Origin of the sequence: Pseudonocardia aurantiaca (assembly GCF_039526725.1) — a bacterium.
Taxonomy (GTDB): domain Bacteria; phylum Actinomycetota; class Actinomycetes; order Mycobacteriales; family Pseudonocardiaceae; genus Pseudonocardia; species Pseudonocardia aurantiaca.
On sequence record NZ_BAAAJG010000009.1, the window covers coordinates 57,534 to 113,770 of the forward strand.

The following is a 56,237-nucleotide window of genomic DNA, read 5'->3' on the forward strand; positions in this document are numbered from 1 at the left end:
TCGCCGGCCTGCTCGGCTCCGCGGCGGCGAGGCGGCTGTCCGGGGGGCAGCGGGCCGGGGTCGAGGAGCAGTTGGCTGGCAAGGCCGCGGAGTACACGCCCACCCAGTTGCGTACCTGGGGGGCGGCGCTGATCGAGCGGCTGGACCAGGACGGCCCGGAACCCGACGACGACGCCGAGGTAGTCAACGAGCTGATCCTGCGCCGCAACCACGACGACGCCGGCGGCAGCCTGACCGGGCGGTTCGACGACGCGGCGATGTTCGACGCGATCGCCACGGTGATCGACGCGCTGTCCAAGCCGCGCGACAAGGACGACCTGCGTGGGGCGGGGCGGCGCCAAGCCGAGGCCCTGGCCGAGGTGTGCGGGTTCGTGCTCGACCACGGCGACGTCCCCGACGGCGGTGGCCGGCGTCCACACCTGAATGTGCTCATCCGGTTGGAAGACCTGGAGGAGCGGGCCCGCTCAGCGATGCTGGATTTCGGTGGCCGGTTATCGCCAGAAGCGCTGCGGATGCTGGCCTGCGATGCGGCGGTGATCCCCATTGTGCTGGGCGGGGCCGGGCAACCCCTGGATGTCGGCCGCGCCACCCGCACCATTCCCGACGGACTCCGCCGGGCAGTGGCCGCCCGCGACCGCGGTTGTGCACACCCGGGCTGCGATCGCCCGCCATCGTGGACGGAAATACACCACATAATTCACTGGGAGAACGGCGGACCCACCAGCCTGAACAACCTGGTAATGTTATGCAAAACCCACCACCGGCTGGTCCATTATTCCGAGTGGGTGGTGCGGATCCGCGATGGACTCCCCGAGTTTATTCCACCGAAATGGGTAGATCCGGATCAAATACCCCGCCGCAATCCGCAACATTATCCCACTCTCACGCGGGCGGGCTGAACCCATGGCTTCCAGCTACGCTCCGGTAATGCACCCAGGCGCGCGAGTTGCTGAGGTGATCGTGCATGTGCGCGATCCGAAGCATCATGCGCCGTGTCCCACCGCTCGCAGTCGCGCCGTTGACCCGGGGCGCGAAGGTCGATCGGCTCAGAAGGCGTGTACCTCGCTCGCCGGCTCGGGGAGATCGTGCACGCCCCCCGGGAGCAGCGCGGACGCCATCGCGACGGTGTTCAGGCTCTCCCGAAGCAGCCTGATCTGTCCGTTCTCGGCAACCAGACGACCCATGAACAGATGGTGGGCCAGTCGACCCGTCGCTGCGGCCGTCGTGTGAGCGACGTATTCCGCGAACACCTGGTCCGGGGTGTCGATGTGGACGGTGATGTCCTCGTCCTTGAACTCGAAGTCAGGGTAGTACTCGAGGACGGTCCTGATGAGGCCCTTGACGCCCTCGCGGCCTTCGAAGCGGGTGGGCAGGCCCAGCGACACGAAGAAGGGCATTTCGAACGCCCCGTCCTCGACGAAAAGGGCTGACGCCTTCTCAGGATCACGGAAGTTGCGTAGGAATTCCTCGAGCAGAGTCTTTGCGTCGGACATCTGTAGCGGTGTGCGTGTCATGGGTCGAGCGTGCGAGCCGGCGAGGTCGGCTCGCATCAGCCAGTCGCTGGCCGTGTTCGCCGGTCGGTGCGCGTGTAGCGTCGCTGCCGGTGCAGCATGGCCACACAGTCCCGCAGCCGAGGACGCGCGGCCGAGTTCAAGGGCCGGCGCGGCGAGCGCGGCGTGCTCGACCAGCTCATCGAGGCTGTTCGCGCGGGTGAGAGCCGGGCGCTGGTGCTGCGTGGTGATCCGGGCATGGGCAAGACGGCGCTGTTGGATTACGTGGTAGAGCAAGCGGCGGGCTGCCGCGTGGTGCGCGCCGCAGGTGTCCAAGCGGAGATGGAGCTGGCCTTCGCGGGGCTGCATCAGCTCTGCGCACCGATGCTGGATCGCCTCGAGCGTCTCCCGGTTTCGCAGCGCGACGCGCTGCGGACGGTGTTCGGCGTCAGCCCCGGCCCGGCGCCGGATCGCTTCTTCGTCGGGCTGGCCGTGCTGGGCCTGGTCTCGGACGTGGCCGACGAGCAGCCGTTGATCTGTCTGGTGGATGACGAGCAGTGGCTCGACGCCGCCTCGGCCCAGGTCCTCGCCTTCGTGGCGCGCCGGCTGGGGGCGGAGTCCGTCGGCTTGCTCTTCGCGGCGCGCGTGCCGAGCGACGAGCTGGCGGGATTGCCGGAGCTGGTGGTCGATGGTTTGCCGGAGAGCGAGGCGCGGGAGCTACTGGACGCGGCGCTCACCGGGCCCTTGGATCCTCGGGTCCGGGACCAGATCGTCGCCGAGACGCGGGGCAATCCGTTGGCGCTGCTGGAGCTGCCGCGGGGGTTGACGCCTGCGGAGTTGGCGGGCGGGTTCGCCCTCCCCAGCGCGGCGCCCCTGTCCGGGCGGATCGAGGAGAGCTTCCGGCGGCGGCTCGACGCTCTTCCGGCCCAGACCCGGCGCCTGCTGCGGCTCGCGGCAGCCGATCCCGTCGGCGAACCGCTGCTGGTGTGGCGGGCGGCCGAGCGGCTCGGAATCCGGGCTCAGGCTGCGACGCCGGCGGCCGAGGCCGACCTGCTCGAGTTCGGCGCCCGGGTGCGGTTCCGGCATCCGCTGGTTCGCTCGGCGGCCTACCGCTCGGCGTCGCTCCAGGAGAGACAGGACGTGCACCGCGCTCTGGCGGAGGCCACCGATCCCGAGCGCGATCCCGACCGTCGGGCCTGGCATCGGGCCCACGCCGCGCCCGGGCCCGACGAGGACGTCGCCGGGGAGTTGGAGCGCTCGGCCGACCGCGCGCAGGCACGCGGGGGCTTGGCCGCGGCGGCCGCGTTCCTCGAACGCGCGGCCATGCTGACCCCCGAACCCGCTTGCCGTGCCCGGCGCCTGCTCGCGGCGGCCAGAGCGAAGCTCGACGCCGGCGCGCTCGACGCGGCACTCGGGCTGCTGGTCGCGGTCGAGGCCGGGCCGCTCGACGCCCTGCAGACTGCCGAGGCGGAGCACCTGCGCGGGCAGATCGCGCTGGTGCAGCAACGCAGCAGCGACGCCGTTCGGCTGCTGCTCAGCGCGGCCAGACGCCTCGAACCGCTCCATGCCGGCCGAGCGCGCGAGGCGCACCTGGAGGCGCTCGGCGCCGCGATGTGGGTCGACGACCTGAACAGCCCAGGCGGCCTGCGGGAGGCCGCCGAGGCCGCACGCGCGGCCCCCGCCGGCCCCGACCCACCCCGGCCCGTGGACGTCCTGCTCGACGGGTTCGCGCTGCGGTTGACCGAGGGTTACACCGCGGCCGTGCCGACGCTGACCCGGGCACTCGAGCTGGTTCTCGCGGTGAACGTCGCCGACGCGGAGGTCGGCCGCTGGCTCTGGCTCGCCGGCGCAAGCTCCAGCGCCATCGTGGCTCTCGAGCTGTGGGACGCCGAGGCCTCGCATGCCCTGGCCGCTCACCTGGTGCAGTTGGCCCGCGACACGGGTGCGCTGGTGCACCTGCAGTACGCGCTCGACTTCCTCGCCCGGACCCACCTGCGCGCCGGCGAGCTGACCGCGGCGGCGCTGCTGATCGAAGAAGATCGCCTGATCGCCGACATGACCGGGAACCCGCCGGTTGCGTATACCGAGATGATGCTCGCGGCGTGGCGCGGCCAGGAGGCACGGGCATCCGAGCTGATCGAGGCGGGCTTGCGGGGGGCGACCGCCGGCGGCGTGGGCCGGATGGTCACCTTCGCCGACTACACGAACTCTGTGCTCTACAACGGCCACGGTCGCCACGACGCCGCCCGTGATGTCGCCTGGCGCGCGTTCGAGCGCGACCACCCGGGGCACGGGACCTATGTCCTACCCGAGTTGGCCGAGGCAGCGTCCAGGACCGGCGACACGGTGCTGGTCAAGGCCGCACTCGAGTGGCTGTCCGAACGCACGCGCGCCACCCGCAGCGACTGGGTCATGGGCATCGAGGCGCGCGCCCGCGCCCTGATCAGCCACGGTGATGTAGCCGAGAGCCTGTACCGCGAATCGATCGCGCGGCTTGGCCGCACGCGCGTGCGCGCGCAGCTGGCCCGCGGCCACCTGCTCTACGGCGAGTGGCTACGTCGCGAGCGCCGTCGCGTGGACGCGCGCGTGCATCTGCGCACCGCCCACGACATGCTGACGACGATGGGGATCGAGGCGTTCGCCGAGCGCGCCCGCCGCGAACTGCTGGCCACCGGCGAGACCGCCCGCAAACGCACCACCGAGACCGGCGACGAGCTCACCGCCCAGGAGACCCAGATCGCCCAGCTCGCCCGCAACGGCCTCTCGAACCCGGAGATCGGCACCCGGCTGTTCATCAGCCCCCGCACCGTCCAGTATCACCTGCGCAAGATCTTCACCAAGCTCCAGATCAGCTCCCGGCTCGAACTCGACCGAGTCCTGCCCAGCGCCCCGCTGGTCGGGCCCCGGTAGCCGCGCAATCGCATCAGCCACCATGCACGGAGGGCTCCTTCTCGGGTGCGTTGCGGCGGGTGGTGGCCGTCGGCTGCGCGGGGGCCACCTGGTCGAACTCGATCGGAAGGTGGCGGGGACCGCGCAGGACGGGGTTGGGCCGGTATGGCGGCGGGTCGACGAGAAGTCGTGGGTGCTCCAGCCGGCGGGCCAGCTCGCTGAGCGCGATCTGGGCCTCCAGCCGGGCGAGGGGCGCCCCGAAGCAGTAGTGGATGCCGCCGCCGAAGCCGAGGTGCTGGTCGTCGTCGCGGGCCAGGCCGAAGCGGTCGGGGTCGAACCGGTCCGGGTTGAAACGGTCCGGATCGCGTACGTGCTCGGGGTCGCGGCTTCCGGAGGCGAGCACCAGGATGATCGGGGAGCCCGCCGGAATGGTGGTGCCGGCGATCTCGACGTCGTCGAGGGCGAACCGGTTCGGCAGGAACTGCACAGGTGGCTCGTAGCGCAGCAGTTCCTCGACCAGGCGGATGGCCAACTCGGGTTCGCGGCGCAGGCGCCCGAGCACGTCGGGATGGCGCAGCAGGGTGAGCATGCCGTTCGCGATGAGGTTGACGGTGGTCTCATGGCCGGCGAACAGCAGCAGCGCGCCGGTGGCCATCAGCTCCTCGCGCGACATCCGGCCCTCCGGGCCGTCGTCGGTGACCAGCCCCGACAACAGGTCGTCGCCTGGTTCGTGGCGCCGGGCGTCGGCGAGCCCGGCGAGGTACTCGCCCAGTTGGGCGAAGGCCTGGTTGCTCTGGCGACGCAGCTCCGCAGCGTTCTCGCCCCTCGCGCCGATGGCCTCGACGATCGCGTCAGCCCATACGTGGAAGCGGGGTTCATCCTCGCGGGGCACCCCGAGCAGCCGGCAGATGACGGTGACCGGGTAGGGGTAGGTGAAGTCGTCGACCAGATCCACCTGGGTCTTGCCGGCGAACCCGTCGATCAGGTCTGTGACGATCTCGACCAGCTCGGGTTGCATGGCGTCGATCCGGTTGGGGGTGTGGGGCGGCCCGAACTGTCGCATCGCCAGGCGCCGGAGCCGGTCGTGCTCGGGTGGGTCGACCGCGATGAAGCCGCCCAGCACTTCCTCCGCTTCCTCAGCGGCGGCATCGGCCTCCTGGGGGCCGTTGCGGCGATCCGAGCTGATCCGCGGATCGTGTAGCAGTTCTTCGATCTCCCGGTACGTGCTGACCACGTAGGAGCCGTCGGCCTGCCGAGCTACCGGGGTCTTGCGCAGCTCGGCGTAGAGCGGATAGGGGTTGGGACGGTTGGTGTAGTCGAGGATCTGCGCGAAGACGTCGGGCGCTGCCACGGCGTCGCCTCCTTGGCTCGCGGACGGGTGTGGAGTGTTCGAGTCGATGTCAGTGGGGCAGCAACCTCGCGCGCCGCTCGCTCGGGTCGTGGCCGGTGACCACCACAGTGGCGTCCTGGGTGGGGATGGGCCGGTCAGGGAACCCGGCCTTGACCGGCACCATCTCGGCCGGCTGGTCGATGGTGCGGAAGGGCGGCGGGAACGGCCCGGCCCGTTCGATCTGCCTTTCGTAGAACTCCAGCCACTTCGACTGGTTGAAGGTCACCGCACCGACGATTCGTCCGTTGTGGCCGTAGGCGGCGACGAAGCGGCGGTCAGAAACCGAGCCCTGTGTGACGACGACCTCGTCGGCGACGCTCGGGACCCCGACCGACTTGATCTCGTTGCCGAACTGGGTGGACCAGAAGGCAGGCACGGACAGGTGCGGCCAGCGGTCGGCCTGCGTGCTGATCATGTTGTGCGCGGCGACCTCGGCCTGCGCCATCGCGTTGCCCCAGTGCTCGAGGGCGAGGAACTGATAGCCGAACATCGGCTGCGGGGCGCGGGCGACGTCCCCGGCGACGAACACGTCGTCGGTGACCAGGCCGTTGACGTCGAAGGCGCGGCAGCCTGCGTCGCAGGCCACCCCCCACTTACCGGCCGCCAGCCCCGAGCCGGCCAGCCACTCGATGTTGCGGACCCCGCCGAGGGCGGCCACCGCCACGTCGACGTCGATCGTGCTGCCGTCGGAAAGATGGGCGCGGCGTAGCCGCCCGTCCGCGTCACCTTCCAATGCGGTGACCATGACCCCGCAGCGCAGGTCGACGCCGTTCTCACGATGCATGTCCTTCGCGACCGCGCCGATCACGCCGCCGAGAGCCGCCACGAGCGGAGCGGGCCCGGCCTCGGCCACGGTCACCTCCAACCCGAGCTCGCGGCACACGGACGCCACCTCGGATCCGGTGAACCCGGCTCCGATGACCAGCACCCGGCCGGGCCGGGCGGCCAGCAGCCGCTGCAGGCGATCCGCGTCGTCGCGCGTGCGCAGCACCAGCACCCCGTCCAGCGCCGCCTCGGCCGGGTTCGGCCACGGCCGGGCGCGCACCCCGGTCGCGATCAGCAGCCGGTCGAACCCGACCGTCTCGCCGTCGGCCAGGCGTACCTGCTTCCCCGCGAGGTCCAGGTCCGTGGCCGGCACGCCGAGCCGCCACTGTGCCTCGACGTCATCGCGGCGCGGAAGGCCGGTGTGAGCCGCCGGCACCCATCCGCTGAGCACCTGCTTGGAGAGCGGCGGCCGGTCGTAGGGCTCGTGGGGTTCGTCCCCGATCACCGTCAGCGAGCCGGCGAATCCCTCGTAGCGCAAGGCCGCGGCGGCCCGAAGGCCCGCGAGGGAGGCCCCGACGATCACGATCCGCCCGGTGCGCAGGAAGCCGTCGCCGGAACCGCTTCCGCGGGCTTCGTCCCGCCGGGTCGTGGCGGCTTCGCGGAACCCGTTCGAACCGCCCACCCGGTCGAGGACGAGGGCCTGCACCGGACAGGCCGCCACCGCCCGCAGCACTCGCTCCCGCTGCTCGGCGCTGGGATCGGGGTCATAGAGCAAGGCCTCGTCGCCGTGCATCGTGAAGGCGTCGGGGGCGAGGAAGGCGCACTGTGCGTATCCCTGGCACCGGGTGAGGTCGACGACGAGTTTCATGTAGGGCCTCTCCTCTCAGGCGCTCCTCGCAGGCGCTCGGCGAAGGGGCACGACAGGCGCGGTACCTGGCCCACGCCGGCGCGGGAGCCGCCTATGTCGCCAAGCGTCCGACCCGCGACAGCCGCGCGGCATCACCCGGAAGGAATGAGCCCGAAGCGGGTGGCCCGCCGTCCTCACACAGCCATCGGGGTCCGGTCGCGTTCGCCGGCCACGGCGCTGTCGCGGCTGAAGGTCCGCCGCCCGGCCCGCCACAGTGCAGTGCCGATGAACGTCGTACCCGAGACGGTGCCGAGCGCCGCGGTCAACGGCTTGCCGACCTCGATGGTGGGGTTCGGCAGGCCGAGGGCGGCAGCGGGGGCTGTGGAGACGAGGTCGACGGCGGCGCCGAGGCCGACGACTCCGGCCTGCGCGAGGGCATGCGGGGCCGCCTGCAGCGCGAAGGGCAGGTAGTCGCTGCACAGGATGTCGCAGGCGGCAGCCGCGACCGCATCCGCGACCAGCACGTTTCCGGGCGAGGTGGAGCGGCCGCGGATCGCGTTGGGCGCCCCCAGCACGGTCGCCATCCCCTGCCGGCGCGCGTGCAAGGCCGCGTCCATCGTCAGCGGGAACTCCGCGACCGTCGCACCGAGCGCGACCGCGGCGTCGATGTCGCCAGCCGAGCGGTCGTCGTGGCTGGCCAGCACGATGCCGGCCTCCCGGCTGATCCGCGCCGCCTCCGCTCGGCGCGACTCGCGGTCCGCGCCGCCGGCGGCCTTGGCCGCCATCATCTGGTCGACCTCGTCGAGCGACACGCCCCAGTCGGCCGCGTAGAACGCCCGGTGCTCCTCACGCGACGCGAACCGGCTCCGCTCGGCGGAGTGTTCCATGACGGAGACGATTGCGACGCGGCTCGAGATGCCGACGATCTCCCGGAGCGCGTCGATTGCGCTGTCGTCGGTGACCTCGACCCGCGCGTGGATGCGCCAGTCGCAGGCCAGGCGCGGGGCCAGGCCCTCGAGGATGCGCGCGAGTTCGACGGCGTCCTCCACGAGCACGCCCTTGCCGGGCGCGTCCTCGCACCGGGCGGCGATGCAGACGGTGCCGGTGCCGGCCGCCGCGCACTCGGCGTCCAGCACGGAGAGCACCGCGGCCTGGTCGAGCCGGACGGTGGCACGGGGTTGCCGGCGTTCGGTCAGGTTGTCCAGGTGCAGGTCCACCGCCGCTGGCACCAGAAACCGCCCGTCGGGGTGTGCGCCGCCGGTGTCCCGGATCGACCGGACCGTGCCGTCGGGGTCCAGCTCGACGGTGGCACCGGCAACCGGTGCGCGGCCCCCGCCGGGCACGACGGTGACGTTCTCGATGGTCTGCGCGGTCATGGTCTGCGCGGTCATGTCTGTCGCCCCTCGTCGAGGTGGATCGCGTCCAGGTGGATCACGGTGGTTGCGTGCTCGCAGAAGGCGCTGCCTGCCCGGGCCGCGACGACGATCGACGTCCCGTCCGCGCGCCGCGCCTCGAACCAGCCGGCGAGCAGGCCGGGATCGGCGACCGACTCCGGCTCGTCGAGAAGGAGCAGCCGAGCCGGTGCGGCGAGGGCGGCGGCGAGCGCGACCGAGCGACGTTGCGCGGGCCGCAACCGGCCGAGTGCCTCGTCGGCGAGCTGCCCGGCGCCGAGCCGCTCCATCGCACGAAGCCCGTCCTCACGGGAGACCTGCGCCGCCCGGGCGACCGCCGTCGCGACCGACTGGCTGGGCGGCGCGACCAGCGGCCCGTCGAAGATGGCCATGTGTTGGCGCCGGATCCAGGCGAGCGTGCGCGGTAGCGCGGTGGCCAGGTCCGCGTGGTGGCCGTCGACGGCGAGGACGACGGTGCCCGCGGAGGGCAGGTAGGTGCCGCCGAGGCAGCGGAGGACGGAGGTCTTGCCGCTCTCCCGGCGTCCCGTCACGACGACCAGGTCGCCTGCCCCGACCGTGATGTCGAGATCGCGGAACGCCGGGCCGCTTCCCTCGAAGGACTTGGCCAGTCCCGAGACGGCAAGTACCGCGCTGATTCCTGCTGGTCTCATCGGAGCATGCTCGAGACGAGGAGCTGCGTGTAGGGGTGCTGCGGGTCGTTCAGGACCTGCTCCGTGACGCCCTCCTCGACGATGCGCCCGTACCTCAGCACGATCGTGCGCGAGGCCAGGACGCGCACCGCGTCGAGGTCGTGCGAGACCACCACCGTTGCCGAGCCGATCCGGTCGGTCACCCGCTGGATCGTCTCGAGCAGCTCCGCCTGCACCGAGGGATCCAGCCCGGTGGTCGGTTCGTCGAGGAGGAGCACCGGTGGCGGGTCGACCAGCGCACGCGCGAGCTGGACGCGCTGCTGCATGCCCCCGGAGAAGGTCCGCAGCTGGTCGCTGTGCCGGGAGCGCTCCAGGCCGAGCTCCGAGAGCAGCCGGGTGGCCCGCTCACGCGTGTCGGCGAAGCTCCGGTTGCCGGTGCTGATCAGCCGTTCTGCGACGTTCGACTCTGCGGCAAGCCGCACCGAGAGACCGGCGGCAAGTGCGTTCTGGTGCACCATGACGACGGCCGAACGCTGCAGGACGCTCCTCGATACCTGCGTGCGGAACAGGTCCCCGAGCCCCTGCACCTGCATCGTTCCCTTGTCGGCCGGGACGTCGAGGTGCAGTGCGCGCAGGATCGTCGTCTTTCCGGAGCCGGACTCGCCGACGATGCCGAGCACCTCGCCCGCGCCGACGTCGAACGACACGTCCCGCACCGCGACCACGGACCCGCACACCGGGCATCTGCTCGTGTCCGTGGCGTCGCCGGTCGAGGCCGGGCATTCGGGGCACCCCGGGCCGTAGGTGCGCGAGAGTCCCCGCACCGAGAGGAGCGGCTGGGGCGGCAGCAGCGGCCGGGTCGTGCCGGCGCGGTCCGTCATCCCGTCCCCCGGACTCGGCAGGCGTCGGTGTCGGTGCAGCGCCAGGTCGGTTCGGCTGCGGTATCGCGCGTCGACGCGACGCGGTAGGAGGTCTGCGAGCCGCACAGGTCGCACGGGCCCCCGGCCGGCTCGGGTTCCAGCGGGCGGTCGTCGAAGACGAGGGGCCGGACCGACGTGTAGGGCGGGAGCGCCATCACCCGGCACTTGCGACCGGCGCCGAGCAGGATGGGATGCGACCGCCGATCCAGCCGGAGCACGTCGTAGCGCGGGATCGGGCTGGGACTCATCAGCGTCCGGCCCTCCACGAGCACGGGGTGGTCGGCTCCCGTGCGGGGTCCCCCGTTGCGGGCCTCGTCGTCGTAGAGCTCGAGCCAGGCCGGCGTGTAGTCGCCGTCGCCGTGCCGGCGCCGGGCCTCGACCTCGCTCGGCACGACCCGTCGCAGCGGTTCGGGATGCGGAACCTGCAGCACGAGGACCTGATCGGGGCCCAGCTCGACCTCCGGGACGCGGTGGCGGCTCTGCACGATCGTGGCCTCGGCGGTCACCGTCGTCGGACGGGCGCCGGTCGTGCGGCAGATCAACGAGCGCATGCCGCTCGCGTTGGCGGAGTGGTCGTCGCCCTGGTCGATGACCTTGACGCAGTCGTCGGGCCCGACGAGCGAGAGGGTGAGCTGCAGGCCTCCGCTCCCCCACCCGCGCGCGACCGGCATCTCACGCGAGGTGAACGGGACCTGCCAGCCCGGCACGGCCAGCGCCTTGAGCAGGGCGCGGCGGACGCTGCGCTTGGTGCCCTCGTCGAGGTAGCCGTAGGACTCGCTGCGGCCGTGCTCCGCGGCCAGCCGCGCCACGTTGGTCGTCGTCACGTGTCCTCCCCTCGTGTACCCGCTCGCGCCTGCGCGACGTACGAGGCGAAGCTCGCGTAGTGCGGCAGCCGGAGGTGCTCGACGAAGCCGTTGTTGGCCGAGCCGTCGGTCGCGCCGACCACGGTCTGCTCATCGAGGGGTATCGACTCCTCCAGCTCCCCATCGGCCTGGACGGCCCCGTCGATCAGAGCGAGGGAGATGGCACGGCGCTCGATGGACCCCATCGAGGCTCCCCATCCGACGGCGAACCCTGCGGCCCCGTCGACGTCGGCGTCGATGACGGCCTCGGCCTCGACGACCGGGAGCTCGGCGACGACACACGGTGTCCCGGTGCGCGGGTGCGGCACCCGCAGGGACACCGCGTTGACGGTCAGCTCGGCGAGCACCGCCTCACGACGGCGCCCGAGGATGAGCGACGCGAGCGTCACCAGGCCGGCGGTCTCGCCGCCGGCGAGGACGCCGCCTCGGGTCGCCCTGCCGAGTGGCGGGACGGGCGTACCGGCGGCGGGGTCGAGGCCGTCGCCGTCGCTCGGCTCGACGCGAACGGGGAGGCCCTCCAGGAGGTCGCGCACCCGCGGCACCGCGGCCCGCGAGGGAGCGTCGGCATCGATGTCCTCGAGATCGACGGCCTCGTCGTCACCGGCGGTGCTGCCGGGCTCGGGCTCGTCGTCCCAGCTGAGGATCCGCGGAGCGAGATCGGGGGCGAAGCCGAGCCACTGCCCGCCGGGGATCTCCGGGTAGGCCGAGGAGATCCGGCGCTCGATACGGATGTCGGACTCGGCGACGGGACAGGAGTGCAGGTGCGGGAGGGTGGCGGCCCAGACCCGGAGCAGCGCCACGGCCCGCGGGACGTCCCCGCCCACCTGTGCGATCGCCCGCCGGGCCGCGTCCGGCGCCCACACCCCGGCCTCGACGCAGACCTGGTCCTCCAGGACGGCAAGGCCGTGCCCCATCTCGGCGACTCGCTGCCGCTCCGCGATCTCCCGGGCCGCGGCCAGGCCGGGCCCGTCCTGCAACGTGGCGTACAACTACGCCGCTCCTTCCACGATCGTGACCGACCGGGGCAGGGCCAGCACGCCGTCGTCGCCGACCAGCAGCAGGTCCACCCCGCACGGCAGCGCGCGGTTCGCCCGCTCCCGCTCGCGGCGCGCGTCGCCGCCCAGCGCGACCGCCGACGACCGTCGGCCAGGTATGCCCGGCCCGGCGAGCGTCAGGGTCTCCCGGACGTCGGCGGCCACGACCACGACCGTCGCCCCCCTCTCCGGCCGGTCGCGGTCGCCGCGCGGCGCCCGGCGGATCGCCTCCGCCGGGTCGCCGGTGACCAGGACGAACTCCGCCTCCGGGAGGCCGGTCAGCGGCGAACCGGTCAGCGCGCGGACGGCGGCGACCGCTTCCCCGGCCGCGGTCCCGCAGGACGCGACCGGCGTCGTGGCGTCGAGCAGGGTGAGCAGCACGGCGGCGGCGGCGTCGATCCGCGGATCCGCGACCAGGCCGGGCAGTGGCACGGGACCGACGGCGGTGCCCGGTGCGCACTGCGCGCGCATGCAGCACAGGAACGCGCGGCGGCTGTCGTGGACCGGGTCCCAGCTCATCGCGCCCGATGGTGAGCTCGCAAGCAAACTCACGACCCACCGCCGATCCTGGTCGCCCGCACCAGCGTGGCCCGCGCGCGGCCCGCCCGGGCGACCGCGGCCCGGGCCGCCTCGCAGAGAGCGACGACCTCCAACGCGAGCGGCCCGCCGCGCTCGGCCTCGGCGTCACAGACCGCGGCGGCGACGGCGCCGGCGAGATCGCGGCCCCGGCGCACACCGTCGCCTCGCGTGCCGTCGAGCGCCACGGCGCAGGTGGTGAGGGCGACGTGGCCCAGCACGCTGGTCGACCGGCCCGGACCCGCGACCGGATACCGGACGGGTGCCGTGAGGACCTGGGGTCCGGCGATCATCCGGATCGACGGGCCGTCGGCGAGGATGCGGTCGGCGAGCAGCTCGACGTCCCCCGACTCGGCCGCCGAGAGCGCCGCGTAGCGGCCTTCGGCGTTCATCCGAGCTCCACCGAGAACTGGATCCGGTCACCGCGGAATCGGTGTTCGACCGCCGCCACGGGTCGCCCCTGCTCGTCGACGTTGAGGCCACGCGCCTGGAGGATCGGCGACGCCACCGGCACCCGAAGAATCTGCCCTTCGGTCGCATCGGCGGCGAGGGCGGCGAACGTGCGGGTCGAGCGCCTCATCCGCACGCCGTACTCCTGCTTGAGCACCAGGTGCAGGGACGACCGGTCGACCCACAGCTCGTCCAGGCGCGGGAACCGGTCCGGGTCGAACCACGTCGACGTCATCGACCACGGCTCGTCGTCGACGTACCTGACGCTCTCGAACCGGAGCAGCGCGCGGGTGGCCCCCAGCTGTTCGCGCAGCTCGGGATCGTCGTCCTCGACGACCCCGAGCACACGGTTCTCCACGGCGTGGCCACGCTCGCCCATCGCCTGGGTGAGGCTCGCGTCCTGGCCGGCGCGGACGTCCCAGCGGATGATCGGCAGCGCGACGAACGAACCCTTGCCCTTGACGGTCGTGACGAGGCCGCGGCGGACCAGGACTCCGAGGGCCTCGTGCACCGTGAGCCGGTTGACCTCGTAGCGCTCGGCCAGCTCCGCCACCGACGGCAGGCGGTCGCCCGGCTCGTAGTCATCGCCCAGCCGGCCCTCCAGGTCCTGCGCGATCTGGCCGTAGAGCGGCACGCCCGAGTGGCGGTTGATGACGGGATCGCCCTTCATCGGGAGGCTCCTTCCATGATGCGACGGCGCAGAGCGGCCGAGAACCGTTCGACGCCGAGTACGACGACGAAGATCGCGAGGATGATCGTCAGCGCCTCGTCGTAGCGCAGCAACGACATCGACACCGACAGCTCGATGCCGATGCCGCCCGCGCCGACCAGGCCGATGGTGACCGACGACCGGACCGCCGACTCCAGCGCGAACATCGAGGTCCCCGCGAAGGACGGCAGGCACGTGGGTAGCACCGCTCCAGCGACGACCGCGCGCTCCGGGGCGCCGCCCGAACGCAGGCCTTCGAGCACGCCGTCGTCGATCTCCTCGATGGCCTCGGCGAAGAACCGCCCGCACAACCCGAGCACGTCGACGGCGACGGCCAGCACGCCGGCCTGCGGACCGAGGCCCACGGCCACGACGAAGATCAGCGCCCAGACCAGGTCGGGGATCGTGCGGCAGACCGAGACGAACCCGCGCGTGACCAGATAGACCAGCCGGTTCGGGGTGGTGTTGCGGGCTGCCGCGACCGCGAGGGGCACGCTCAGCAGGACGCCGATCAACGTCCCGAGCAGGGCGATCTCGAAGGTCACGAGCAGGGCGGAGGCGATCGCGCCGACCCGGTCGAGATCCGGGGGGAAGGCCTCGGCCAGGAACTCGCCCAGGCGCCCGACACCCTCGACCAGGTCCGCGGGCTGCAGTGCCACCCCGCCGACCCAGCCGTGGACGACGAATGCCGCCACGACCACGAACGACAGGAACGCCGCTGCGCTCGGGCGGGTGAAACGCGCGGGCGGGCCCGCCGGGGGCGCGGCCGGTCGGCGCAGGCGGAAGGGCATCAGTTCACCTTTTCCAGCTGCTGCTGGTCGCCGCCGTACACCGCGGAGAGCTGCGCCGCCGTGCAGCCGGCGGTGGGCCGATCGAGGGTCACGCGTCCGTCCTGCAGCCCGACGATCCGCTGTGTGTAGGTGAGCGCGAAGTCGACCTGGTGCAGGGCCGCCACGACCGTGAGATCCCGCTCGACGGCGATGGATCGCAGGAGCTCCATCACGTCCTGCCCGGCCGCGGGGTCGAGGCTCGCGACCGGCTCGTCCGCCAGGACCAGCCGGGGCTTCTGCATCAGCGTCCTGGCGATCGCGACGCGCTGGCGCTGCCCGCCGCTCAGCGTGTCCACCCGCCGCCCGGCGAGGTGGGCCAGCCCGACGCGGTCGAGGCACTCCATCGCCTCGGTGCGCACCGCCGCCGTGCAGAACGCCGGAACGACGCACCGCGTGCCCTCGCGCCCGATCGCGCCGTGGACGACGTTCTGGAACACGCTGATCCGGTCCACCAGGTTGAAGCGCTGGAACACGAAGCCGACGTCCTGGCGGAGCCTGCGCAGCTGCCTTTTCCCGGCCCGCCGGACGTCCACGCCGTTCGTCACGGCCCGGCCGCCGGTCGGTTCCTGCAGCCGGACCAGGCACCGCAGCAGGGAGGACTTGCCGGCGCCGTTCGATCCGACGAGCGCCACGAGCTCGCCGGAACGCACGACCAGGTCCACCCCGCGCAGCGCCTCGTGTCCGTTGGGATAGCGCAGCGAGAGGCCCTCGGCAACGATCTTCGCGGTCATCGGCGGCTAGTTCCCGACGAACTCGGTGAAGTCGTTCGCGCCGATCGCGCGGTACATGGAGCGCACGACGTCGTAGTCGGCGTCGGTGACCTCCACCAGCGCGGCGCCCTCGTACTTCGCGTTGTCCTTGCCGTCGAGGAGCGCGGCGAGGAGATCGGGAAAGTTCTGCTGGAAGGTGGTCCGGACGGTCTGGACCGTTGCCTCCGGCAGGCCGCTGCGGGAAACCAGCAGGTCGGGCGGGAGCAGAGGTCCCTCCGCCAGCACCGGGTACTCGGCTCGGACCTCGTCGGCCATGTACTCCTCGTAGTCGTGGCATCCCACACCCACGGCGTCGACGTCGCCGCGCTTGAGCGCCTGATGCACCGTGTCCCCGACGGTGAGGACCTCGACCTCCTCGAGCGGGTCGATCCCCGCGTCGACCAGCATCTGCGAGGGACCGAGGTGGCCGCTGGTCGATCCGATGTCGCTCATCGCGATCTTCTTCCCGCGGAGGTCGTTCAGCGAGGTGACGCCACTGGCGGCGGAGGTGTAGATGCACGAGCGGTAGCCGTCGCGCCGGATCGCGATGACCGGCTGCGCATCCGTGCGCTCGTGGATCACGACGTATTCCGCCGGACCGGTGAGAACGACGTCGATGTCGCCGGACTCCAGGGCAGCGGCCGCCGCCGTGCGGTTGTTCACGGCGAAGAACTCCAGGTCGAGACCGGACTTCTCCTCGAAGGTCCGCTCGAAGGCACCGAACTCCCGTTGCAGCTCCTCCAGACCTTGCAGATCCGTCACCGCGAAGCGCAGCGTCGAGTCGCCGTTCCCGTCGGCCTGGCCACCGCACGCGGCCAGCGCGCCCGCCAGCGTCACGCCCAGCACGGCTGCGCCCAACCGGCGCCACCGAGTGTGTCGATCCATGGTGAGTCCCGTTCGTCGAAGCGGAAGACCGGCGGGACATGTCTAGATATCTAGCATGGACTGGGTGTGGCGACAATCTGTCCGTGCGGAGTCCATCGGGCGAGGAATCGTGATGGCGCACCCGGCGGATCCGAGCAGGCAAGGCGAGGATCAGGACGGGAGGGCGTTGCCGCGGCCAGGGCAGAGGAGGTGCGGTGTTCGGGGTTGGTCGTGCCCCACCCGGCGCCGGTGGCGCGGATCGGGGCGATCGATCCCACGCCAGGGCACTACGGGAGGTCCTCCCAGGCCTGACTCGGCTCGGTCGGCGGTGATCGTCCGCTCAATCCGAGTGAGAGCACATACCTCGCCATAGCAGGTCGATGAGACTCGCGGTCTGACTCTTCCAGTCGCCGCTTCTATCGAGGTACAGGAGGCCGCTCAGCCCACGAAGGACGGTTTCCGGATCGAGGTCGGCACGGACGGTTCCGGCCTCGACATTGGACTTCAACAGTGTGGCGATCGCACCGGTCAGGGCCTCGTAGGCGCTCGCGGGCAGTTCCCCGTGGGACCGCGTCGCAGCGCGAAGCGCGTTGGCCAGGCCTCGCTTGGTCATCATGTAGTGCGCGAGATGTTCGGTCACCCATGTCCGGAAAGCCTGTTCCGGGGTGTGCGTCTCGAGCAGGCTCGGCACGACGTCGACCAGATGCTGCACCTCGCGCTCGTAGACCGCCAGGATGAGCGATTCTCGCGTGGGGAAGTGCCGGTACACCGTGCCGACTCCCACTTCGGCCTTCTTCGCGATGGCATTGAACGAAACCTCGTCCGACTCGGCCAGCGACTCGGCCGCGGCGGCGAGGATGCGTTCGTGGTTGCGCCGGGTGTCCGCACGCCGGGCACTGACTGATCCCGTCGTCACCGTCGTCATCGTCCCTCCCGGGTCGCTCGTCTCGTTCGTGCTGAATCTAATGCAGCACCCCCGGGGCCTGGACAAGCTCGCGCGTTGCGAAGCGGATGATAATCCGCTAGCGTCGCCGGTGGAAGCGGATGAATATCCGGTTCAGCGTCGCGGCGGCTCGACGTAGCCGCCACCGCGACCCATGCCGTCAGGCTTCCTACATGGACGATCTGGGGAACAAGATCCATTGGACATCTCACTCGAAGTCAACGGCAGGACGGAACAACTGAGTGTCGATCCCGGTGTGACGCTGCTGGACACGTTGCGGGAACGCCTCGGTGTCACGGGCCCGAAGAAGGGTTGCGACCGAGGTCAGTGCGGTGCCTGCACCGTGCACGTCGGCGGCAGGCCCGTGCTTTCGTGCCTGACCCTGGCCGCAACCGTGAAGCAGCAGGTCACGACGGTGGAAGGATTGTCCACCGGAGATCAGCTGCACCCGGTCCAGCAGGCGTTCGTCGACCAGGACGCCCTGCAGTGCGGGTTCTGCACGCCGGGGCAGGTCATGTCGGCGGTCGCCGCGGTCCGGCAGGACGTCGAGGACGTGCGGGAGTTCATGTCCGGCAACATCTGCCGCTGCGCCGCCTACCCGAACATCATCGCGGCGATCGAACAAGCGAGGCGTGCCGATGCGTCCCTTTGAGCTCACGGCACCCGAGACCGTCGAAGCCGCTCTCGCCTCGCCCGGCACGTTCCTGGCCGGTGGCACCACCGTTGTGGACCTGATGAAGCTCAACGTCTCGACGCCGCAGCGTGTTCTGGACATCAACGAGCTGCCATTGCGAGGCATCGACACCAGCGACGGGCTGCGGATCGGCGCGCTGGAGCGGATGAGCGAGATCGCCGGGCACCCCGGCGTGTACCCCGTGATCTCCCGCGCCTTGCTCCTGAGTGCTTCCCAGCAGCTCCGGAACATGGCCAGCATCGGCGGAAACCTGATGCAGCGCACCCGCTGCACGTACTTCCGCGACGTCGCCATGCCGTGCAACAAGCGGCAGCCCGGCAGCGGCTGCCCCGCGATCGCGGGCGCCAACCGGATGCACGCCGTGCTGGGCACGAGCGACTCGTGCGTGGCCACCCATGCCAGCGACGTGGCCGTCGCCCTCGTCGCGCTGGGAGCGGAGATCCGGTTGGTCAGCAAGACGGGAAGCCGCACCATCGAACTGGGCGACTTCTATCGCCTGCCGGGTGACTCGCCCGAGGTGGAGAACGACCTGCGCCCCGGAGAACTGATCGCCGAGGTCCTGGTCCCGCGGTTGGACTGGGCGTCGCATTCGACGTACGTCAAGGTGCGGGATCGGCAGTCCTACGAGTTCGCGCTGTGCTCCGCCGCGGTCGCGCTGGACATCCAGGGCTCGCGCATCGTCGACGCTCGGGTCGCGGTCGGCGGTGTGGCGACCGTGCCGTGGCGCCTCACCGCGGTCGAAGAGGCCTTGCGTGGCGCGCCCACGACCCCGACGGGGTTCGAGGCCGCCGCGTCAGTGGCAGCCGACGGTGCCAGGCCGTTGACCGATAACGAGTTCAAGGTGACCTTGCTGAAGCGAACCGTTGTCCGCGCACTGCTCGAACTGACCGAGGGGAGCAACTGATGGTCAGCCGGTTGGACGGGCCGCTGAAAGTCACCGGCCGGGCCGAGTACGGGGCGGACCACAACTTCCCCGGCATGGCATACGGATACATCGTGCTCAGCACGATCGCCCACGGCGAGATCGAGGCCATGGACGTCATGGCCGCGAAGAGCGCGGCGGGCGTGATCGGCGTGTACTCGCCGTTCGACCCGCTGGAGCTGCGCACGCCGATCTCCCCGCTCTTCGGCGAGACCTGGGTTCCGCTGCAGGACAGGGAAGTCACGTACTACGGCCAGCCGATCGGGTTCGTGGTGGCGGAGACCTTCGAGCAGGCCCGGGACGCCGCGATGCTCATCGAGGTGACCTACCAGCCGCGGCCGGCCCTGACCTCGCTGGAGGACGGTCTCGCCTCGGCCGAGGACGCGCCGCCGGCCTTCGACGGTTCACCTCAGTCCCACACAGTTCTCGCCTCCGGTGTCGAGTCCATCGAGGACGCGCTGGCGGGGAGCCCGGTGGTCGTCGAGGCGACGTACTCCACCGCGACCCAGAACCACGCCGCGATGGAGCCGCACTCCGCGGTCGCGGTGTGGGACTCCGGCGGACTGACCGTCTACAGCGGAAACCAGGGGGCGAACCTCCAGGCGGCGGAGCTGGCCGGTGCGCTGGACATCGATCCGTCGTCGGTCCACGCGGTGAACCCGTTCGTGGGTGGGGCGTTCGGCGGCAAGGGCCGCACGTCCGCGCCTGCGTTCCTGGCGGCGGCAGCAGCCAGGGCTCTCGGGCGGCCGATCAAAGCCGCGCTCAGCCGGGAGCAGGTCTTCACTGCGACCGCGGGCCGCGCCGCGACGGTACAGACGATCGCCCTCGGCGCGGACACCGACGGCACACTGATCGCGGTGCGTCACGACTCGTGGTGCAGCACGTCGGCGGACCGGTCGTTCGTCGAGCCGACGTCGCACGGCACCTCGCGGGAGTGGTACGCCACCCCGAACCTGGCCATCAGCCAGAAGATGGTGCCGCTGAACATCCCGCCAACCACCTTCATGCGGGCTCCGGGTGAAGCGCCCGGGTCCTTCGCGCTGGAGAGCGCGATCGATGAGCTGGCGGTCGCGCTGAACATGGACCCGATCGAGTTGCGCCTGCGGAACAACTCGACCGCGCCGCCCGGCAAAGACCTGCAGTGGTCGAGCAAGCATCTCGACGAGTGCTTCCGCGTCGGTGCGGCCCGGTTCGGCTGGGCGAACCGCTCGCCGCACGGCCACACCGACGGCGACTGGCTCGTGGGTCTCGGCACGGCCACCGCGATGTTCCCCGCCTTGCGGTTTCCGGCCACGGTCGAGGTCACGCTGCAGGCGGACGACACGGCCGTGGTCGCGACCAGCGGCGCCGACCCGGGAACCGGCCTGCTGACCGTGCTCTCCCTGGTGGGAGCGGAATCGCTGGACATCTCACCGGACCGGATCACGCCGCGGCTGGGCGACTCGGCATTGCCACCCGGTGGCATGTCCGGCGGCTCGACCGCTACGGCGAGCGCGGGTTCGGCCATCATGATCGCCGCCGCCAAGGTGATCGACGACCTGCTGGTCGTGGCGTCGTCCTCCGGCTCACCGTTCGAGGGTATGGAGGTCTCGTACGCGGACGGTCGCGTGCTGGCCGCCGGCCGCACGATGACGTTCGGTGAACTGCTGCGGGCCGTGAGCCGCCCGTCGATCTCCGCGACCGGTTCGTCGGCACCCGGCGAGGAGATGACCAAGCACTCGTTCAGTTCGTTCGGTGCCCAGTTCTGCGAGGTCCGCGTGCACAAGTGGACGCGCGAGGCCCGCGTGTCCCGCATGCTCGGCGTGTTCGACGCCGGCCGGATCATCAACGGGACGGCGGCGCGCAGCCAGATCATCGGCGGCATGATCTGGGGCGTCTCCGCCGCGCTGCACGAGGGCCTGGAGATCGAGGCGAACGGCCGGCTGGCCAACGGTGACTTCGCGGGCTACCTCCTCCCGGTGAACGCGGACATCCCCGAGGTCGACGTCCACTTCGTCCAGTACCCGGACACACTGCACAACGCCGTCGGCGCGCGGGGAGTGGGCGAGATCGGCACAGTCGGCATGGCCGCAGCCGTTGCCAACGCCATCTACAACGCCACCGGCGCCCGTGTCCGTCACATCCCCATCGTGATCGAGGACCTCTTGGACCAGTGACGCCTGGGCGCCGGCCCCTCCGCGGCGGTCCGCCCCCATCGGTTCACGCCGTCCTTCCGGTTTCCCGCTCTCAGCGGGGCAGCGCGTCGCGGATCGCCGCCGCGGTCGGCATCCCAGCTCTGGCGCCGACGCGCGCCACGGACAGCCCCGCGGCCACGTTCGCGACGCGCACGGCGGGAGCGAGGTCGTCGCCTTCCGCCAGCCGCGCGGCGAGCACGCCGTTGAAGGTGTCGCCCGCGCCCGTGGTGTCGCGGACCGTGGTGGGCCACGGTGGCACGTGTTCCGCGCGGCCGTCCGGTGCGACGACGAGGGCGCCGTCCCCGCCGAGCGTGACGACGACGGGCGCGCCCGTCTTCCCGATGATCGCGCGCACGCGGCCGAGCTCCCGCTCTCCGACCTCGTGCGACGCGGCCGTCGCCGAGCCGGCCGGCTCCGGCACCGATACGCCTGCCGCGGCCGCGAGGTCGGTGAGCTCGCCCATGTTCGGGGTGAGCAGCGGCCCGTGTGTCAGCAGCTCCGCGACGACCGGGATCACCGGCGCCGGGTTGAGCACGCAGCGCACGCCCGCCGCGCGGGCCACCTCAACGGCCGCAGCGACGGCCGGGCCGGGGATCTCAGTGCTGACGAGTACACAGCCGGCGCCGGGCAGGGCGCGGGCCAGCGCGGCCCGCACCGCGTCGGCGTGCACGTGGGCGTTCGCACCGGCGCCGACCGCGATCTGGTTCTCCCCCGCGCTGTCGACGACGATCAGCGCGACGCCGGTGGGGGCGCCGTCGAGCACGGCGACCTCGCCGACCTCCACCCCCTCCGCCCGCAGCTCGGCCAGTGCGGCCCGGCCGGTGTCGTCCGCGCCCACCGCCCCGACCAGCCGCACCGCCGCACCGGCCCGGGCTGCGGCCACCGCGGCGTTCGCGCCCTTGCCGCCGCCGTGCCGCTCGAGGCCGGGGCCGACGACGGTCTCGCCCGGTCCGGGCAGCCGGTCGGCCGCCACCACCAGGTCGACGTTGATCGCACCGACCACCACGACCGCGGTGCCCGGCCCGCCGGTCACCGCGAGCTCCCGGGCGGGGGCGCCACCGACTCCCGCAGCCGGACGGTGGCTGGCAACATCCCGAGCGACGCGGGCGAGACCTCCCCGCCGTCTGCTTCGACCAGCTCGAACAGGGCCGTCGCGGCGCGGTAACCCATGTCGTGCGCGGCACGCACGGTGGTCGGCCGCGGGGTGAGCAGCCCGGGGACCGGGAGGTCGTCGAAACCCACGATGGAGAGCTCCTCGGGCACCGCCCAGTGCGGTGCAAGATCGAAGGTGAACGCTACCGCACGTCCGGCCTCGACCTCGTTCCCGACCAGCAGCGGGTCGGCGCCCGAGCACCGCGTGGTCCGGCGCGTCGAACTGGGGCCGGGACGTCGGCCGGACGGTCAGTCGACCCACCCGCGCGGGACCTGTGGACAACTCGCCGCCCCAGGCTCTGCACACAGATACGCGCCGCGAGGCCGCGAGGTGGACGTGAGGGCTCTTTGATCTTGGATCGAGGGATCTGGTGTTCATCTCGCGGCCGGTCGAGGGCCCGGCGGATCGTTGCCGTGACCACGGCGCGCGGTTGACCGGTCATCGAACGGACTGCTACGACAAGCAACGACATTCGATCCGTATCACCGCACCGGGGTGGTGGCGGACACTGAACTCCCTCGGGACACGTCCCGGCCGGGTCAGGTCCCCAGGAGAAGGCTCATGGCGCATGATCTCGTGCTCGCCGGCGGCACGGTCGTCGACGGCACCGGGTCGCCGGCCCGGACCGCGGACGTCGGCGTCCGCGGCGGGCGGATCGCCGAGGTCGGCCAGATCGCCCGCGGCGCAGCCCGCCGCTACGTCGACGTGGCGGGGGCGGTGGTGTGCCCCGGCTTCATCGATCTGCACTCCCACGCCGACTACACCGTGTTCGCCGCGCCTGGGGCAGTCACCCAGGCGGCGCAGGGGGTCACCACCCTCGTCACCGGCAACTGCGGGTTCTCCCCGTTCCCGGTCGTCCCTGAGCACGCCGACGAGCTGCGGACCCACGGCGGCTTCCTGGACGACGGGCTGCCATGGGAGTGGTCGACGGCAGGCGAGTACGCCGCCGCCGTCGACCGGCTGCCGCTCGGGGTCAACATCGCGCCACAGGTAGGACACAGCGCGCTGCGGATCGCCGTGCTCGGCCTGCAGGACAGGGCCCCGGACGACGGGGAGCTTGCGACGATGCGGGAGCTGGCGGCGGCTGCCATGGCAGACGGCGTCGCCGGGTTGTCGAGCGGGCTGATTTACGCGCCGGCCTCGTACGCACAGCCGGGAGAGCTGGCCGCCGTCGCCGCCGAGGCCGCACGGTTCGGGCGCCTGTACTCGACGCATGTGCGCGACGAGGGCGACCACCTCGACGGCGCGCTGGACGAGGCCATCGAGGTCGGGAGGCTCACGGGTGTGCGCGTCGAGATCTCCCACCTCAAGGCGGTGGGCCCGGCCAACTGGGGACGGGTCGGGGCCGCGGTCGAGCAGATCGCCGCGGCCCGCTGCGCCGGGGTCGACGTGAGCGCCGACCAATACCCCTACGCCGCGGGCAGCACCACGCTCACTACCCGCCTGCCGGACTGGACGATGGAGGGTGGCGTCCCCGCGCTGCTGCGCAGGCTCGCCGATCCCGCCGCCTGCGACCGGATCGTCGCCGAGCTGGAGGCGGACCCGCTCTGGTCGTCGTTCCTGCCCCCTCGGATCGTGGTCTCCGACACCCCGGACGGGCCGTTCCGCCGGTTCGTGGGTCAGCCCGTGTCCGCGATCGCCGCCGCGATCGGGGAGAGCCCCGCCCGGACCGTGCTGGACGTGCTGCGTGCGCAGCACGGCGTCGTGTCGATCGTCATGCATGGGATGGCCGAGACCGACGTGGTACTCGGGCTCGCCGAGCCGTCGGTGGCGGTCGCGAGCGACGGGTGGGTCCTGCACTGCCCGGGCGAGGGGATGCCGCACCCCCGCAGCTTCGGCACCTTCGCCAGGGTCCTCGGGCACTACACCCGTGACGAGCGGGTGCTGGACCTGCCCACCGCCGTCGCGAAGATGACCTCGCTCCCGGCGTCGCGGCTCGGCTGGGCCGACCGCGGTGTGCTGCGGCCCGGCGCCGTCGCCGACCTCGCCTGCTTCGATCCCGAACGGGTCCACGACCGGTCGACGTTCGCGCAGCCGTGGCAGTTGGCCACCGGCGTGGTGCACACGCTTCTGAGCGGGCGGTTCGTGTGGGAGGACGGGGCCACCACCGGCGTCGCCGCGGGAAAGGTCGTGCGCACCGGCGCCTAGTGCGATGGCCACGAACGTTGCCGGGGTGATCGCGGGATCAGAAGGCCAGAGGGTGGCTCCTGGCTCGCGCGGCGTAGTCACGCCTTGTGCAGTACACAACACCCGTATATTCGGCTCCACCGACCGCGGCAAATCATTATTTGATTCGCCCCCCAAGCGGCGGTCGCGCACCCGGCAATCCTGCGCCGCAGAGCGCAAACACATCGTCACGCTGCGCCGCCACTGCATCGGAGTGCGCGAGATCGCGCGGCGACCCGGCACCGCCCGGCGAGCCCAGCGGATCCGGCCGGGCCGGCGTGCCGACCCTCTCCGCCCGATCCGGGCGTTTTGTCCAGACGGCGGGATGGGGAGCTGCCCGATGCCTCGGGAACTTTGTCACCGAGCACCGCCCAAAGGCCAGGTCCGCGGCCCCGCGTAAATCCCGAGTTAACGTGGAGGAAATCAAGTCTCGACCGGCTCTTTAACGTTCAACTTCACAAAGATCAGGTCGCCGGACATCGACGGCAACGCGTATTGTGTCACCCACAAAGCGCGGAAGAATGGGTTACTCCATTCGGGTAGTTCCGGCGGTACCCGGAATCCCCAGACGTCGCCGGGCCGTTCTGGAGATAGAACGCGATACCGCGTTCTGAAGGTGAATGGAAAGGAACGAATCATGGCCTGGGGCAAGTTCTCCTCTTGGCGCAAGAACGACTACTACGGCCGCAACAACCGGAACGACCGGTACAGCCGGTACAACCGGTACGGCCACCGGTAAGTAGAGATCTGCGAGTGGCCCCGCCCGACACGGGCGGGGCCACTCGCTGTTTCCCGACCACCACCGGCTCGGCGACCGCTCGATGCGGACCCTCGCCGCGTCCCTGCCGGCCGAGCTGAGCGCGTCCGGGTCGGCGATCGTGCACGACCTACTTCGAGGCGTGCCCGGTTCGGGGCCACACGGGCATCGGCGCCGCTCACAGCCGACCCCGATGCGGAGCTGGACGGCGCCGGCCGTCGCGGCCGCACGCAGTCAGTCGGTGAGGCCGAGTTCCTGAGCATGGGGGAACTCATCGGCGATCAGGACGACGTCGAAGCCGGCGCGGTCGAGGAGGCTGGCGCCGATGGATGCGCGGTAGGCGCTCTGGCAATGCACCCACAGCTGCCGGTTCGGGATCTCGTCGAGCCGGTCCGCGAGCTCGGGCAGCGCAATGTGCAGGGCCCCGTGGATGTGCGCGACGCCGTACTCGTCGTCGCGGCGGACGTCGATGATCACCGGGTCCTCGCCACGGTCGTCGCGCCGGCTGCGCAGGTCCTCGAACGTCGCGGTGGGGTAGCTGCGGGTGGGTTGGCCACCGGCGAGGACGTCGATGGTGCCGGTGGCCTGTCCTTCCGGGCGGTCGATGCCGATCCGCACGAGGTTCCGCTGCGCCTCGGCAACCTGCTCCGGGCTCTCGCCGATCAGAGTGAGGGGGGTCTTCCAGGGGATGACCCAGCCCAGCCAGGTCGCGAACTGCGGGCCCAGTCCGATGCCGACGCTGCCGGTGAGGTGTTCCGCGCATTGCGATCCTCGGCGCACGCGCCGTGCTCCGCGAGTCGATCGCGCGCAAGGGCCTTCGAGGCAGCACCCGGAACGGGCCGGCGACGACTCACGGCCCCGAGGCGCCTCGTCCGGGCGGCCCGGACTGGTAGACGTCGGGCACGCCGTCGGCGTCGCTGTCGCGTTCTTCCTCGGCGCACATCCGCCGGTGGTGCCCGTTGCGGACGCGCAGCACGATCGTCGCGAGCAGGGCTGCCACCAGCGACCCGAGCAGAACGCCGATCTTCACGTGGTCGTCACGCTCGCTGCCGGCACTGAACGCCAACTCCCCGATGAGCAGCGACACCGTGAACCCGATCCCGCCCAGCAGCGCCAGGCCGAGCACGTCCCACCAGTTCAGTCCGTCGGCGAGACGGGCGTGGGTGAACCGCTGCACCAGCCACGTCGAGCCGAACACGCCCATGGACTTGCCTGCGACCAGCCCGAAGACGATGCCCAGGGTCACCGAGTCCCCGAGCGTGGCCCCGAGACCGCCTGCCCCCGCGATCGACACCCCGGCGGCGAAGAACGCGAACACCGGCACCGCCACCCCAGCCGACAGCGGCCGGAACCGGTGCTCGAAGTGCTCAGCCAGACCCGGCCCCGGGCCCTCGGCCCGGCGGATCACCGGCACGGTGAACCCGAGCAGCACCCCCGCCACGGTTGCGTGCACACCCGACTCGTGCACCAGCACCCACGTGATCGCCGCGAGGGGCAGCAGCAGCCACCACGACCGCACCCGCCGCTGCACCAGCAGCGCGAACAGTCCGAGCGGGATCACGGCCAGCAGCAGCGGCAGCGGCTCGACCGATCTGGTGTAGAAGACGGCGATGATCACGATCGCCAGCAGGTCGTCGACCACGGCCAGCGTGAGTAGGAACGTGCGCATGGCCGCGGGCAGGTGGGTGCTGATGATCGCCAGCACGGCGAGGGCGAACGCGATGTCCGTCGCCGTCGGGATGGCCCAGCCGGCCAGCGCGTCGCTCCCGGCGGACGCGTTGAACGCCACGTAGATCAGCGCGGGGACCGCCATCCCCCCGACCGCGGCGGCCACCGGCAGCATCGCCCGCCGCGGGTCGCGCAGGTCGCCCGCCACGAACTCCCGCTTGAGCTCCAGCCCGGCGACGAAGAAGAAGATCGCGAGCAGCCCGTCGCTCGCCCATTGCGCCAAGGTCAGGTCCAGGTGCAACGCCGACGGGCCGACCCGCAGCCCGCTCAACTCGCGGTAGACATCGCTCCACGGCGAGTTCGCCCAGATCAGCGCGACAGCCGCAGCGGCGACCAGCAGCACTCCGCCGACGGTCTCCGCCCTGAGGATGTCACCGATGCGGCGGACCTCGGGCCAGCTACCGCGGCCGAGCAACGATTCCGGCCAACCCATGTGGCTCCTTCGGAAGGCATCAGCGGGACGACGAACCGATCGCCGACCAGCCTTCCCGGCACAACCACTCTCGACGTTATCCGAGCCGGTCGCCTGGGGCACGCCCATAACGCGGACACCACACTCGTCGCCCACTCCGGGCGGACCGCAGCCGGCGAGGGAGTCCCCGTGAGTGCGCGCTCAGTGCGCCCGCGCAGTCGCGCTCAGGCGCGGGTGTTGAGCAACCGCAGCACGCCGGCGCGGGCCGCCGCCTCGACCATCTCGCTGAGCGTCCACCCGTACGCGGTCAGATCCGGGTATTCGACCGCACGTCGTGCCGCCTCCAACGCGACCGGGTAGTTGCCGAGGCCGTTGTAGAGCAGGGCTCGGGTGTATCCGGCCACACCGAACAGCGGCCCATACCGCGTTGCTCAGCGTCTCGCTCCATGGCCGCGACCTGTTGCAGCGTCTCGGCTTCCCGGCCCCGGTACGCCGCCATGACGGCCCCGGTGACCATGTACGTCGCGAGGCCGGTGGCCTGGCCTGCTACGGCCGCCTCGTCCAGCGCGTCCCATGCTTCGGCGAACCGGCCCGCGAATGTCAGCGCCCCCGCCCGGTACGACAGCGCGGCCGGGAGAATCGAGAGTGTGCCGGTCGCGCGAGCGAAGCGGACGCCTCGCTCGGTGAGCTGCAACCACGCCTCGAGGTCGCACAGCTCCATGGTGGCCATCGCGGCCAGCCAGAGCAGTCCGAGGTCGTCGCTGGCAGCGAACGAACCGAGGGCCGCGGACAGCAGCGGCACAGCTGGGCCGGCCCCGTCGAGACTCCAGGCGAGGCTCGTCAAGGCAGACCGGTCGACGCCACCCGGCGGAGCATGATCGGTGCGGTTGATGCGCGACCGGACACGTTCCGGGGGCGCGCCGACGAGGAGCCGCTCTCGTCCAGAGTGGACTCTCCAACGGCACCGGGATCGGCGACGGTGCTGGTAGGGGTGTCAGCACGCCCCTGCGGGGGTAGCCTGGCGCGATGACCGCGTGGGAGCGTGGACGTCGGCTCCCGCTCGTCGCGGAGATCCCGCTGGCGGCCGCAGCCGGCGCCGGAACCTTTGCCCTCGCACCAGTGGCTCTCGAGGGCATCAGCTCGGGAGTCGTCGTCGCGCTCCTTGGCGTCGTCTACATCGCCGCCGTGATCGCGATCGCCCGGTTCGCCGGCATCGCGTACGCCGTCCCGGTCGCGATGGCGGGCATGCTCGCCTACGACTGGTTCTACCTCCCCCCGACCCACCCGTTCGCGTTCCCGGACGTCGCGAACCTGGTGGACCTCGTCGCCTACCTGGGCGTAGGGGTTCTCCTGGGCGAGCTGGCGGCGCACGCGGCCCGCCGCGCCGAGAGCTCCGAGCGCGCCAGAAGGGAAATCGCCGACGAGCAGGCTGCGCTGCGCCGAGTGGCGACGCTCGTCGCCCGCGGCGCACCCGCGAACGAGGTCTTCGATGCGGTGGCAGCGGAGGCCGGCCGGCTGCTCGACGTGCACGGCATCCGCATCGCCCGCTACGAGGACGAGACGGAGCTCGTCCATGTGGCCGAATGGAGCAAGGCCGGATACAACCTTCCCGCCTACGATCGCGCCAAGCTCGAGGGGACGAGCGTGTCTGCCGAAGTGCTTCGCACCGGCCGCGCCGCCCGCATCGACAATTACGAGGACATTGCGGTGAGGGCGGCGTTCGCTCGTGGCGTCAATGCGAAGTCGGTGGTGGGCGCTCCGGTCGTCGTCGAAGGCCGCCTATGGGGCGTGATGATCTCTTGGTCCGGGAGCGGCCCACTCCCACCCGACATGGAAGGTCGGTTGACCGAGTTCGCCGAGCTCGTGGCGACGGCGATCTCCAACACCGACGCACGCACGGGAATGGCCAGGCTCGCGAGCGAGCAGGCCGCCCTGCGGCGGGTGGCGACGCTGGTCGCGAAGGCGGTGCCGACCGCAGAGGTCTTCGAGGCGGTCACCCGGGAGGTCGGGCTGCAGTGCGGCGCCGACGTCGCTCGCATGGAACGCTTCGAGCGGGATCACACGGTCACCGCGATCGCGGCCTGGAGCAGTGGCGGTGAGGCCCCGCTGGCCGTCGGCAAGCGCTTCGCGCTCGAGGGGGAGAGCATCGCCGCCCAGGTGCTCGCGACCGGCCGCCCGGCCCGGCTGGACACCTTCATCGGCACGTCGGGGCCGATCGCGCGCGAGGCTCAGGCGCTGGGCATCCGTGCCTCGATCGGCTGCCCGATCGTCGTCGGCAGGCGGACGTGGGGTTTGATCGCGGCCTCCACGAGGCGCGACGCGCCGTTCCCGCCGAACACGGAGTCGCGCATCGCGGACTTCACCGAGCTCGTCGCCACAGCGGTCGCGAACGCGGAGGCGCGAGCCGATCTCCTCGCCTCGCGGGCCCGCCTGCTCACGGCAGGCGACGACGCTCGCCGCCGAGTCGTGCGCGACCTGCACGACGGCGCACAGCAGAGCCTCGTCCAGGTGATCATCACGCTCAGGCTCGTCGAGCACGCGCTCCGGGACGACGACATGGCGGTCGAGCCGCTCATCGGCGAGGCGCTCGACCAGGCCGAACAGGCCAACGCCGAGCTCCGGGAACTGGCGCGCGGCATCCTTCCCGCCATCCTCGCCGGGGGCGGCCTGGCGGCCGGTGTGCGGGCGCTCGTGTCGCGCCTGCGCCTGCCCGTCGACGTGGACGTGCCCCGCGACCGGTTCCCTCCCGAGATCGAGGCCAGCGCCTACTTCGTCGTGGCCGAGGCGTTGACGAATGTCGCCAAGCACGCCGACGCACGGAGCGCGAACGTCACGGCCCGGGTCGACGACGGCGTGTTGCGCGTGCACGTGTGGGACGACGGCGTCGGCGGCGCCCGCGCCGACGGAAGCGGCCTGCTCGGGCTGAACGACCGCGTTGCGGCGATGGGCGGCCGGCTGGAGATCGAGAGCCCACCGGGCGACGGCACTCGGATCGCCGCCACGCTCCCGCTGCAGCCCAGCCGTACGCCCTGACACCCGCCCACACCTCCGCACAGGCGAACGCTCAGGCGAACCGGATCGGTCAGCGGGCGACGGCGGCGTCGTGTTCGGCGTGGGCCTTCCGGAGCAGGGACATCAGCTTGTCCTCCTCGCGGATCCTCGCGCGGTACTTCTCCGGCAGCTTGCGGATCTCCGCCTCCTCCGCGAGCAGCTTGGTGAAGATGCTCTCGCGCCACCGCGGGTCCTTCTCGACGTCGAGGTACTCGGTGGCGTGGCGCCGGGCGGTGGACACCGCGTTCTGCGCCCGGCCCTTGGGGCTGAGCACCGATGCGAGCACGGTGACGACCAGGACACCGAGGATGACGATCAGGGACAGCCCGGTGCTGATCTCGACCACGTTCACCGGCCGGCCCTCGTTGATGAACGGGACGTTGTTCTCGTGCAGCGCGTGCAGGATCAGCTTCACCCCGATGAAGCCGAGGATGACGGCCAGCCCGTAGTTCAGATAGACGAGGCGGTCCAGCAGGCCGTCGATGAGGAAGTAGAGCTGACGCAGGCCGAGCAGGGAGAAGGCGGTGGCGGTGAAAACAATGTAGACGTTCTGGGTCAGCCCGAAGATGGCAGGGATGGAGTCCAGCGCGAACAGGATGTCGGTGCCGCCGATGGCCACCATGACGGGCAACATCGGGGTCAGGACCCGTCGGCCGTCCTCGATCGTGAACAGCTTGTCGCCGTCGTAATGCTCGGTGGTGTTGCGCAGCCTGCGGGCGAGGCGGATCACGAGGTTGTCCGGGGTCCGGCTCTCGGAGTCATTGGGTTTGATCAGATTGCCCGCAGTGAGGAGCAGGATCAGGCCGAACAGGTAGAACGTCCAGGCGAAGGAGTTGATCAAGGCGGCGCCGACGAAGATGAACCCGGTTCGGGCGATCAGGGAGAACACGATGCCGAACAGCAGCACCTTCTGCTGGTCTGCCCGGGGCACCTTGAAGCTTCCCATGATGACGAGGAAGACGAACAGGTTGTCGACCGAGAGCGCCTTCTCCGTCACGTAGCCTGCGAAGTACTCCGCCCCCATCGTGGCCCCGCCGAAGACCAAGACGCCGACGCCGAACAGCAGCGCGATTCCTACGTAGACCGCCGACCAGACCGCGGCCTCGCGCAGCGTGGGAATGTGCGCCGTGCGCACGTGGAAGAAGAAGTCGAAGGCGAGCAGGCCGACGATCCCGAGGATCGTCAACAACCAGACAAACGCAGGCACATCCATCGTTGGACTCCCGGTTCACACGTCAGGCTCGCCGGCGAGGCGGGGCACCACGCTAGCCGAGGGACGGGTCCGGGCGGCTCGCCTGGGAGGGTCCTGAACAACTCCGCCCGTAGCGAGCGGCGTCCAGGTGGGTGCATCGCAAGGCGGACGATCGGGCCGATACCGCTGTTGTATCGGCCCGATCGTCCAACGCCGCGAGGTGCCCGCCTGGGCGTCGCGCAGTAGGGCCGAGTTGTTCAGGGCGCTCCTAGTTCCGGCCATCGCTCGTCGACTGCGCGGACGGGGCCGCCGAGCGGTCGCCGGGGCCTGACCTGAGAGCCTGGCTCGGCCATTCGGACTAGTCAGTACGGCCATTCGGCCTCATCCCTCGCCGCTCGCCGCCGCACGCGCACCGCGCGACACACGGTTCGCATCCGGGGTTCTCAGGTTCCTCGTGCCAGCGACTGCACATCGTTACCGTCCGGCGCCGTGACGAGATGGATGGCTCGCGCCGCGTGGGTGGCGGCATGCGTGGCGCTGCCCCTGGTGCCTGTGGCGCTCCTGGTCGGCACCGGGGGGCAGAGCGAACTGGACCTGGCGGTGGTGCTGGGGCTCGTGGGGGTCTCGGCGATCATCGGCACGGTCGTCGTGGGCTCGCGGCTGCGGTCGCTCACGAGCGGACTCGGGATCGAGCGGCTCATTGCGGTGCACCGCTGGCTCGGCCTCGTCGTGGTCGGGCTCGTGCTCGCCCACGTCGCCGCAGTGATCATCCCGAAGCCGAGCCGCATCAAGCTTCTCGACCTGCTGCACGCCTCGCCGGGCATGCGCGCCGCCACGATCGCGACGATCGCGCTGGTCCTCCTCGCCGTGACCGCCCTGCTGCGCCGCCGCTTGCGACTGCCTTACGGCGCCTGGCGGATCCTGCACGTGGCCCTCGCCGCGGTGGGTGTCGCCGGCGGCGCCGTGCACGTGGTCCTGGAGAACAACCTCATTCACGCAGCGGGGATGCGCATCTGGTTCACGGCGATCACCGCGTCGCTCGTGGTGGTGCTCTTGCTGCGCTGGGTCCTGCGGCCGCTGCTGGCCGGGCGATCCGGCTTCCGCGTGCTGGAGATTCGCCGGGAGTCCGACGACGTCAGCACGCTCGTGCTCACGCCGACCCGTGGCCGCCTGTTCGCCCGCCGCCGGCCGCTCGCATTCGCTCCCGGCCAGTTCGCCTGGCTGCGCCTGCGTCGCTGGGGTCTCTTCACCGACCACCCGTTCACGATCGCCTCGGGCACCCGCGCCGACGGCACCGTGGAGTTCACCGTGCGCCACCTCGGCGGCTACACCCGGAATCTGGGCCGGCTGAGCCCGGCGGCACGCGTCTACCTGGACGGACCGCACGGCTCGTTCAGCGTCGACCACACCCGCGCCACGGGGCTCGTCCTGCTCGCCGGCGGCGTGGGCATCACGCCCATGATGAGCATGCTCCGCACGCTCGCCGACCGCGGCGACCGCCGCCCGCACCGGCTGCTGGTGAGCGGCAGCTCCCCCGACGACATCCTGTTCATCAACGAGCTCGAGGACCTACAGGAGCGGCTCCACCTGACCGTCGTGCCGACCCTCACCCAGCCGCACCCCGGCTGGACCGGTACCACCGGCCGGATCGACGCGAGGATGCTGTCCACCGTCCTGCCGGGCCCGTTCCGCCGTAACCAACTGGACTACTTCCTCTGCGGCTCCGGCTCGTTCGTCACGGGCGTGGCGGGTGCCCTGGACGAGATCGGCATCCCCCGGCAGCGAGTGCACACGGAGCAGTTCGACATGGCCTGAGGCGCCTTCCCGACGCCCGACCTCGCTCAGCCCTGCGGAGGCGCGCCTGCTCCGTCGGGGCTGCCGTCGAACACGGGCAGAGCCCGCACCACGTCGGGCGGCAACCCGCGAGCGACGGTCCGGCTGACGTCTGGACCGCCACGGGGCCGCCCCTGTTGCGCTGCGGGGGCGAACGAGCAGGCGAGGGTTGTTCCGCCGGGCCGGTGCCGGTGGACGCCGCCGATCCGAGAATTCGGCCGTGAGTGAAGGCGTGGTTGCCGGGCGGCGCCCGCAGATCGTGGTCGCCGGTGCCGGTTTCGCGGGCTACCACTGCCTGCGGACGCTGGAGCGCCTGCTGCCGCCGGACGCCGCCGATCTCGTGGCGGTGAACCCGGCGGACTACATGCTGTACGTGCCTCTGCTGCCCGAGGTGTCGGCGGCGACGCTGGAGCCGCGCCGGGTCGCCGTGCCATTGCGGACCCGGCTGCCGCGCACCAGGGTCGTGCTCGGCAACATCGGGGCGGTCGACGTCGCTGCGCGGACCTGCACCGTGGTCGACGTCGAGCGGCGGCCGCGGACGCTGGCGTGGGATCGGCTGGTGCTCGCGTGCGGCTCGGTGACCCGGCTGCTGTCCGTTCCCGGTGTCGCCGACCACGCGAAGGGCTTCAAGTCGATCGCCGAGGCCATCTACCTCCGCGACCATGTGCTGCGGCAGCTGGAGCTCGCCGAGGTGACCGACGACCCCGCCGAACGGGCGGCGCGGTGCACGTTCGTGGTGGTGGGCGCCGGATACACCGGCACCGAGGTGGTCGGTCAGGGCGTGCTGCTCACCAAGGACGCCATGCGCCAGTTCCCGGGACTGTCCCCCCGTGAGGTGCGGTGGGTGCTGCTCGATCTCGCCCCCCGCGTCCTGCCGGGGCTCAACCCGCGCCTGTCCGGGCCCGCGATGCGGGTCCTGCGACGCCGGGGTGTGGACGTGCGGATGCGGACGACGGTCACCGAGGTGACCGACACCTGCGCCCGCCTCAGCGACGGCACGCAGATCCCGACCAGAACGGTCGTCTGGTGTGTGGGGGTGCGGCCCGACCCGCTGGTGGAGGCCGTGGGCCTGCCGACCCGGGAGGGCCGCGTGGTCGTCGACGAGCACCTCGCGGTGCCCGGCCACGACGGCCTCTACGCCGCAGGTGACGTGGCCGCCGTGCCCGATCCGGGGCGGCCGGGAGAGATCACCGCGATGACCGCCCAGCACGCCCAGCGGCAGGGGCAGCAGGCCGGGATCAACGTCGCCGCGTCGCTGGGGCACGGGCAGCCCGGCCGCTACACGCACAAGGACCGGGGGTTCGTGGTGGATCTTGGCGGCTGGCAGGCCGTCGCCGACCCGTTCGACGTGCCGATCACGGGTGTCGTCGCGAAGCTCATCACCCGCGGCTACCACCTGGCCGCGCTGCCAGCGGGACGGTCGCGGGTCGTCGCGGACTGGCTGGTCGACGCGGTGGCCGGGCGTCAGCTCGTGCAGTTCGGGTTCGTGTCCGAGTCGGCCGTGCGGCTCGCCGACGCCGACCGGATCGTCTGAGCGCCCGCACTGTCACTGGCTCCTATGGACGATCGGCGCGGCCCCGGCGCTCCCGGCCGCGCATGCCCTCAGCCGATGCCGGGGCTACGCCAGCGGTCCGTGACGTCCCACGTCAGCCCGCGCAGCCGTTGCGGCGAGCCGTCCTCCCCGATGAAGACCCGCCCAGCCGAGTGCAGCCACCGCACGGCCCCGTCGGGGCGAAGGATCCGGTGAAAGACGCTGTAGGGCTCGCCCGTCGCCAGCGCCCGGCTGACCGCGTCAGCCACCACCGCCCGGTCGTCGGGGTGCATGCGCTGCAGCGCGACCTCCAGGGTGTGTTCCCACCCCAGCGGCAGTCCGTAGATCTCGAACATCCCCTCGGACCAGCTCTCCGAGTCGCGGTCGACGTCCCAGTCCCACGAGCCGACGAGGGACCGCTTGCCGGGAACGAACAGTTCCTGGTCGCTCACGTCCACACCGGACAGGTAGATCCGCTCCTGCCCGACATCGGCCATCATGTGCCATCGGATCAGGCAGTGGGTGCCGTCCGAGCGCAACATGCGGGCCCGCACGGCGATGGGCCGGCCAGACTCCTCCAGCAGCATCAGCTGCCGGTCCTCCATCAGCCCGTCCTGGTCATCCGGGTGCACGAGCTCCCAGAACGGCACGGCCGACAGCTCGTCGACCGACCACCCCAACACGTCCCAGTGCACATCGTTGATCGACAGCGTGTAACCGTCGAAGTCCTGGACGGCCGTCAGGACCGGCACCTCGGCCGAGCCCGGAGGCCCACCGCCGTTGGGAGGCTCCTCGTCCGTCACACCCATCGCCCGATCCACACCGTCCGCCGCTGACGCATCGAGCGTCGCAGGTCCGGCCCCGCAGCGAACCCGCCATCCGTGGCACCTGGCTTGCCAATCCGACGGCACACGAGGACGGTGGTGCGGAACTCGCCGGCGAGGGCACGAGGATGAACGACGCGATCGAGGTTGTGGTACAGCTCGGCATCGGGTACGCCCTGGTGCTGCTCATCGGTGTGCTGTCGATCCAGACCATGGCGGCGCTGCGCACCAGGCTCACCGATGTCCTCCACCAAGCCGGCTGTGTGGTGGCCGACGTGTCCCGCCTCGAGCTGCGCCACCCCGGATGCGTCTCCGTCTTCGGCGCTGCCGTGGAGCAGGCAGGCGGGTGGCCGGCCGCCAGGCTCGCGCTGACCGGCGCCAGCCCTCGCATGGTCACGCACCTGTCGTCGCGGCACGTGCGCGCGACGGTGCCGGTCGCCGACAGCGTCCTCGCCGCACTGGCCATGACCGATCAGCCGCCGCGACAGGCCCGCACCGAGCCCGAACACGACGAGGGCAGCCCGCGCATCACAGCGCTCGCGCAGACGGATCCGGAGGGGGCGCGGTTCGTCCAGGAGTGGCTCGGGCTGCTGATCGAGCACGACGCATTCGGCCGCTCCCAACTCGTCACGACGCTCTCGACCTTCCTCGAGTGCGACTGTGACCACGAGGGCACGGCGAGAGCGCTCGGTATCCACCGTAGCACCGTCCGGTATCGCATTCAGCGCGTCGGCGAGATCACGCAGCTGGACCTCCACAACGCCGAAATGCGCTATTTCCTGCGCGCCGCGACCCGAATCCTCGACCGGTCCGCTGCGCTGGTCGACGCAGGTACATCCAATCCCGAGCGGACTAGTACCGACCAATAAATGTCGCCTTCGCCGATTCTTCCGAATACCCTATGGCCGGACTGGCTGCGCTGACGCGCGACCGTTCTTCCCGGAACCAGGAGAAGAATCTGCCGGCGGTGCGAAGCAGGCGGTAGGCGCACCGAATGCATTGTCAGCGTCCGGCGGGTGGCGCGCCGACAATGCGTCGAGCGAGCCCCGGCACCCGATCGAGCAGGCGGACGCAATCCTCTTCCTCGCCCCGAGTGCGTGGGCGGGTCGATCTCGTGATCGCCCGCGTCATGGGCCGGTCCCGGCATCAGCTCGGAAGGCAGTCTTGCCACCGGACGCGTCCGTATGTCAACGTTAACTTGTGGCAACGTTAACCGGTGGCGGTGAGCCGAGCGCCACCGTGAAGACGGTGGCGGCGCACGCGGGCGTCAGCGCCCAGACGGTGTCGCGTGTCCTGCGCGGCACCGGCTATGTCAGCGAGGAGACCCGCACGAAGGTCCTGGCCGCCGTCACGGCCGTGGGCTACCACCCCAACGCGGTCGGCCGCAGCCTCCGCGCCGCCCGGACCCCGATGGTCGGGCTCCTGATCACCGACATCACCAACCCGTTCTACGCCAGCCTCCACAAGGCCGTCGAGGCCGTGTTCCGCGAGCGCGGTCTCACCCTGATGCTGCTGAACTCCGACGACGACCGCGACACCGAGCGCCAGCAGCTCGAGCTGCTGCGCTCGTACCGGCCCAGCGGCCTGCTCCTCGCCCCCGCCGTGCACAGCTCGCTCACCACCGACGACCTCGCCGGGTTCGGCGCCGCGGTGCTGGTGAGCCGCACCCTGCGCGGCCTTTCGGTCCCCTCGGTCGTCACCAACGAGCCCGAGGCGATGGGCGAGGCCACCCGCACGCTCCTCGACGCCGGCCACCGCCGGATCGCCGCGGTGCTCGGCCCGCAGGACGCCTCCACCACCGTTCGTCGGGAGGCGGGGTACCGGGAGGCCGTGCTCGCGGCCGGGGCGGAACCGCTCGTCTGCTACACCGACCAGACCGGCCCCGGCGCACGAACCGCGATCCGGCACGTCCTGCACACGCACGCCGGGATCACCGCCGCGCTCGGGTTCAACGCACCCGTGACGGAGGGGATCCTCGCCGGACTGCGGGACGAGGGCCTGAGGTGTCCGCAGGACGTGTCGCTCGTCGGCTTCACCGACGCGCCCTGGATGGCGTTCTACCCGCCGCCGATCACCGTCGTACGGCAACCGGTCGAGGCGATGGGGCGGCTCGCCGCGCAGCTCGTCCTCGACATGGTCGACGGAAAGCCGGTCGCCGCCGAGCCGCACGTCGTCCCCGGCACGCTGCTCCGCCGCGAATCCGTCGTCGCCCCGTCATCCCGCTCCCTGACCTCCCCTTCCTCGACGCAGAGGTGACCCCTGTGCCCCACGAAACCTCGTCGCTCGCCGGTGCGGCCGCGCACATCACGAGCAAGCGGTGGACCCGCATCCTGGTACCCCTGCTCTTCCTCTACATGGTCAACTTCATCGACCGCAACAACATCGGTTTCGCGGTGATCGGCGGCATGAACGAGGACCTGGGCATCGGCAACGCCGAGGCCGGGCTCGCAGGCGGCCTGTTCTATCTCGGCTACCTGGTGCTGCAGATCCCCGGCGGCATCCTCGCCGAGCGCTTCGACGTGAAGCGCCTGGTCGTGTCCCTCGCGCTCGCATGGGGGGTGCTCGCCGCGGCCACCGGGCTCGTCCAGAACCTGACGGAACTGCTGGTGCTGCGTTTCCTGCTCGGATTGGCCGAGGGTGCGGTGTGGCCGGCGATCCTGGTGATGCTCGCGCGCTGGTTCACCGACCGCGAGCGCGCCACCGCCAACTCCATCTGGCTGATCTCCCTTCCGGCCTCGTTCGTGATCATGGGCCCGATATCCGGCCTGATCCTGGAGGCCGCCGACTGGCGGTGGCTCTTCATCGTCGAGGGCGTCCCCGCGGTGCTCTTCGCCCTCGTCGTACTCGCGGTGAGCGCGGCGAAGCCGCAGACCGCGCCGTGGCTCCCGCCCGCCGAGCGGGAGCACATCCTCTCCGGGCAGGCCGGTGCCGGGGAGCGGGTGAAGGTCACCGGCTACCGACAGGCGATCCTGCACCCGCAGGTCCTGCTGCTCTCGGCCGTGTATCTGTTCTGGCTGCTGGGCGCCGTCGGGTTCTTCACCTGGGTGCCGGCGATCATCAAACAGGTCTCCTCGGCCGGCGTCACGGGCACCGGGTTCCTTTCCGCCCTCCCCTATGTCGCCGCCCTGATCGGGCTGCTCGTCGTCGGCCGGTTCGCCGACCGGACGCGACGGCGCAAGGTCTTCGTCGGCCTCGACCTCGCGTTCTTCGCGCTGTTCCTGCTGATCGCCACCCTGCTCAGTGCGAACGCGATCGCCTCGATGACCTTCATCGTCATCTCCGGGTTCTTCCTCTTCGCCATGCACGCGCCGTTCTGGTCCATTCCCATGGAGGTGCTCCCGGCGCACCTCGCCGGTGCGGCGATCGGGATGATCTCGCTGATCGGCAACATCGGGAGCTTCATCGGCCCGTACCTGATGGGCTACGTCCAGAGCGCCACCGGCTCGTTCACGGCGGGCATCTACGTGCTCGTGGCGAGCCTCGCGATCGCCGCCGTGCTCACCGTCTTCGTCCGGGAGCGCGGCGCCACCCCCTCGACCGCGGGAGCGGGCGACGCGGTGTTCGCGTGAGCGGCGGCCTGCGGATCGACCGCGTCCGGGTGCTGCCGCTGACCCTGCCGATCGACGGCCCGCTGCGCTACACCCAGGGCCAGGTCGGGGCGTTCCAGCGGATCGTCGTGGAGCTGTCCACCGCCGACGGCCTCGTCGGGTACGGCGAGTGCCGGGGCGACCGCCTGCGCCACACCCTGCTGTCCGACCTCGCCCCGAGCCTGGTGGGGACCGACCCGTACCAGTTGGAGGCCCTGCGGTGGCGGATCGCGCCGCAGGGACTGGTGGAGCTGTTCTCCGGCACCGTGGCGGTGCAGGCCTACTCCGCTGTCGAGATGGCCTGTCTCGACCTCGTCGGCAAGGCCACCGGGCGCCCGATCACCGACCTGCTCGGTGGCGCCGTCCGCGAGGACGTCGAGATCGCGGGCTACCTCTACTACGTCGGCGGCGTCCCGGCGGAGGAGGCGCAGGACCGGCTCCTCGCCGCCGCCCACGGGGTCGTGGACCGGTACGGCTTCCGCACGCTCAAGTACAAGTGCGGCGTCATGGACCCGGAGATCGAGATCCGGACGCTCGGCCGCCTGCGCGAGGAGTTCCCCGGCCATCGCCTGCGGATCGACCCGAACGGTGCCTGGGGAGTGAGCACGAGCGTCCGGGTGCTCTCGGCGGCCCGGGAGATCGGCATCGAGTACGCCGAGGACCCCGCCACCACGCTGGCCAAGATCACCCGGATCCGGGAGCTGGTGCCCGGGGTGACGCTCGCCAGCAACCAGGCGGTGGCGTCGCTGGAGACGATGGCGCTGGACGAGGCCTTCGGCGCGATCGACGTGCCGCTGATCGACCTCAACTGGTACGGCGGGTTCCGGGCGGCGCTGACGGCGGGCCGGATGGCGGAGCTACTGGGCCGGGACGCCGGCGTGCACAGCAGCATGGAGACTGCGATCTCCCAGGCCGCCCAGCTGCAGATGGCCGCCTGCCTGCCGAACCTGCCCTACGCCTCCGACAGCCACTACCTCTACCTGCGCGCCGACGTCGGAGATCCCCTTCCGATCGTCGACGGGAGGATGCGGGTCCCGACCGGCCCCGGTCTCGGCGTCGCAGTCGACCCGGTGCAGCTCACGAGGCTGCACGAGAGCTGGTTGGACACCGGTTTCCTGTCCTGGGACGCACCGGGCGGACCGGTCGTCCTACCGCGCTGGTGACGCCGGGGTCCACCGACCCACACCTGATCGAGAGGCTTTCCGTGTTCGTCCTGCTCCCCACCTACCGCGCCTCGCTCGACGAGGTCGACGCGCTGCTCGATGACCACCGCGACTGGCTCGACGGGCACTGCTCGGCCGGGCGCTTCCTCCTCGTCGGCAGGCGCGTGCCGCGCGACGGCGGGTTCATCCTGGCCGCCGACGGCGACCGCGGGGATCTCGAGCGGATCGCCGCCACCGACCCGTTCAGCACCGCAGGCCTCGTCACCTACGAGGTGCTGGAGGTCCTTCCCACCGGGGGCGCCCCCGCCGTGCTGAAGACGCTGGCCGAGCACGGCGTGGCCGCCTCCGTGCCGGGGCGTCAGCGCACCACCACTCAGCGAGGAGGCCCGCGATGTACGAGCTGACCATCCTGTTCCAGGGGTTTCCCGGCAGGAGCACCTGCCACGGCGGCCTGGGATGGAGCACGGTCGCCCTGCTGCAGGGACACGGGGAGACCGTGCTCGTCGACACCGGCGGCTACGGGTACCGCACGCCGCTCATCGAACAGCTGGCGGAGCACGGCGTCCGCAGGTCCGACGTCACGGGTGTGATCCTCACCCACTGCCACTGGGACCACATCTGCAACTTCGCGCTGTTCCCGAACGCCCGGGTGGTCGTGCCGCGCCCGGACCTGGACTGGGCCGTGGCGCAACCGATCGGCACCTGGGAGCTCCCCGAGTTCCACGTCCAGGAGCTGGCGAAGGCCGAGCACGTACTCAGGGTGGAGGACGGCGGTGAGCCGCTCCCGCAGGTCCACGCCGTCGCCACCCCCGGGCACACGCCGGGCCACTTCGCCTACCACGTCGCCACATCGGGAGGTCCCGTGCTGTTCGCGGGCGACGCCGTCAAGAACGAGTACGAGCTGACGACCGGCGACCCGGACATGACGCTCGACGCGGCCGAGAGCCGCCGGAGCATCGAGAAGGTCCGCGACATGCTGCGCGCGGACCCGGCACTCGTGCTGGTCCCCGGCCACGACCGGCTCCTCGGCATGCGCGACGGCGTGGTCGTCGCGCACTCCGAACTGCGGGCCGGCGTGCGCGCGTGGCTGCCCGGCAGGACCGAACCCACGACCACCGTCGATCTCTGCGACTGACCCCAACTCCCGCGAACGAAGAGGTTCTGCCGATGAAGACGCCCCGGCGCAGGTGGTCGGTCTACGGCCTGCTGTTTCTGCTCGTCGCCATCAACTACATGGACCGGTCCGCACTGTCGGTCGCGGCGACCCCGATCTCCCAGGAGTTCGGGCTGACCCCGGGCCAGATGGGCGTGCTGCTGTCCACGTTCCTGTGGACCTACCTGCTGTGCCTGATCCCGGCCGGGATCCTCACCGACCGCATCGGCAGCCGGTGGACCAACGCGATCAGCATCGCCGTGTGGTCGGCGGCCACCGTGCTCGCCGGGCTCGTCCGGGGGTTCGGCACGCTCGTCGGGGCCCGGCTGCTGATGGGCGTCGGGGAGTCCACGACATACCCTGCGGCCGGCAAGGTCGTGCAGGAGTGGGCGCCCGCCGACGAGCGCGGGCGCGTGGTCGCGACCTACAACTCCGGGGCGTACGCCGGGCCCGCGCTGGGCTCCCTCGTCACGGCGGCGCTCGTGACCGCGTACGGCTGGCGCGCGGCGTTCATCGTCCTCGGTGCGATCGGCTTCGTCTGGCTCGCGGCCTGGCTCCTCTGGTTCCGCGACCCCGCCGAGGCCAAGTGGCTCGGCGCCGCCGAACGGGAGAAGATCCTCCGCGAGCGCGGCCTCGCCCAGGAGGCGCCCGCGCCCGCTGACGGCCCCCGCGTCGGAGTGCTCGAACTGCTGCGCCACCGCAGTATGTGGGGCGTCGCGCTGGTCCAGTCGGCGGCCGTCTACACACAGTACATGTTCCTCACCTGGCTGCCGGGCTACCTGGAGCAGGCCAGGGGGCTGTCGGTGCTCAAGTCCGGAGCGTTCACCGCGATCCCCTACGTCGTCGCGATGGTGCTCGGGATCGCCCTCGGCGTGGTCGTCGACCGCATGCTGAACACGGAGGCGAGGGCCACCGGCAGGCGCAGGCTCGTGGTGGCCGGGTTCCTGCTCGTCTCCTCCGTCGTGCTCGTCACGCCGTTCGTCGGTTCGATGGCGGTCCTGCTCGTGCTGATCAGCATCTCGCTGACGTGCGTGTCCAGCGCCGTGTCGATGAACCTCGCGCTGCTGGCCGACCTGCTGCGCACACCCCGGCTGGCGGGCCGCGCCAACAGCATCGCGATGGTCGGGGGCAACACCTTCGGCATCGCCGCCCCGATCGTCACCGGCTACGTCGTGCAGGTCAGCGGCAGCTTCACAGCGGCGTTCGTCGTCGCCGGCGTGTTCCTCCTGATGGGCACGACGATCGCACTGACCATGACCCGTACCCCCATCGGCAGCGCGGACCCTGCGCCGGACCTGGCGGTCGCAGCCACCTGAGCGGTGGCGGCACTGACGACGGCGGGGCGCTCGGGGACAAGATGACCCGCTACGCCCTGCTCACCCGCGACGCCGCACCGGTGCTGTGGGACTTCGGGCTCCGCCGCGAAAGCACCACCAGCTCTACTCACCCTGGCTGCGACCCGAGGACTGCCGCGCCGGGATGCTCGGCCCGCGCGGCGCGGTCAGAAGCGGTGCGGTGTGCCGCGCAAACTGCACCAGTAGGTGTCGATCTCGTCGGACGACCGCGCCGGCCTGACCTTGGCCGTCGCGGCGGCGCCGAACCGCTTCCGCAGCGACTTGCGCAGCGCGTCCTGGGCCACCCTGGTCAGCTCGCCGGCATTCCCCGCCGTCGGGGCGCACAGCACGGCAACGAATCCGTGGCGGCGCATGCCGCCCTTGGTACGGCGGCGCCAGGTGGGCAGCAGCGCCACTTCGGCCGTCATCGGGCGGCTGCTGTACCAGTGGATCGCCCGGGTGAGCTCGGCCTCGAGGACGTGCGGGTCGATATCGGCAGGCGCTTTCACGCGGACCACCGCCATCACCGGATCGTCCATCGCTCTCACGCCCCTGGGTCTGCCTAGCCCGGACCCACGGCCCGCTCGTGCACGCAGCGTACGCGAACCGACACCTCTCGCACCGATACCGCGGACGCTGTCAGCCGGCGAGCCGGGTGTGGCGGCGCTTCGCCAGCGCCTTCCCCGCGACGTACACGGCACCGCCTGCCGCCACCCACGGACCCGCGACGACAATCGGGTCGAGCGACTGGTGCGTCAGGTCCGCGCGCTTCTGGCCGAAGCGCGAGGAGAAGCCGTGGCGGGAGAACTCGCTCAGCACACCCGTCTCGGTGATCGGGTTGTCCGGGTGCAGGGTCAGGAACGACCGGAGGTGGTTCTCCACCGCGTCCACCCGGTCGGCCGCCATCAGAAGCAGCCAGTGGGCGGCCCGGCCCTCGCTGTAGCGCGCGTAGGCGACCTTACGTATCACCCCGGAAACGCCCCTGGGCGGGCAGGCGGTGCCGAAGACCGGGGTCAGGAACTTGTGTTCGACCGACCTCTCGCGCGGCCACTTCTCCGGCTGCCGCTCCGGGAAGTCCCAGTGCGCCCCGGTCTCCGCCGGCGCGAACCGGAGCATCGGAACCGAAGGTCGGTCCTTCGGGTCGATGTCCGCACCCCAGCCGGGTATACGGGCGCGCAGCTTGTCGCTCGGCTCCGCGATGGGTGGGCGCTCAGCTGTGTACGTCATCGGATCTGTCCCTTCCTCACGCGGTGCTCGGGACGACGAGCGGCTTGATGCAGCCGTCGAGCTTCGCCGAGAACATGTGATAGCCCTCGGCGATGTGCTCGAGTGGAATGCGGTGGGTCACGATGTCGCTCGGCTTGAAGTAGCCGTTCTGGAGGTGCTCGAACAGGCGCGGCCACTGGCGCTTGACCGGGCACTGGTTCATCCGCAGCGTCAGTCCCTTGTTCATCGCGTCGCCAAACTTCACCGCACTGAACAGCGGGCCGTACGCGCCCACCACGGAGATCGTGCCGCCCTTGCGCACCGAGTCGATCGCCCAGTTGAGCGCCACCGGCGAGCCGCCCTGCAGCTTCAGCTTGGCCGAGGTGACGTGCTGCAGGAAGTTGCCGTCGGCCTCGGCGCCCACCGCGTCGATGGCGACGTCGGCGCCGAGGTACTCGGTGATCTTCTTCATATGGACGACGATGTCGTCGTACTCGGTGAAGTTGTAGGTCTCGGCGTGCGCGAACGTGCGCGCCTTCTCCAGCCGGTACTCCAGGTGGTCGATGACGATCACCCGCCCCGCTCCCATCAGCCACGCGGACCTGGCGGCGAAGAGCCCCACCGGCCCGGCCCCGAACACGATGACCACGTCGCCCTCGACGATGTCGCCGAGCTGGGCCCCGAAGTAACCGGTGGCCAGCGCGTCGGTGCACAGCACCGCGTCCTCGTCGTCCATCCAGTCGGGGATCTTTCCGGGGCCGACGTCGGCGAACGGCACCCGCACGTACTCGGACTGGCCGCCGTCGTAGCCGCCGCAGGTGTGCGAGTAGCCGTAGATCCCGCCGACGGCGGTGGCGTTGGGGTTGACGTTGTGGCAGTTGGAGTACAGGCCTCGGGCGCAGTACCAGCACGACCCGCAGTAGACGTTGAACGGCACCATCACGCGGTCGCCGCGCTGGAGGTTCTGCACCGACGGGCCCACCTCGTCGACCACCCCGATGAACTCGTGGCCGAACGTCATCCCGACGCGCGTGTCGGGCATCATCCCGTGGTAGAGGTGCAGGTCGGAGCCGCAGATCGCGGCCAGCGACACGCGGACGATCGCGTCGTTCGGGTGCTCGATGGGCGGGATGTCCTTCTCCTCCACCCGCACCTTGTACGGCCCCCGGTAGACCATCGCTCGCATCGGCCCCTCCTCGATCTGTTCTCGTCGGGCTCGCCGCGGGAGCGCGCGGAGCGCTCCCGCGCCGTCGAGCGGTTGTCCCTTTCGATTAACCCGGAGCGGCCCGCCTAATCGTGCTCACCGCGTACTCGTGCGCCGCTCGGCGGGCCGATCGCCCGTGCGCCGGCGGCGATGCCAGGCTCTCGGCCCATGGGGGCTCCGACGCTCGTCCCTCCCGCTCTTCTTCGTCCGGCAGAAGTTCACTCTCATGGTCAACCGCTACGAGATCCGCCTGCTCCGCTCGACGTGGCACCTGTCGGGAGCGGGCTACGAGCGAGCGCCGCAAGTCGATCGGCGCGCTACACGGTCATGGTGCCCGACCAGCGCGTGGACTTCCGGGTGGCGGCGGCCATGGCCGTGACGCTCGACGCGCTCCAGTCGCGCTGACGCCGCCCCCCGCGAGCGAGCAGCTCAGTCGCGGCCCCGCAGGTGCGGCGCCCTGGTCAGTTCCGCCCGCACCAGCGCGAGATGGTGGGCGACCTCCGCCGCGATCAGCTCGGCGTGCAGGTCGGGGTGCTCGGCCGGCGCGAGCGACCGGTGGCGGCGGACGATCCCCTCGAGCGCGTCGAGGAAACGCGAGCCGATAGCTGCGCGCCGTTCCGCCCGCGTGGCGCGCTCCGCCGCGGTGGCGGGCTCGTGAGGAACGGGCTCGGACGCAACCGGCCGGGATTCGGCAGGAACGGGCGCAACCGGCACGGGCGTGGAAAGGAGGTTCACGGCAAACTCCGGATCAGGCAGTAGGAGCGAGACGAGTCGGACGAACCGGTGCGCGGTTCAGCAACAGAACTCGTCGAACGCGCTCCCCCGCCGCGACGGCCAGAAGCGCTCGAGGCAGGAGCGCAGAACGGCCATACGACCATGATGGCGATGCGGCGGCGCTAAAGCAACATCGTGCCCCGCAAGGGCGGAACCGCAGGACTGGGCCAGGAAGGCGCGGCCGGTGACGGCGACCACCCGGTGCTTGTGAGAGCCGGGAGGGACGCATAGCGTCGATTCCGTGCCCGGTACAGCGTTGGCCCGCCGACGTTTCGTCGATTTGATGAAGGTCCACAGCGCACGTTGTCGAAAATGACCGCACATTTCATGTGATCTCTGGTGCGGCGGCCGTCGCAGATGCAGTTGGTGCATCGTCCGAGCGAACCCCGCCATTCGCGCGCCTTTCCCACATCCCGACGGCCAGCGGGCCGTCCGCTGATCCTCGTCCGCACCACGAAGGAGTCCGATGAGGTTCCAGGTCCTCGACATCGTCCCGCACGCCCCGCACCCGGTGACCGGGGAGATCATCTCCGTCCACGAGCGCCTGGAACGGGTCGTCGAGAACGCCGTGCTCGCCGAACGGCTCGGCTTCGACTCCTATGCCGTGGGCGAACGGCACGCCGGCGATTTCGTCTCGTCGGCGCCGACGGTGCTGCTGGGGGCACTCGCGCAGGCCACCGACCGCATCCTGCTCAGCACCGGCGTCACGGTGCTCTCGCTGCTCGACCCGGTGCGGGTGGCCGAGGACTACGCGACGGTCGACCAGCTCGCAGGCGGCCGGCTGGAGATCGTGATCGGCAAGGGCAACGAGGACAAGCACTTCCCGCTCTTCGGGCTCGACATCGCCCACCAGTACGACTACCTCACCGAGAACTACGAGCTGCTGCGCCGCCTGCTGCGCGAGGAGGGCGTCTCCTGGCAGGGCGTCCACCACGCCGACCTGCACGACGTGACCACCTACCCGCGCCCGTTCGACGGCCCGTTCCGCCTCTGGCACGGCTCGGCCACCTCCACCGTGGCCGTCGACCTGGCCGCCAAGTGGGGCGACCCGATCTTCACAGCCAACGCGCTGCAACCGCGTGAGAACTACCTCGTGCTCATCGACCGCTACCGCGAGCAGCTCGCCGCCAACGGCCACGACCCCGCAGTCGGCTACGTCGGGTCCGGTTCGGGCGGGCTGTTCCTTGCCGACACCGACGAAGAAGCGGTGGAGCAGTACCGCCCGATCTACGAGGGTTTCGCCGCCAGGATGAAGGCGCTGCACGCGAGTGACACCCGCCCGGGCAAGGTCACCTCGTTCGCCACGATCGAGGATGCCGTGGCCCATGGCCCCGCGCTCGTCGGCACCCCGGAGCGGGTGGCCGCGAAGATCCTCGAATACCACAAGAGCTACCGCCACGACGTGCAGTCGGTCTCGATCAATCCCGTGCTGCCTTACGCCCGGCAGCAGGAGGTGCTCACCCGCTTCGCCGAGGAGGTCGTGCCGCTCGTGCGCCGCGAGGTGTCCACCACCCTCTGGGGCCCGCAGGACCTCGGACGGGCGAAGGGCTTCACGGCGTCCTGACGCCGTGCGTGCGTGCGGCTGCGCTCAGCTCCAGCGGCGCAGCAACCGGCGCTCGGCCAGGCCCAGCAGGCCGTCGGTGATCTTCCCGACCACCGCGAGGAGCACGATCGCGAGCAGGAGGATGTCCGTGCGGCCGGTGTTCTGGCTGTCGATGAGCAGGAACCCGAGCCCGACCGAGGAGGCGATCAGCTCGGCGGCCACCAGGAACAGCCAGCCCTGGGCCAGGCCCAGACGCAGCCCCGCCAGCGCGCCCGGGGCGATCGCGGGGAGCTGGACCTGCAGGAACAGCCGCACCCCCGCCCGCCCGTAGGCGTGGCCGACCTCGACGAGGTGGCGGTCGACGTGCGCCAGCGCCGCTGAGACGGTCGTGTAGACCGGGAAGAACGCGCCGATAGCGACGAGTGTGATCTTCGGGGTCTCGCCGATGCCCAGCCAGAGCAGCAGCAGCGGCACCCACGCGAGCGAGGGCACCGAACGCAGCGCCTGGATCGACGGCCCCAGCAACGCCCGCATCGGCCGCGAGAGCCCGACCACGCCGCCGAGCAGGAGGCCGAGCCCCGCGCCCGCCGCGAACCCGAGGAGCACCCGCTGCGTGCTGATCGCAATGTGCAGCCACAGCTCGCCGCGGGTCAGGAGCTCCACCAGCGCCGCCACCACCGCCCCGGGCGTCGGCAGCTGCGACGGGGAGAATTCCCCCGACGTGGCCAGCACCTGCCACAACAGCACGAAGAGCACCGGGACGAGCAGGCCGAGCAGCACCGAGCCGGCCACCGAGCGCAGCCGGCCGGTCCAGCGCGGCGCGGCGTCCTGCGGCGGCGCCGAGGCGACATGGCCGGCCGTCCCCGTGTCTGGATCGGTGAGCGTCACGACCCGGCCGCCGCCCCTGCGGACGTGGTGCCCCGGGCCTCCTGGGCGAAGCGGGGCTCGAAGAGCGTCTCGAGCGCCGATTGCGCCTCCTGCTCCGATCGCACCAGCCCGTCTTTCACCAGCAGCGGCAGCAGGCGGGTCAGCACGGTGCGCTGCGGCTCGCCGGGCACCGGGTCGATGTCGAGCTTGGTGCGGGTGAGCAGCTGCTGGCGGGCGATGTCCGGGCTGATGCTCGCCGCTGTGGCGAGGGTCTGAACGGCCGCCTCGGGGTTCTCGATGATCCAGGCGCGGGCCCGCTCGTAGGCCGTCACGACCACCTGCGCGACGTCCGGGTGCTCCTGCAGGAACTTCTCGTTCGCGTCGAGCAGCCCGTAGGAGTTGAAGTCGAGGTTGCGGTAGATCAGCTTGGAACCGGCCTCCAGCTCCGTCTGAGCCATGAACGGGTCGAGACCCGCCCACGCCGCGACGTCACCGCGCTCGAGCGCGAGCTTGCCGTCGGAGTGCTGCAGGTTGACGATCTCGACGTCGGAGGCCGAGAGCCCCACGCTCGCCAGGGTCTGCAGCAGGAAGAAATACGGGTCGGTGCCCTGCGTCGCCGCGATCTTCTGCCCGCGCAGCTGGGCGGGGTTGGTGATCGCCGAGTCGGCCGGCACCACGATGGCGGACCACTCCGGCCGGCTGAAGACGTCGATCGCCCGGATCGGGGAGCCGTTCGCCCTGGCCAGCAGCGCGGGCGTGCCCGCCGTGGAGCCGATGTCGATCGCGTCGGCGCGCAGGTTCTCGTTGGCCTTGTTGCTGCCCGACGACTGGACCCACTCGACCGAGCCCGGGCCGAGCTCCTGCTCCAGCCAGCCCTGCTCCTTGATCACGAGGCTCTCGGGGTTGTAGTACGCGTAGTCCAGGCGCACCTGTACGCCCGACGCGGCAGGAGCCCCGACCGAGCCGTCGGCGTTCTCGCCGGCGACGCAGCCGGCGAGAACGCCCACCGACGCGGCGAGCACGCCGATCCGGGCGAGTACGGGCAGGGCACGGGTCATCACGGTCTCCGGATCACGGGGAGGTCAGGCGGGGTGGGGGCGGTGGCGCGGGACGCCGAGCCGGTCGAGCAGCTCGACGCGCAGGGCCGCGAGCACGGGGTCGGCGCGGTCGCGCGGGCGCGCGCCGGGCACGTCGAGCATGTGGGCGATGCCTGCGCCCGCAGCCCGGTCCGGGTGGGGCGCCAGCACGACGACCCGGTCGGCCAGCTGCAGCGCCTCGTCGACGTCATGGGTGACCAGCAGGACCGTGGCGCCCGACGTGCGCTGCAGGTCGTCGACGAGGTCCTGCATGCGCAGGCGGGTGAGCGCGTCGAGCGCGGCGAACGGCTCGTCGAGCAGCAGCACGCCGGGGCGGCGGACCAGCGCGCGGGCGAGCGCGGTGCGCTGGGCCATCCCACCCGACACTGCCCGCGGCCGGTATCCCGCGAACGGGGCGAGCCCGACTGTGTCGAGCGCGTGCGCCACGTGGGCGCGCCTCGTCTCGCGCGACCCGCCGGACGGCAGGCCGAACGCGACGTTCTCAGCGAGCGTGCGCCACGGCAGCAGCCGGGGTTCCTGGAAGACGACGGCCGCCCGGGGCTCGATCCCGTCGACCCTGGCCCCGTCGATGTTCACCTCACCCGCACTCGGCCGGTCGAGGCCTGCGACCAGGCGCAGCAGCGTCGACTTGCCGCAGCCGGACGCCCCGAGCAGCGCGACGACCTCCCCCGCCGGGACGTCGAGGTCGACCCCGCTGAGGACGACGTGGGCCGCATCGCCGCTGCCGAACACGCGGTCGACGCCACGCAGCGTGACGGGGACGGCTGCCACTCGCGTGGCGGTGGTCTGCACGGAAGTGTCCTACCGGGGGCGGCGTTCGGGTGAAGGGCAGGGAGCGCGCTTCAGACCCGACACGCGGCGCTGACGGCATAGCCCAGGTCCAGCCATAGCCGTGCGGCGAGGTCCTCGCCGGCCCCCGGGCCCGTCTGCGTCACGTCGGCACGCTATGTCCTCGCCGCTGCGAACCGCAAGATTCTCAGGTGGCGGGCTTGGTCTCCAGCCTGGTCCGGCTGGGCTCGGGCATCAGGGCGAGCAGCCGGAAGGAGGCCACGTGCAGCACCATCGCCACCCGATCCGCACACCGCCGGGGACCCGTCCGCGAGGGTCTCGCCCGCGAGGAGGTGAGCCTCTCCGGGAACGCGGAGGCGGTGGAGCGGCTGTTGGACGCGTTCCCGGTGTCCTGGGAGGGTGCTGAAAAGCTCCGGCCGTAGCGAGCAGTAGGCCCGAGCTTTCAGCGCGCTCCTAGTACCTGTTGCTCTGTTCCTTCACTTTCCGGCCGCGCGGGCGAGCTGCTCGGGGTAGCGCGCACCCGCGACTGCGTCCGCCGGAGCGGCCGCCTCGACCGAGGCGATCTCCTTTTCGGACAGTGCTATGTCGATGGACGCGGCGTTCTCCTCCAGGTACTTCCGCCGCTTGGTGCCGGGGATCGGTACGACGTCGTCGCCCTGGTGCTGCACCCAGGCGAGTGCCAGCTGGCCGGCGGTGACGTTCTTCTTCGCCGCCAGCTCGCGCAGGGCGTCGACGATCTTGAGGTTCTTCTCGAAGTTGCCTTCGGCGAACCGGGGCATCCGGCGGCGCATGTCGTCCTCGGGCAGGTCCTTCATCGATCGGACCCCACCGGTCAGGAAACCCCGGCCCAGCGGGGAGAACGGCACGACGCCGACGCCCAGCTCGCGGCAGGTGGACAGGATCTCGTCCTCGATCCCGCGGGTGAACAGCGACCATTCGCTCTGTAGCGCGGTCACCGGATGCACGGCGTGCGCGCGCCGGATGCTTTCAGCGCTCGCCTCCGAGATGCCCGCGTACCGGATCTTGCCCTCGGCAACCAGCTCGCCCAGCGCACCCCAGGTCTCTTCGACGGGCACGTTCGGGTCGACGCGGTGCTGGTAGTAGAGGTCGATGTGGTCTACGCCGAGCCGGCTGAGCGACTCGTCACAGCACTGTTTGACGTACGCGGCGTCGCCGCGGGCGGCCATGCCACCGTCCCGCCAGACGATGCCGAACTTGGTGGCGAGCACCACCTCGTCCCGGCGGCCGGCGATGGCGCGGCCGACCAGTTCCTCGTTGACGCCGTTGGCGTAGACGTTCGCGGTGTCGAGGAAGGTGATCCCGAGCTCCAAAGCCCGGTGAATGGTGGCGATCGACTCCTCGTCGTTGTCCCGCACCCCGTAGGACTGGCTCATGCCCATGCAGCCGAGTCCCTGCGCGCTGACTTCCAGCTCACCCAGCTTTTTCTTGATCACGGGGATATACCCTCCACGGTGGATTCGACGTCGGGTTCGGCACTGACCACCTTGTCATGCCCCGATGGTCGAGGCGTCGATGACGAACCGGTAGCGCACGTCGCTGTTCTGGACGCGCTCGTAGGCCGTGTTGACCTGGTCGCCCGAGATCGTCTCGATCTCCGCGCCGACGCCGTGCGCGGCGCAGAAGTCCAGCATCTCCTGGGTCTCGGCGATGCCGCCGATCATCGACCCGGCGAGCACGTTGTTCCCGCCGAGAAGCGAAAAGGCGCTGTAGAACTGCGGATCCCCCGGCGCGCCGACGCTCACCATCGCTCCGCCGACCCGCAGCAGGCCAAGGTAGGAGTCGACCGGCAGGTTCGCCGAAACGGTGTTGACGATCAGGTCGAACCGGCGCTCGAGCACGTCGAACGTCGACGCATCGCTGGTGGCGAAGTAGTCCTTCGCGCCGAGGCGAAGGCCGTCCTCGTGCTTCTTGAGGCTCTGGCTGAGCACCGTCACCTCGGCGCCCATCGCCACCGCAAGCTTGACCGCCATGTGGCCCAGCCCGCCGAGGCCGACGACGGCGACCTTCTTGCCCGGCCCGGCGCCCCACCGGCGCAGCGGCGAGTAGGTGGTGATGCCGGCGCAGAGCAGCGGAGCGGCAACGTCCAGCTCGATGCCATCGGGGATCCGGCAGACGAAGGCGTCTTTCACCACGATCTGGCGGCTGTAGCCGCCGTAGGTGTTCTCGCCGTCGAAGCCGACGGCGTTGTAGGTCTGGACGTTGCCCTTGACACAGAACTGCTCGGTTCCGGCCAGGCAGTACTCGCACTCGCCGCACGAGTCGACCATGCAGCCGACGCCGACCCGGTCGCCGACCTGGTACCTCGTGACGTCCGCGCCGACCGCGGCGACCACGCCGGCGATCTCGTGGCCGGGCACCATCGGGAAGATCGCGGTGCCCCACTCCTGGTTGACCTGGTGGATATCGCTGTGGCAGATGCCCGCGTAGGCGACGTCGATCAACACGTCGTCCGAGCGCAGGTCACGACGCTGGATCGTCGCTGGGGCAAGCGGGGCGCCCGGGGTTGCGGCGGCGATCGCGTGAGTGGTCGTGCTCATGAAATCCTCCGAGAACAGGCAGTTCAAAGATGCAAAACGCGCTTGACTCCCCATGCTCACGGCTGCGCGCCACGCGGTCATCAGGGGCAACTGCAAGCTGGGATTCGTGCTGCCTGGCATGTGTGTTGGCTACAGCGTTGCGCATCGTTGCCGGGCTGGTGCTGCTCGCCGTCGTGGCGATCGCGCTGGCGTGGGCGTTCCAGCAGCGGTTGATCTACCTACCCTCGGGGTCGCCGGCGGACGCGACCGCGTGGCGGCGGGCCTCGTAGAGCACCAACCCCGTGGCGACGGCGAGGTTGAGCGACTCCGCCGTGCCCGTCATCGGGATGCGCACACGGGCGTCGGCCCTGCCGAGGGCCCCCTCCGGCAGCCCGTCGCCCTCGCTGCCCATCAGGACCGCTGCGGGCGTGGAGTAGTCGGAGTCCCAGTGTGCGGCCTCGGCCCGACCCGATGTCGCCAGCACCCGCACCCCGCGCCGCTCCACCCAGGCGAAGAAGGCGTCGAGGTCAGGGGCGTGCACCACGTCGACGGCGAAGATCGAACCCATGCTCGCCTTCACCGCCGCCGGCGCGAACGGGTCGGTCGTGTCGCCGACCAGCACCACACCGGACGCACCCACGGCGTCGGCGGTGCGGACGACCGTGCCGAGGTTGCCCGGGTTGCCGATGTCGTGCAGTGCCACGAACAGCGACTCCGGTCCCACCGCCAGCGTCTCCAGCCCGGCGACGGAGCCCCGGACGATCGCCGCGAGCCCCGAGGGTCCGTCCCGGTCCGACAGCCGGACGAACAGCTCGCGGGACAGCCGGGCCACCCTCGTCCCGCGCGCTTCCTGCTCCGCGACCATCTCCGCTGCCGGGCCGCCGATCAGCTCCGGCGCGACGACCAGCGCCTCGATCTCCCAGCCCGCCTCGATCGCCCGCCACACCGGCTGGCCACCCTCGACGACGAAGGCACCCTCGCGGCGCCGGTGCCTCCGGTCGGCGAGTAGCCGCATCCGCTTCACCAGCGGGTTGGCGGCGCTGCTGATCGTCTCGGTCACGAGGGGCAATCCTCCCCCAGCCTGCTGCTCCACCGAACGCGACCGCCATGGGCGTCAGGTGCGGGACGGCACGCGAGGTCCGAGATGGATACCGCCGCTGACGTCCAGGACGTGCCCGGTGACCCAGCGGCCGTCGTCGGATGCCAGGAACGCGACCGCGTCGGCGATGTCGTCCGCTCGGCCGAGGCGGTCGAGCGCCGTCATCGAGGCCAGATACGCCTCGAATCCCGGCGGCTGCTCGAACAGCGCGGCGTTGACGTCGGTCTTCGTGGCTCCCGGGGCCACGGCGTTCACCGTGATGCCCCGCGCACCCAACTCGTTGGCCAGCGTGAAGCTCATGGTCTCGACGGCGCCCTTGGCCATCGCGAAGGACGTCTGGGTCGGGTTGGCCATGCGGGTGGCCACGGAGGAGATCGTGATGATGCGTCCGCGGCCGGACATCCGCGGGATCGCCCGCTGGATGACGAAGAACGGCGCCTTGACGTTCACCGCGAAGATCCGGTCGAACTCCTCGGGGGTGCTCGAGTCGATCGGACCGGCCGGCGGCACGGCGGCGTTGTTGACCAGGATGTCGAGTGGACGCCCGGACAACCCTTCATCCAGCCCGGCGAACAGCGCGTCCACGCCCTGGTCGTCGCCGAGCTCGGCCCCGACCGCGAATGCGCTCCCACCGGCTCGCTGGATCGTCGCGACCGTCTCATCTGCCGCGGCCTGGTTGCTGCCGTAGTGCACGGCGACCAGGGCGCCGTCGGCCGCCAGGCGCTCGGCGATGGCCCGCCCGATGCCGCGTGAAGCGCCGGTGACCACAGCGGTCCGACCGGTGAGTCTCCTCATGCCTGGCCTCTCCTCCTGCTAGAAAGAATCAGGACGGTAGCAACTAATGTGGTATAGACTACCAGAACGGTAGTTCACACCATAGGGGCGAGCGAGGCGCGTGGACCTGCGACAACGTCGACGGGCGGAGACCCAACGTGCGATTCAGTCGCACGCCCTGCGACTGTTCGTCGAGCGCGGCTACGACTCCACCACCGTGGCCGACGTCGCCCACGCAGCCGGCGTCTCACCGATGACCCTCTACCGGCACTTCCCCACGAAGGAAGATCTGGTGCTCACCGATCAGTACGACCGGCTGATCGCCGAGCAGATCGCCGCCACACCGGCGGCGGGCTCCCTGGTCCACCGGATCGGGAGCACGCTGGTGCAGGTTGCACGCATCGCGGTCGGATCCGGTGCCGACACAGCCGCGGACGCCTCGGCGAACCTCAGCGACGAGGGGTTCCTCGACCGGGTCCGGCTCATGATCTCCACGCCGGCCCTGCGGGCCCGCCACTGGGACAGCCAGTTCGCCACGCAGAAGGCCATCGTCGACGCCGTGTGCGACGACCCGGCCGATCCCGACCTCGAGTTCCGGGCGTGGGTGGCCGCCGCCGCGTGCCTCGCCGCCATGAACGTGGCCCTCATGCGGTGGGCCGAGCAGGATGGCGGCCCCGACCTGCCCGCCCTGATCGCGGACGCGCTCTCGGCCGCCTTCGCCGACGAGTTCGCCTGACCCACCCTCCCGGTACCGTCGGGAGCGTGACGGACGCGTACTCGGCGCGCTACGAGTCGGTGGTCGACCGGCAGATCCGCATGGCCCAGGAGCGCGGCGACTTCGACAACCTGCCCGGCAAGGGCAAGCCGCTCGCCGCTCTGGACGGCCCCGACGACGAGCACTGGTGGATCCGGCAGTTCGTGCAGCGCGAGGGCCTCTCCCCCGACGCGCTCCTGCCCACGCCGCTGCAGCTTCGCAAGGAGGCGGAGCGGCTGCCCGAGATGGTCCGTGACCTGCCCACCGAGCAGGCCGTGCGGGCCGCCGTCTCCGAGCTGAACAAGCGGATCGTCGAGTGGCTGCGGGCACCGTCCGGGCCGGCGGTCCCGCTGCGGCCTGTGGACGCCGCCTCGATCGTCAAGCAGTGGGCTGCCGCCCGGTCGGCGCCGGCCCGCCCACCGGCCACGCGCGCCGTCGCGGAGACGCAGGTGCGCACCTCCTGGTGGAAGCGCCTGCTCCGGCGGAGCTGACCCGGGTCAGACCTGCATGCCCGAAGGAGTCAGGAGTGGACGACCTCCAGATCCGCCGGGAGCGCCGC

General features: G+C 71.2%; 55 protein-coding genes (2 of these 55 cut by a window edge). 21 read left to right on the plus strand and 34 right to left on the minus strand.

Translation table 11 applies throughout. The features are described 5' to 3' along the window. Positions 1–899, plus strand: partial view of an HNH endonuclease signature motif containing protein gene (locus tag ABD143_RS15080; protein ID WP_343977603.1) — the 3' portion only. 397 nt of this gene lie to the left of the window's left edge; the window shows 899 of its 1,296 coding nt (coding positions 398–1,296); its start codon lies beyond the left edge, outside the window; its stop codon occupies positions 897–899. Positions 900–1,046: 147 nt separating this feature from the next. Here the strand turns inward: ABD143_RS15080 and ABD143_RS15085 are convergent, their stop codons facing one another. Then, positions 1,047–1,550 (minus strand): nuclear transport factor 2 family protein, encoded by a 504-nt coding sequence (locus tag ABD143_RS15085; protein ID WP_343977605.1) that lies wholly within the window; start codon positions 1,548–1,550, stop codon positions 1,047–1,049. 60 nt (positions 1,551–1,610) lie between these two features. Between ABD143_RS15085 and ABD143_RS15090 the strand changes: the two genes are divergently transcribed. Continuing rightward, positions 1,611–4,400 carry a helix-turn-helix transcriptional regulator gene (locus tag ABD143_RS15090; protein WP_343977609.1) on the plus strand — a complete coding sequence of 930 codons (2,790 nt, stop codon included), beginning with the start codon at positions 1,611–1,613 and terminating at the stop codon, positions 4,398–4,400. 13 nt (positions 4,401–4,413) lie between these two features. On the opposite strand, the gene ABD143_RS15095 is transcribed toward ABD143_RS15090, so the two are convergent. The 14 genes from ABD143_RS15095 to ABD143_RS15160 form a co-directional block, all read right to left on the minus strand. Then, positions 4,414–5,730 carry a cytochrome P450 gene (locus ABD143_RS15095; RefSeq protein WP_343977612.1) on the minus strand — a complete coding sequence of 439 codons (1,317 nt, stop codon included), beginning with the start codon at positions 5,728–5,730 and terminating at the stop codon, positions 4,414–4,416. Between the two features lie 49 nt (positions 5,731–5,779). Continuing rightward, positions 5,780–7,402: an FAD-dependent oxidoreductase gene (locus ABD143_RS15100; protein WP_343977615.1), complete on the minus strand. Its 1,623-nt coding sequence runs from the start codon at positions 7,400–7,402 to the stop codon at positions 5,780–5,782. 173 nt (positions 7,403–7,575) lie between these two features. Then, a complete protein-coding gene (locus ABD143_RS15105; RefSeq protein ID WP_343977618.1) occupies positions 7,576–8,772 on the minus strand; it encodes an alpha-D-ribose 1-methylphosphonate 5-triphosphate diphosphatase in 1,197 nt (398 codons plus the stop codon). After that, the gene (locus tag ABD143_RS15110) at positions 8,769–9,443 is read right to left on the minus strand and encodes an ATP-binding cassette domain-containing protein (RefSeq protein ID WP_343977621.1); all 675 of its coding nucleotides are present in this window, start codon (positions 9,441–9,443) and stop codon (positions 8,769–8,771) included. Before ABD143_RS15110 ends, ABD143_RS15105 begins: the two co-directional genes overlap by 4 nt. Then, entirely contained in the window at positions 9,440–10,303 is an 864-nt protein-coding gene (locus ABD143_RS15115) for an ATP-binding cassette domain-containing protein (RefSeq protein WP_343977624.1), read from the minus strand. Before ABD143_RS15115 ends, ABD143_RS15110 begins: the two co-directional genes overlap by 4 nt. Continuing rightward, positions 10,300–11,166 carry an alpha-D-ribose 1-methylphosphonate 5-phosphate C-P-lyase PhnJ gene (locus tag ABD143_RS15120; RefSeq protein ID WP_343977627.1) on the minus strand — a complete coding sequence of 289 codons (867 nt, stop codon included), beginning with the start codon at positions 11,164–11,166 and terminating at the stop codon, positions 10,300–10,302. The genes ABD143_RS15115 and ABD143_RS15120 overlap by 4 nt, the downstream gene beginning before the upstream one ends. Then, positions 11,163–12,194 carry a carbon-phosphorus lyase complex subunit PhnI gene (locus ABD143_RS15125; protein ID WP_343977630.1) on the minus strand — a complete coding sequence of 344 codons (1,032 nt, stop codon included), beginning with the start codon at positions 12,192–12,194 and terminating at the stop codon, positions 11,163–11,165. The genes ABD143_RS15120 and ABD143_RS15125 overlap by 4 nt, the downstream gene beginning before the upstream one ends. Then, a complete protein-coding gene (gene phnH / locus ABD143_RS15130; protein WP_343977632.1) occupies positions 12,195–12,758 on the minus strand; it encodes a phosphonate C-P lyase system protein PhnH in 564 nt (187 codons plus the stop codon). It lies immediately after the preceding gene. Between the two features lie 29 nt (positions 12,759–12,787). Further along, positions 12,788–13,207: a phosphonate C-P lyase system protein PhnG gene (locus ABD143_RS15135; protein ID WP_343977635.1), complete on the minus strand. Its 420-nt coding sequence runs from the start codon at positions 13,205–13,207 to the stop codon at positions 12,788–12,790. After that, the gene (locus ABD143_RS15140) at positions 13,204–13,935 is read right to left on the minus strand and encodes a GntR family transcriptional regulator (RefSeq protein ID WP_343977638.1); all 732 of its coding nucleotides are present in this window, start codon (positions 13,933–13,935) and stop codon (positions 13,204–13,206) included. The genes ABD143_RS15135 and ABD143_RS15140 overlap by 4 nt, the downstream gene beginning before the upstream one ends. Beyond that, entirely contained in the window at positions 13,932–14,765 is an 834-nt protein-coding gene (gene phnE, locus ABD143_RS15145) for a phosphonate ABC transporter, permease protein PhnE (RefSeq protein WP_343977641.1), read from the minus strand. The genes ABD143_RS15140 and phnE overlap by 4 nt, the downstream gene beginning before the upstream one ends. Further along, positions 14,765–15,535 carry a phosphonate ABC transporter ATP-binding protein gene (gene phnC, locus ABD143_RS15150; protein ID WP_343977644.1) on the minus strand — a complete coding sequence of 257 codons (771 nt, stop codon included), beginning with the start codon at positions 15,533–15,535 and terminating at the stop codon, positions 14,765–14,767. The genes phnE and phnC overlap by 1 nt, the downstream gene beginning before the upstream one ends. Before the next feature lie 6 nt (positions 15,536–15,541). After that, complete coding sequence (locus ABD143_RS15155) at positions 15,542–16,438, minus strand: phosphate/phosphite/phosphonate ABC transporter substrate-binding protein (RefSeq protein WP_343977647.1); 897 nt, start codon at positions 16,436–16,438, stop codon at positions 15,542–15,544. A gap of 319 nt (positions 16,439–16,757) precedes the next feature. Next, positions 16,758–17,333: a TetR/AcrR family transcriptional regulator gene (locus tag ABD143_RS15160; protein ID WP_343977974.1), complete on the minus strand. Its 576-nt coding sequence runs from the start codon at positions 17,331–17,333 to the stop codon at positions 16,758–16,760. 226 nt (positions 17,334–17,559) lie between these two features. Here ABD143_RS15160 and ABD143_RS15165 point away from each other — a divergent pair, with 226 nt between their 5' ends. From ABD143_RS15165 to ABD143_RS15175, 3 genes are read left to right on the plus strand one after another with little or no spacing between them, the layout of a single operon-like run. Next, entirely contained in the window at positions 17,560–18,012 is a 453-nt protein-coding gene (locus ABD143_RS15165) for a (2Fe-2S)-binding protein (protein WP_343977651.1), read from the plus strand. After that, positions 17,999–18,958 (plus strand): FAD binding domain-containing protein, encoded by a 960-nt coding sequence (locus ABD143_RS15170; protein WP_343977654.1) that lies wholly within the window; start codon positions 17,999–18,001, stop codon positions 18,956–18,958. Before ABD143_RS15165 ends, ABD143_RS15170 begins: the two co-directional genes overlap by 14 nt. After that, entirely contained in the window at positions 18,958–21,132 is a 2,175-nt protein-coding gene (locus ABD143_RS15175) for a xanthine dehydrogenase family protein molybdopterin-binding subunit (RefSeq protein ID WP_343977657.1), read from the plus strand. The genes ABD143_RS15170 and ABD143_RS15175 overlap by 1 nt, the downstream gene beginning before the upstream one ends. A 70-nt stretch (positions 21,133–21,202) precedes the next feature. Here ABD143_RS15175 and ABD143_RS15180 read toward each other — a convergent pair whose 3' ends face one another. Beyond that, the gene (locus ABD143_RS15180; RefSeq protein ID WP_343977660.1) at positions 21,203–22,183 is read right to left on the minus strand and encodes a PfkB family carbohydrate kinase; all 981 of its coding nucleotides are present in this window, start codon (positions 22,181–22,183) and stop codon (positions 21,203–21,205) included. Further along, on the minus strand, positions 22,180–22,392 hold the full coding sequence (locus ABD143_RS15185) for a hypothetical protein (RefSeq protein WP_379659983.1): 213 nt from the start codon (positions 22,390–22,392) through the stop codon (positions 22,180–22,182). The genes ABD143_RS15180 and ABD143_RS15185 overlap by 4 nt, the downstream gene beginning before the upstream one ends. Before the next feature lie 472 nt (positions 22,393–22,864). On the opposite strand from ABD143_RS15185, the gene ABD143_RS15190 reads away from it, so the two are divergent. Then, positions 22,865–24,451 (plus strand): N-acyl-D-amino-acid deacylase family protein, encoded by a 1,587-nt coding sequence (locus ABD143_RS15190; protein ID WP_343977666.1) that lies wholly within the window; start codon positions 22,865–22,867, stop codon positions 24,449–24,451. A 1,009-nt stretch (positions 24,452–25,460) separates the two neighbouring features. Here the strand turns inward: ABD143_RS15190 and ABD143_RS15195 are convergent. The 3 genes from ABD143_RS15195 to ABD143_RS15205 all read right to left on the minus strand — a co-directional run bounded on the left by ABD143_RS15195 (position 25,461) and on the right by ABD143_RS15205 (position 28,210). Next, entirely contained in the window at positions 25,461–26,006 is a 546-nt protein-coding gene (locus ABD143_RS15195) for a rhodanese-like domain-containing protein (RefSeq protein ID WP_343977669.1), read from the minus strand. 70 nt (positions 26,007–26,076) lie between these two features. Next, positions 26,077–27,387 carry a Na+/H+ antiporter NhaA gene (gene nhaA, locus ABD143_RS15200; RefSeq protein ID WP_343977672.1) on the minus strand — a complete coding sequence of 437 codons (1,311 nt, stop codon included), beginning with the start codon at positions 27,385–27,387 and terminating at the stop codon, positions 26,077–26,079. 286 nt (positions 27,388–27,673) lie between these two features. Next, on the minus strand, positions 27,674–28,210 hold the full coding sequence (locus tag ABD143_RS15205; RefSeq protein ID WP_343977675.1) for a hypothetical protein: 537 nt from the start codon (positions 28,208–28,210) through the stop codon (positions 27,674–27,676). 182 nt (positions 28,211–28,392) lie between these two features. On the opposite strand from ABD143_RS15205, the gene ABD143_RS15210 reads away from it, so the two are divergent. Continuing rightward, a complete protein-coding gene (locus tag ABD143_RS15210) occupies positions 28,393–30,399 on the plus strand; it encodes a GAF domain-containing protein (protein WP_343977678.1) in 2,007 nt (668 codons plus the stop codon). 49 nt (positions 30,400–30,448) lie between these two features. On the opposite strand, the gene ABD143_RS15215 is transcribed toward ABD143_RS15210, so the two are convergent. After that, positions 30,449–31,630: a TerC family protein gene (locus ABD143_RS15215; protein ID WP_343977681.1), complete on the minus strand. Its 1,182-nt coding sequence runs from the start codon at positions 31,628–31,630 to the stop codon at positions 30,449–30,451. Between the two features lie 468 nt (positions 31,631–32,098). On the opposite strand from ABD143_RS15215, the gene ABD143_RS15220 reads away from it, so the two are divergent. Further along, complete coding sequence (locus ABD143_RS15220; protein WP_343977684.1) at positions 32,099–33,424, plus strand: ferric reductase-like transmembrane domain-containing protein; 1,326 nt, start codon at positions 32,099–32,101, stop codon at positions 33,422–33,424. A gap of 238 nt (positions 33,425–33,662) precedes the next feature. Next, positions 33,663–34,976, plus strand: a complete 1,314-nt coding sequence (locus tag ABD143_RS15225) for an NAD(P)/FAD-dependent oxidoreductase (RefSeq protein ID WP_343977687.1) — start codon at positions 33,663–33,665, stop codon at positions 34,974–34,976. 68 nt (positions 34,977–35,044) lie between these two features. Here ABD143_RS15225 and ABD143_RS15230 read toward each other — a convergent pair whose 3' ends face one another. Beyond that, positions 35,045–35,782: a PAS domain-containing protein gene (locus ABD143_RS15230; protein WP_343977690.1), complete on the minus strand. Its 738-nt coding sequence runs from the start codon at positions 35,780–35,782 to the stop codon at positions 35,045–35,047. 143 nt (positions 35,783–35,925) lie between these two features. Between ABD143_RS15230 and ABD143_RS15235 the strand changes: the two genes are divergently transcribed. The 7 genes from ABD143_RS15235 (at position 35,926) to ABD143_RS15265 (ending at position 43,016) form a co-directional block, all read left to right on the plus strand. Continuing rightward, positions 35,926–36,666, plus strand: coding sequence for a PucR family transcriptional regulator (locus tag ABD143_RS15235; protein ID WP_343977693.1), 741 nt, complete (start codon positions 35,926–35,928; stop codon positions 36,664–36,666). 331 nt (positions 36,667–36,997) lie between these two features. Then, on the plus strand, positions 36,998–38,053 hold the full coding sequence (locus ABD143_RS15240) for a LacI family DNA-binding transcriptional regulator (protein WP_343977696.1): 1,056 nt from the start codon (positions 36,998–37,000) through the stop codon (positions 38,051–38,053). A gap of 5 nt (positions 38,054–38,058) precedes the next feature. Continuing rightward, the gene (locus ABD143_RS15245; protein WP_343977699.1) at positions 38,059–39,366 is read left to right on the plus strand and encodes an MFS transporter; all 1,308 of its coding nucleotides are present in this window, start codon (positions 38,059–38,061) and stop codon (positions 39,364–39,366) included. After that, on the plus strand, positions 39,363–40,547 hold the full coding sequence (locus ABD143_RS15250) for an enolase C-terminal domain-like protein (protein WP_343977702.1): 1,185 nt from the start codon (positions 39,363–39,365) through the stop codon (positions 40,545–40,547). Before ABD143_RS15245 ends, ABD143_RS15250 begins: the two co-directional genes overlap by 4 nt. Further along, a complete protein-coding gene (locus tag ABD143_RS15255) occupies positions 40,544–40,951 on the plus strand; it encodes a YciI family protein (RefSeq protein ID WP_343977705.1) in 408 nt (135 codons plus the stop codon). Before ABD143_RS15250 ends, ABD143_RS15255 begins: the two co-directional genes overlap by 4 nt. Then, entirely contained in the window at positions 40,939–41,682 is a 744-nt protein-coding gene (locus tag ABD143_RS15260) for an MBL fold metallo-hydrolase (RefSeq protein WP_343977708.1), read from the plus strand. Before ABD143_RS15255 ends, ABD143_RS15260 begins: the two co-directional genes overlap by 13 nt. 32 nt (positions 41,683–41,714) lie before the next feature. Next, positions 41,715–43,016, plus strand: a complete 1,302-nt coding sequence (locus ABD143_RS15265) for an MFS transporter (RefSeq protein WP_343977711.1) — start codon at positions 41,715–41,717, stop codon at positions 43,014–43,016. 185 nt (positions 43,017–43,201) lie between these two features. On the opposite strand, the gene ABD143_RS15270 is transcribed toward ABD143_RS15265, so the two are convergent. The 3 genes from ABD143_RS15270 to ABD143_RS15280 all read right to left on the minus strand — a co-directional run bounded on the left by ABD143_RS15270 (position 43,202) and on the right by ABD143_RS15280 (position 45,426). Further along, entirely contained in the window at positions 43,202–43,573 is a 372-nt protein-coding gene (locus ABD143_RS15270; protein ID WP_343977714.1) for a hypothetical protein, read from the minus strand. A gap of 100 nt (positions 43,574–43,673) precedes the next feature. Continuing rightward, on the minus strand, positions 43,674–44,261 hold the full coding sequence (locus tag ABD143_RS15275) for a hypothetical protein (protein WP_343977718.1): 588 nt from the start codon (positions 44,259–44,261) through the stop codon (positions 43,674–43,676). 16 nt (positions 44,262–44,277) lie between these two features. Next, entirely contained in the window at positions 44,278–45,426 is a 1,149-nt protein-coding gene (locus tag ABD143_RS15280) for a zinc-dependent alcohol dehydrogenase (protein ID WP_343977721.1), read from the minus strand. A gap of 282 nt (positions 45,427–45,708) precedes the next feature. On the opposite strand from ABD143_RS15280, the gene ABD143_RS15285 reads away from it, so the two are divergent. Further along, positions 45,709–45,849, plus strand: coding sequence for a hypothetical protein (locus tag ABD143_RS15285; RefSeq protein ID WP_343977724.1), 141 nt, complete (start codon positions 45,709–45,711; stop codon positions 45,847–45,849). Between the two features lie 24 nt (positions 45,850–45,873). Here ABD143_RS15285 and ABD143_RS15290 read toward each other — a convergent pair whose 3' ends face one another. Next, on the minus strand, positions 45,874–46,179 hold the full coding sequence (locus tag ABD143_RS15290) for a hypothetical protein (RefSeq protein ID WP_343977727.1): 306 nt from the start codon (positions 46,177–46,179) through the stop codon (positions 45,874–45,876). A 505-nt stretch (positions 46,180–46,684) separates the two neighbouring features. On the opposite strand from ABD143_RS15290, the gene ABD143_RS15295 reads away from it, so the two are divergent. Beyond that, entirely contained in the window at positions 46,685–47,782 is a 1,098-nt protein-coding gene (locus tag ABD143_RS15295; protein ID WP_343977730.1) for an LLM class flavin-dependent oxidoreductase, read from the plus strand. 24 nt (positions 47,783–47,806) lie between these two features. Here ABD143_RS15295 and ABD143_RS15300 read toward each other — a convergent pair whose 3' ends face one another. From ABD143_RS15300 to ABD143_RS15310, 3 genes are read right to left on the minus strand one after another with little or no spacing between them, the layout of a single operon-like run. Next, a complete protein-coding gene (locus tag ABD143_RS15300) occupies positions 47,807–48,649 on the minus strand; it encodes an ABC transporter permease (RefSeq protein ID WP_343977733.1) in 843 nt (280 codons plus the stop codon). Continuing rightward, complete coding sequence (locus ABD143_RS15305) at positions 48,646–49,686, minus strand: aliphatic sulfonate ABC transporter substrate-binding protein (protein WP_343977737.1); 1,041 nt, start codon at positions 49,684–49,686, stop codon at positions 48,646–48,648. Before ABD143_RS15305 ends, ABD143_RS15300 begins: the two co-directional genes overlap by 4 nt. A 24-nt stretch (positions 49,687–49,710) precedes the next feature. Further along, positions 49,711–50,517, minus strand: coding sequence for an ABC transporter ATP-binding protein (locus ABD143_RS15310; RefSeq protein WP_343977740.1), 807 nt, complete (start codon positions 50,515–50,517; stop codon positions 49,711–49,713). A gap of 188 nt (positions 50,518–50,705) precedes the next feature. On the opposite strand from ABD143_RS15310, the gene ABD143_RS15315 reads away from it, so the two are divergent. Beyond that, the gene (locus ABD143_RS15315; protein ID WP_343977743.1) at positions 50,706–50,936 is read left to right on the plus strand and encodes a hypothetical protein; all 231 of its coding nucleotides are present in this window, start codon (positions 50,706–50,708) and stop codon (positions 50,934–50,936) included. Positions 50,937–50,990: 54 nt separating this feature from the next. Here the strand turns inward: ABD143_RS15315 and ABD143_RS15320 are convergent, their stop codons facing one another. From ABD143_RS15320 to ABD143_RS15335, 4 genes are all read right to left on the minus strand, one after another. Then, entirely contained in the window at positions 50,991–51,914 is a 924-nt protein-coding gene (locus tag ABD143_RS15320; RefSeq protein WP_343977977.1) for an aldo/keto reductase, read from the minus strand. A gap of 108 nt (positions 51,915–52,022) precedes the next feature. Beyond that, positions 52,023–53,072: an NAD(P)-dependent alcohol dehydrogenase gene (locus ABD143_RS15325; RefSeq protein WP_343977746.1), complete on the minus strand. Its 1,050-nt coding sequence runs from the start codon at positions 53,070–53,072 to the stop codon at positions 52,023–52,025. A gap of 214 nt (positions 53,073–53,286) precedes the next feature. After that, positions 53,287–54,111: a TrmH family RNA methyltransferase gene (locus ABD143_RS15330; protein ID WP_343977750.1), complete on the minus strand. Its 825-nt coding sequence runs from the start codon at positions 54,109–54,111 to the stop codon at positions 53,287–53,289. 54 nt (positions 54,112–54,165) lie between these two features. Continuing rightward, positions 54,166–54,945 carry an SDR family oxidoreductase gene (locus ABD143_RS15335; RefSeq protein WP_343977753.1) on the minus strand — a complete coding sequence of 260 codons (780 nt, stop codon included), beginning with the start codon at positions 54,943–54,945 and terminating at the stop codon, positions 54,166–54,168. 100 nt (positions 54,946–55,045) lie between these two features. Between ABD143_RS15335 and ABD143_RS15340 the strand changes: the two genes are divergently transcribed. Next, positions 55,046–55,660 carry a TetR/AcrR family transcriptional regulator gene (locus tag ABD143_RS15340; RefSeq protein WP_343977756.1) on the plus strand — a complete coding sequence of 205 codons (615 nt, stop codon included), beginning with the start codon at positions 55,046–55,048 and terminating at the stop codon, positions 55,658–55,660. Positions 55,661–55,686: 26 nt separating this feature from the next. Beyond that, a complete protein-coding gene (locus ABD143_RS15345) occupies positions 55,687–56,169 on the plus strand; it encodes a DnaJ family domain-containing protein (protein WP_343977759.1) in 483 nt (160 codons plus the stop codon). A 29-nt stretch (positions 56,170–56,198) separates the two neighbouring features. Here ABD143_RS15345 and ABD143_RS15350 read toward each other — a convergent pair whose 3' ends face one another. Further along, positions 56,199–56,237: the end of an EamA family transporter gene (locus tag ABD143_RS15350; protein WP_343977980.1), read on the minus strand. The gene runs 921 nt beyond the window's last position; 39 of the gene's 960 nt are visible here — the last part of the coding sequence; the start codon falls outside the window, past its right edge — the gene reads right to left on this strand; its stop codon occupies positions 56,199–56,201.

What these genes read in the sequence shown, in the direction of transcription:
- ABD143_RS15085 (WP_343977605.1), bottom strand. Translation starts at nt 1,550, where the DNA reads ATGCGAGCCGACCTCGCCGGCTCGCACGCTCGACCCATGACACGCACA.
- ABD143_RS15090 (WP_343977609.1), top strand. Translation starts at nt 1,611, where the DNA reads ATGGCCACACAGTCCCGCAGCCGAGGACGCGCGGCCGAGTTCAAGGGC.
- ABD143_RS15100 (WP_343977615.1), bottom strand. Translation starts at nt 7,402, where the DNA reads ATGAAACTCGTCGTCGACCTCACCCGGTGCCAGGGATACGCACAGTGC.
- ABD143_RS15105 (WP_343977618.1), bottom strand. Translation starts at nt 8,772, where the DNA reads ATGACCGCGCAGACCATGACCGCGCAGACCATCGAGAACGTCACCGTC.
- ABD143_RS15110 (WP_343977621.1), bottom strand. Translation starts at nt 9,443, where the DNA reads ATGAGACCAGCAGGAATCAGCGCGGTACTTGCCGTCTCGGGACTGGCC.
- ABD143_RS15115 (WP_343977624.1), bottom strand. Translation starts at nt 10,303, where the DNA reads ATGACGGACCGCGCCGGCACGACCCGGCCGCTGCTGCCGCCCCAGCCG.
- phnH (WP_343977632.1), bottom strand. Translation starts at nt 12,758, where the DNA reads ATGAGCTGGGACCCGGTCCACGACAGCCGCCGCGCGTTCCTGTGCTGC.
- ABD143_RS15135 (WP_343977635.1), bottom strand. Translation starts at nt 13,207, where the DNA reads ATGAACGCCGAAGGCCGCTACGCGGCGCTCTCGGCGGCCGAGTCGGGG.
- ABD143_RS15140 (WP_343977638.1), bottom strand. Translation starts at nt 13,935, where the DNA reads ATGAAGGGCGATCCCGTCATCAACCGCCACTCGGGCGTGCCGCTCTAC.
- phnE (WP_343977641.1), bottom strand. Translation starts at nt 14,765, where the DNA reads ATGCCCTTCCGCCTGCGCCGACCGGCCGCGCCCCCGGCGGGCCCGCCC.
- phnC (WP_343977644.1), bottom strand. Translation starts at nt 15,535, where the DNA reads ATGACCGCGAAGATCGTTGCCGAGGGCCTCTCGCTGCGCTATCCCAAC.
- ABD143_RS15155 (WP_343977647.1), bottom strand. Translation starts at nt 16,438, where the DNA reads ATGGATCGACACACTCGGTGGCGCCGGTTGGGCGCAGCCGTGCTGGGC.
- ABD143_RS15170 (WP_343977654.1), top strand. Translation starts at nt 17,999, where the DNA reads ATGCGTCCCTTTGAGCTCACGGCACCCGAGACCGTCGAAGCCGCTCTC.
- ABD143_RS15175 (WP_343977657.1), top strand. Translation starts at nt 18,958, where the DNA reads ATGGTCAGCCGGTTGGACGGGCCGCTGAAAGTCACCGGCCGGGCCGAG.
- ABD143_RS15190 (WP_343977666.1), top strand. Translation starts at nt 22,865, where the DNA reads ATGGCGCATGATCTCGTGCTCGCCGGCGGCACGGTCGTCGACGGCACC.
- nhaA (WP_343977672.1), bottom strand. Translation starts at nt 27,387, where the DNA reads ATGGGTTGGCCGGAATCGTTGCTCGGCCGCGGTAGCTGGCCCGAGGTC.
- ABD143_RS15210 (WP_343977678.1), top strand. Translation starts at nt 28,393, where the DNA reads ATGACCGCGTGGGAGCGTGGACGTCGGCTCCCGCTCGTCGCGGAGATC.
- ABD143_RS15215 (WP_343977681.1), bottom strand. Translation starts at nt 31,630, where the DNA reads ATGGATGTGCCTGCGTTTGTCTGGTTGTTGACGATCCTCGGGATCGTC.
- ABD143_RS15230 (WP_343977690.1), bottom strand. Translation starts at nt 35,782, where the DNA reads ATGGGTGTGACGGACGAGGAGCCTCCCAACGGCGGTGGGCCTCCGGGC.
- ABD143_RS15235 (WP_343977693.1), top strand. Translation starts at nt 35,926, where the DNA reads ATGAACGACGCGATCGAGGTTGTGGTACAGCTCGGCATCGGGTACGCC.
- ABD143_RS15260 (WP_343977708.1), top strand. Translation starts at nt 40,939, where the DNA reads ATGTACGAGCTGACCATCCTGTTCCAGGGGTTTCCCGGCAGGAGCACC.
- ABD143_RS15265 (WP_343977711.1), top strand. Translation starts at nt 41,715, where the DNA reads ATGAAGACGCCCCGGCGCAGGTGGTCGGTCTACGGCCTGCTGTTTCTG.
- ABD143_RS15270 (WP_343977714.1), bottom strand. Translation starts at nt 43,573, where the DNA reads ATGGACGATCCGGTGATGGCGGTGGTCCGCGTGAAAGCGCCTGCCGAT.
- ABD143_RS15275 (WP_343977718.1), bottom strand. Translation starts at nt 44,261, where the DNA reads ATGACGTACACAGCTGAGCGCCCACCCATCGCGGAGCCGAGCGACAAG.
- ABD143_RS15280 (WP_343977721.1), bottom strand. Translation starts at nt 45,426, where the DNA reads ATGCGAGCGATGGTCTACCGGGGGCCGTACAAGGTGCGGGTGGAGGAG.
- ABD143_RS15295 (WP_343977730.1), top strand. Translation starts at nt 46,685, where the DNA reads ATGAGGTTCCAGGTCCTCGACATCGTCCCGCACGCCCCGCACCCGGTG.
- ABD143_RS15305 (WP_343977737.1), bottom strand. Translation starts at nt 49,686, where the DNA reads ATGACCCGTGCCCTGCCCGTACTCGCCCGGATCGGCGTGCTCGCCGCG.
- ABD143_RS15320 (WP_343977977.1), bottom strand. Translation starts at nt 51,914, where the DNA reads ATGGGCATGAGCCAGTCCTACGGGGTGCGGGACAACGACGAGGAGTCG.
- ABD143_RS15325 (WP_343977746.1), bottom strand. Translation starts at nt 53,072, where the DNA reads ATGAGCACGACCACTCACGCGATCGCCGCCGCAACCCCGGGCGCCCCG.
- ABD143_RS15335 (WP_343977753.1), bottom strand. Translation starts at nt 54,945, where the DNA reads ATGAGGAGACTCACCGGTCGGACCGCTGTGGTCACCGGCGCTTCACGC.